The sequence below is a fragment of the Streptomyces sp. SID5910 genome, from assembly GCF_009862125.1.
Classification (GTDB): domain Bacteria; phylum Actinomycetota; class Actinomycetes; order Streptomycetales; family Streptomycetaceae; genus Streptomyces.
This window is the reverse complement of sequence record NZ_WWHX01000121.1, coordinates 1-53,410: the sequence shown is the minus strand read 5'-3', so window position 1 is coordinate 53,410 and position 53,410 is coordinate 1. Positions and strand designations below refer to the sequence as shown.

Annotated in this window: 68 protein-coding genes; 21 read left to right on the top strand and 47 right to left on the bottom strand. The window is 72.0% G+C overall.

From position 1 onward, the window contains the following. Positions 1-1,198: 1,198 nt before the first annotated feature. Complete coding sequence (locus GTW67_RS04465; protein ID WP_161163484.1) at positions 1,199-1,939, top strand: hypothetical protein; 741 nt, start codon at positions 1,199-1,201, stop codon at positions 1,937-1,939. Between the two features lie 31 nt (positions 1,940-1,970). On the opposite strand, the gene GTW67_RS04460 is transcribed toward GTW67_RS04465, so the two are convergent. Continuing rightward, positions 1,971-2,417 carry a hypothetical protein gene (locus tag GTW67_RS04460; protein WP_161163483.1) on the bottom strand — a complete coding sequence of 149 codons (447 nt, stop codon included), beginning with the start codon at positions 2,415-2,417 and terminating at the stop codon, positions 1,971-1,973. Between the two features lie 69 nt (positions 2,418-2,486). Here GTW67_RS04460 and GTW67_RS04455 point away from each other — a divergent pair, with 69 nt between their 5' ends. Further along, the gene (locus GTW67_RS04455; protein ID WP_161163482.1) at positions 2,487-2,846 is read left to right on the top strand and encodes a hypothetical protein; all 360 of its coding nucleotides are present in this window, start codon (positions 2,487-2,489) and stop codon (positions 2,844-2,846) included. A gap of 49 nt (positions 2,847-2,895) precedes the next feature. On the opposite strand, the gene GTW67_RS04450 is transcribed toward GTW67_RS04455, so the two are convergent. The 9 genes from GTW67_RS04450 to GTW67_RS04410 all read right to left on the bottom strand — a co-directional run bounded on the left by GTW67_RS04450 (position 2,896) and on the right by GTW67_RS04410 (position 8,734). Then, the gene (locus GTW67_RS04450) at positions 2,896-3,165 is read right to left on the bottom strand and encodes a hypothetical protein (protein WP_237518653.1); all 270 of its coding nucleotides are present in this window, start codon (positions 3,163-3,165) and stop codon (positions 2,896-2,898) included. An 85-nt stretch (positions 3,166-3,250) separates the two neighbouring features. Beyond that, complete coding sequence (locus GTW67_RS04445) at positions 3,251-3,802, bottom strand: hypothetical protein (protein ID WP_161163480.1); 552 nt, start codon at positions 3,800-3,802, stop codon at positions 3,251-3,253. A 41-nt stretch (positions 3,803-3,843) separates the two neighbouring features. Continuing rightward, positions 3,844-4,566 (bottom strand): NUDIX domain-containing protein, encoded by a 723-nt coding sequence (locus GTW67_RS04440; protein ID WP_161163479.1) that lies wholly within the window; start codon positions 4,564-4,566, stop codon positions 3,844-3,846. Between the two features lie 87 nt (positions 4,567-4,653). Next, a complete protein-coding gene (locus GTW67_RS04435; protein ID WP_161163478.1) occupies positions 4,654-5,001 on the bottom strand; it encodes a hypothetical protein in 348 nt (115 codons plus the stop codon). Continuing rightward, positions 4,998-5,519: a nucleoside 2-deoxyribosyltransferase domain-containing protein gene (locus GTW67_RS04430; RefSeq protein ID WP_161163477.1), complete on the bottom strand. Its 522-nt coding sequence runs from the start codon at positions 5,517-5,519 to the stop codon at positions 4,998-5,000. The genes GTW67_RS04435 and GTW67_RS04430 overlap by 4 nt, the downstream gene beginning before the upstream one ends. Continuing rightward, on the bottom strand, positions 5,516-5,896 hold the full coding sequence (locus tag GTW67_RS04425; protein WP_346010557.1) for an HIT family protein: 381 nt from the start codon (positions 5,894-5,896) through the stop codon (positions 5,516-5,518). The genes GTW67_RS04430 and GTW67_RS04425 overlap by 4 nt, the downstream gene beginning before the upstream one ends. A 180-nt stretch (positions 5,897-6,076) precedes the next feature. After that, positions 6,077-7,342, bottom strand: a complete 1,266-nt coding sequence (locus GTW67_RS04420; protein WP_161163476.1) for a tyrosine-type recombinase/integrase — start codon at positions 7,340-7,342, stop codon at positions 6,077-6,079. 157 nt (positions 7,343-7,499) lie between these two features. Further along, positions 7,500-7,808, bottom strand: coding sequence for a hypothetical protein (locus GTW67_RS04415; protein WP_161163475.1), 309 nt, complete (start codon positions 7,806-7,808; stop codon positions 7,500-7,502). Beyond that, positions 7,805-8,734, bottom strand: a complete 930-nt coding sequence (locus GTW67_RS04410) for a ParA family protein (protein ID WP_161163474.1) — start codon at positions 8,732-8,734, stop codon at positions 7,805-7,807. The genes GTW67_RS04415 and GTW67_RS04410 overlap by 4 nt, the downstream gene beginning before the upstream one ends. Before the next feature lie 316 nt (positions 8,735-9,050). Here GTW67_RS04410 and GTW67_RS04405 point away from each other — a divergent pair, with 316 nt between their 5' ends. From GTW67_RS04405 to GTW67_RS04385, 5 genes are all read left to right on the top strand, one after another. Continuing rightward, positions 9,051-9,686 carry a hypothetical protein gene (locus GTW67_RS04405; protein WP_161163473.1) on the top strand — a complete coding sequence of 212 codons (636 nt, stop codon included), beginning with the start codon at positions 9,051-9,053 and terminating at the stop codon, positions 9,684-9,686. A 600-nt stretch (positions 9,687-10,286) separates the two neighbouring features. Further along, entirely contained in the window at positions 10,287-11,339 is a 1,053-nt protein-coding gene (locus GTW67_RS04400; protein WP_161163472.1) for a hypothetical protein, read from the top strand. Next, positions 11,339-11,548, top strand: coding sequence for a hypothetical protein (locus tag GTW67_RS04395; protein WP_161163471.1), 210 nt, complete (start codon positions 11,339-11,341; stop codon positions 11,546-11,548). The genes GTW67_RS04400 and GTW67_RS04395 overlap by 1 nt, the downstream gene beginning before the upstream one ends. A gap of 208 nt (positions 11,549-11,756) precedes the next feature. Continuing rightward, positions 11,757-11,984, top strand: a complete 228-nt coding sequence (locus GTW67_RS04390) for a hypothetical protein (protein WP_161163470.1) — start codon at positions 11,757-11,759, stop codon at positions 11,982-11,984. Between the two features lie 2 nt (positions 11,985-11,986). Then, entirely contained in the window at positions 11,987-12,682 is a 696-nt protein-coding gene (locus GTW67_RS04385) for a hypothetical protein (RefSeq protein WP_161163469.1), read from the top strand. Between the two features lie 109 nt (positions 12,683-12,791). Here GTW67_RS04385 and GTW67_RS04380 read toward each other — a convergent pair whose 3' ends face one another. Further along, on the bottom strand, positions 12,792-13,148 hold the full coding sequence (locus GTW67_RS04380; RefSeq protein ID WP_161163468.1) for a hypothetical protein: 357 nt from the start codon (positions 13,146-13,148) through the stop codon (positions 12,792-12,794). 325 nt (positions 13,149-13,473) lie between these two features. Here GTW67_RS04380 and GTW67_RS04375 point away from each other — a divergent pair, with 325 nt between their 5' ends. Further along, entirely contained in the window at positions 13,474-14,319 is an 846-nt protein-coding gene (locus GTW67_RS04375) for a replication-relaxation family protein (protein WP_161163467.1), read from the top strand. A gap of 390 nt (positions 14,320-14,709) precedes the next feature. Here GTW67_RS04375 and GTW67_RS04370 read toward each other — a convergent pair whose 3' ends face one another. From GTW67_RS04370 to GTW67_RS04360, 3 genes are read right to left on the bottom strand one after another with little or no spacing between them, the layout of a single operon-like run. Further along, positions 14,710-15,825 carry a site-specific integrase gene (locus GTW67_RS04370; RefSeq protein WP_346010556.1) on the bottom strand — a complete coding sequence of 372 codons (1,116 nt, stop codon included), beginning with the start codon at positions 15,823-15,825 and terminating at the stop codon, positions 14,710-14,712. Continuing rightward, a complete protein-coding gene (locus GTW67_RS04365) occupies positions 15,822-16,157 on the bottom strand; it encodes a hypothetical protein (protein ID WP_161163466.1) in 336 nt (111 codons plus the stop codon). The genes GTW67_RS04370 and GTW67_RS04365 overlap by 4 nt, the downstream gene beginning before the upstream one ends. Next, positions 16,154-16,579 carry a hypothetical protein gene (locus GTW67_RS04360; protein ID WP_161163465.1) on the bottom strand — a complete coding sequence of 142 codons (426 nt, stop codon included), beginning with the start codon at positions 16,577-16,579 and terminating at the stop codon, positions 16,154-16,156. The genes GTW67_RS04365 and GTW67_RS04360 overlap by 4 nt, the downstream gene beginning before the upstream one ends. 230 nt (positions 16,580-16,809) lie before the next feature. On the opposite strand from GTW67_RS04360, the gene GTW67_RS04355 reads away from it, so the two are divergent. The 4 genes from GTW67_RS04355 to GTW67_RS04340 all read left to right on the top strand — a co-directional run bounded on the left by GTW67_RS04355 (position 16,810) and on the right by GTW67_RS04340 (position 20,057). Further along, positions 16,810-18,195, top strand: coding sequence for a hypothetical protein (locus tag GTW67_RS04355; protein WP_161163464.1), 1,386 nt, complete (start codon positions 16,810-16,812; stop codon positions 18,193-18,195). A 233-nt stretch (positions 18,196-18,428) separates the two neighbouring features. Further along, complete coding sequence (locus tag GTW67_RS04350; protein ID WP_161163463.1) at positions 18,429-18,671, top strand: hypothetical protein; 243 nt, start codon at positions 18,429-18,431, stop codon at positions 18,669-18,671. Positions 18,672-18,770: 99 nt separating this feature from the next. Further along, positions 18,771-19,064 carry a hypothetical protein gene (locus GTW67_RS04345; RefSeq protein WP_161163462.1) on the top strand — a complete coding sequence of 98 codons (294 nt, stop codon included), beginning with the start codon at positions 18,771-18,773 and terminating at the stop codon, positions 19,062-19,064. A 402-nt stretch (positions 19,065-19,466) separates the two neighbouring features. Then, positions 19,467-20,057, top strand: a complete 591-nt coding sequence (locus GTW67_RS04340; RefSeq protein WP_161163461.1) for a hypothetical protein — start codon at positions 19,467-19,469, stop codon at positions 20,055-20,057. 73 nt (positions 20,058-20,130) lie between these two features. On the opposite strand, the gene GTW67_RS04335 is transcribed toward GTW67_RS04340, so the two are convergent. The 3 genes from GTW67_RS04335 to GTW67_RS04325 form a co-directional block, all read right to left on the bottom strand. Continuing rightward, complete coding sequence (locus GTW67_RS04335) at positions 20,131-21,042, bottom strand: VRR-NUC domain-containing protein (protein WP_161163460.1); 912 nt, start codon at positions 21,040-21,042, stop codon at positions 20,131-20,133. Between the two features lie 213 nt (positions 21,043-21,255). After that, the gene (locus tag GTW67_RS04330; protein WP_161163459.1) at positions 21,256-21,798 is read right to left on the bottom strand and encodes a flavoprotein; all 543 of its coding nucleotides are present in this window, start codon (positions 21,796-21,798) and stop codon (positions 21,256-21,258) included. Next, complete coding sequence (locus GTW67_RS04325; protein WP_161163458.1) at positions 21,795-23,033, bottom strand: helix-turn-helix domain-containing protein; 1,239 nt, start codon at positions 23,031-23,033, stop codon at positions 21,795-21,797. The genes GTW67_RS04330 and GTW67_RS04325 overlap by 4 nt, the downstream gene beginning before the upstream one ends. 77 nt (positions 23,034-23,110) lie before the next feature. Here GTW67_RS04325 and GTW67_RS04320 point away from each other — a divergent pair, with 77 nt between their 5' ends. Together GTW67_RS04320 and GTW67_RS04315 are read left to right on the top strand one after the other, a co-directional pair. Next, complete coding sequence (locus tag GTW67_RS04320) at positions 23,111-23,575, top strand: hypothetical protein (protein ID WP_161163457.1); 465 nt, start codon at positions 23,111-23,113, stop codon at positions 23,573-23,575. After that, positions 23,572-23,973: a restriction endonuclease gene (locus tag GTW67_RS04315; RefSeq protein ID WP_161163456.1), complete on the top strand. Its 402-nt coding sequence runs from the start codon at positions 23,572-23,574 to the stop codon at positions 23,971-23,973. Before GTW67_RS04320 ends, GTW67_RS04315 begins: the two co-directional genes overlap by 4 nt. Before the next feature lie 131 nt (positions 23,974-24,104). On the opposite strand, the gene mobF is transcribed toward GTW67_RS04315, so the two are convergent. The 30 genes from mobF to GTW67_RS04165 form a co-directional block, all read right to left on the bottom strand. Then, the gene (gene mobF, locus GTW67_RS04310) at positions 24,105-28,322 is read right to left on the bottom strand and encodes a MobF family relaxase (RefSeq protein ID WP_161163455.1); all 4,218 of its coding nucleotides are present in this window, start codon (positions 28,320-28,322) and stop codon (positions 24,105-24,107) included. 458 nt (positions 28,323-28,780) lie between these two features. Then, positions 28,781-29,212 (bottom strand): Uma2 family endonuclease, encoded by a 432-nt coding sequence (locus GTW67_RS04305; RefSeq protein WP_237518656.1) that lies wholly within the window; start codon positions 29,210-29,212, stop codon positions 28,781-28,783. A 226-nt stretch (positions 29,213-29,438) separates the two neighbouring features. Further along, the gene (locus tag GTW67_RS04300) at positions 29,439-29,654 is read right to left on the bottom strand and encodes a hypothetical protein (protein WP_161163453.1); all 216 of its coding nucleotides are present in this window, start codon (positions 29,652-29,654) and stop codon (positions 29,439-29,441) included. Between the two features lie 59 nt (positions 29,655-29,713). Next, positions 29,714-29,950, bottom strand: a complete 237-nt coding sequence (locus tag GTW67_RS04295; protein WP_161163452.1) for a pRL2-19 — start codon at positions 29,948-29,950, stop codon at positions 29,714-29,716. After that, on the bottom strand, positions 29,947-30,570 hold the full coding sequence (locus tag GTW67_RS04290; protein WP_161163451.1) for a hypothetical protein: 624 nt from the start codon (positions 30,568-30,570) through the stop codon (positions 29,947-29,949). The genes GTW67_RS04295 and GTW67_RS04290 overlap by 4 nt, the downstream gene beginning before the upstream one ends. A 62-nt stretch (positions 30,571-30,632) precedes the next feature. Then, a complete protein-coding gene (locus tag GTW67_RS04285; protein WP_161163450.1) occupies positions 30,633-31,211 on the bottom strand; it encodes a hypothetical protein in 579 nt (192 codons plus the stop codon). 114 nt (positions 31,212-31,325) lie between these two features. After that, entirely contained in the window at positions 31,326-32,036 is a 711-nt protein-coding gene (locus GTW67_RS04280; RefSeq protein WP_161163449.1) for a hypothetical protein, read from the bottom strand. Continuing rightward, positions 32,033-32,341, bottom strand: coding sequence for a hypothetical protein (locus GTW67_RS04275; protein ID WP_161163448.1), 309 nt, complete (start codon positions 32,339-32,341; stop codon positions 32,033-32,035). The genes GTW67_RS04280 and GTW67_RS04275 overlap by 4 nt, the downstream gene beginning before the upstream one ends. Beyond that, positions 32,338-32,841 carry a hypothetical protein gene (locus GTW67_RS04270; protein WP_161163447.1) on the bottom strand — a complete coding sequence of 168 codons (504 nt, stop codon included), beginning with the start codon at positions 32,839-32,841 and terminating at the stop codon, positions 32,338-32,340. Before GTW67_RS04270 ends, GTW67_RS04275 begins: the two co-directional genes overlap by 4 nt. 65 nt (positions 32,842-32,906) lie before the next feature. Further along, positions 32,907-33,539, bottom strand: a complete 633-nt coding sequence (locus GTW67_RS04265; protein WP_237518652.1) for a GGDEF domain-containing protein — start codon at positions 33,537-33,539, stop codon at positions 32,907-32,909. A gap of 92 nt (positions 33,540-33,631) precedes the next feature. After that, a complete protein-coding gene (locus GTW67_RS04260; protein WP_161163446.1) occupies positions 33,632-33,856 on the bottom strand; it encodes a hypothetical protein in 225 nt (74 codons plus the stop codon). Between the two features lie 126 nt (positions 33,857-33,982). Next, positions 33,983-34,159 (bottom strand): hypothetical protein, encoded by a 177-nt coding sequence (locus GTW67_RS04255; RefSeq protein WP_161163445.1) that lies wholly within the window; start codon positions 34,157-34,159, stop codon positions 33,983-33,985. Between the two features lie 48 nt (positions 34,160-34,207). Continuing rightward, positions 34,208-34,723 (bottom strand): Pycsar system effector family protein, encoded by a 516-nt coding sequence (locus GTW67_RS04250; RefSeq protein ID WP_237518651.1) that lies wholly within the window; start codon positions 34,721-34,723, stop codon positions 34,208-34,210. A 203-nt stretch (positions 34,724-34,926) separates the two neighbouring features. Next, positions 34,927-35,142: a hypothetical protein gene (locus GTW67_RS04245; RefSeq protein ID WP_161163444.1), complete on the bottom strand. Its 216-nt coding sequence runs from the start codon at positions 35,140-35,142 to the stop codon at positions 34,927-34,929. Then, complete coding sequence (locus tag GTW67_RS04240; RefSeq protein ID WP_202436804.1) at positions 35,139-35,345, bottom strand: hypothetical protein; 207 nt, start codon at positions 35,343-35,345, stop codon at positions 35,139-35,141. The genes GTW67_RS04245 and GTW67_RS04240 overlap by 4 nt, the downstream gene beginning before the upstream one ends. 71 nt (positions 35,346-35,416) lie before the next feature. After that, on the bottom strand, positions 35,417-36,022 hold the full coding sequence (locus tag GTW67_RS04235) for a DUF6919 family putative SAM-binding protein (RefSeq protein WP_161163442.1): 606 nt from the start codon (positions 36,020-36,022) through the stop codon (positions 35,417-35,419). A gap of 2 nt (positions 36,023-36,024) precedes the next feature. Continuing rightward, a complete protein-coding gene (locus tag GTW67_RS04230) occupies positions 36,025-36,216 on the bottom strand; it encodes a hypothetical protein (protein ID WP_161163441.1) in 192 nt (63 codons plus the stop codon). A 237-nt stretch (positions 36,217-36,453) separates the two neighbouring features. After that, positions 36,454-37,386: a DUF4097 family beta strand repeat-containing protein gene (locus tag GTW67_RS04225; protein WP_161163440.1), complete on the bottom strand. Its 933-nt coding sequence runs from the start codon at positions 37,384-37,386 to the stop codon at positions 36,454-36,456. A 188-nt stretch (positions 37,387-37,574) separates the two neighbouring features. Next, positions 37,575-38,246, bottom strand: coding sequence for a hypothetical protein (locus tag GTW67_RS04220; protein ID WP_161163439.1), 672 nt, complete (start codon positions 38,244-38,246; stop codon positions 37,575-37,577). Next, entirely contained in the window at positions 38,246-38,818 is a 573-nt protein-coding gene (locus GTW67_RS04215; RefSeq protein ID WP_161163438.1) for a hypothetical protein, read from the bottom strand. The genes GTW67_RS04220 and GTW67_RS04215 overlap by 1 nt, the downstream gene beginning before the upstream one ends. Positions 38,819-39,089: 271 nt before the next feature. After that, complete coding sequence (locus GTW67_RS04210; protein ID WP_161163437.1) at positions 39,090-41,510, bottom strand: hypothetical protein; 2,421 nt, start codon at positions 41,508-41,510, stop codon at positions 39,090-39,092. 89 nt (positions 41,511-41,599) lie between these two features. Continuing rightward, complete coding sequence (locus GTW67_RS04205; protein ID WP_161163436.1) at positions 41,600-41,890, bottom strand: hypothetical protein; 291 nt, start codon at positions 41,888-41,890, stop codon at positions 41,600-41,602. Continuing rightward, positions 41,887-42,234 (bottom strand): hypothetical protein, encoded by a 348-nt coding sequence (locus GTW67_RS04200; protein WP_161163435.1) that lies wholly within the window; start codon positions 42,232-42,234, stop codon positions 41,887-41,889. Before GTW67_RS04200 ends, GTW67_RS04205 begins: the two co-directional genes overlap by 4 nt. A 28-nt stretch (positions 42,235-42,262) precedes the next feature. Further along, complete coding sequence (locus GTW67_RS04195; RefSeq protein WP_161163434.1) at positions 42,263-42,673, bottom strand: hypothetical protein; 411 nt, start codon at positions 42,671-42,673, stop codon at positions 42,263-42,265. Then, positions 42,670-44,127 (bottom strand): hypothetical protein, encoded by a 1,458-nt coding sequence (locus tag GTW67_RS04190; RefSeq protein WP_161163433.1) that lies wholly within the window; start codon positions 44,125-44,127, stop codon positions 42,670-42,672. The genes GTW67_RS04195 and GTW67_RS04190 overlap by 4 nt, the downstream gene beginning before the upstream one ends. After that, entirely contained in the window at positions 44,124-44,354 is a 231-nt protein-coding gene (locus GTW67_RS04185; RefSeq protein WP_161163432.1) for a hypothetical protein, read from the bottom strand. The genes GTW67_RS04190 and GTW67_RS04185 overlap by 4 nt, the downstream gene beginning before the upstream one ends. Then, on the bottom strand, positions 44,351-45,154 hold the full coding sequence (locus GTW67_RS04180) for a hypothetical protein (protein WP_161163431.1): 804 nt from the start codon (positions 45,152-45,154) through the stop codon (positions 44,351-44,353). Before GTW67_RS04180 ends, GTW67_RS04185 begins: the two co-directional genes overlap by 4 nt. Then, positions 45,151-45,450 carry a hypothetical protein gene (locus tag GTW67_RS04175; RefSeq protein ID WP_161163430.1) on the bottom strand — a complete coding sequence of 100 codons (300 nt, stop codon included), beginning with the start codon at positions 45,448-45,450 and terminating at the stop codon, positions 45,151-45,153. Before GTW67_RS04175 ends, GTW67_RS04180 begins: the two co-directional genes overlap by 4 nt. Then, the gene (locus tag GTW67_RS04170; RefSeq protein WP_161163429.1) at positions 45,447-45,620 is read right to left on the bottom strand and encodes a hypothetical protein; all 174 of its coding nucleotides are present in this window, start codon (positions 45,618-45,620) and stop codon (positions 45,447-45,449) included. The genes GTW67_RS04175 and GTW67_RS04170 overlap by 4 nt, the downstream gene beginning before the upstream one ends. Next, positions 45,620-45,919 carry a hypothetical protein gene (locus tag GTW67_RS04165; protein WP_161163428.1) on the bottom strand — a complete coding sequence of 100 codons (300 nt, stop codon included), beginning with the start codon at positions 45,917-45,919 and terminating at the stop codon, positions 45,620-45,622. Before GTW67_RS04165 ends, GTW67_RS04170 begins: the two co-directional genes overlap by 1 nt. Positions 45,920-46,490: 571 nt before the next feature. Here GTW67_RS04165 and GTW67_RS04160 point away from each other — a divergent pair. The 7 genes from GTW67_RS04160 to GTW67_RS04130 all read left to right on the top strand — a co-directional run bounded on the left by GTW67_RS04160 (position 46,491) and on the right by GTW67_RS04130 (position 53,247). After that, complete coding sequence (locus tag GTW67_RS04160) at positions 46,491-47,279, top strand: GntR family transcriptional regulator (RefSeq protein WP_161163427.1); 789 nt, start codon at positions 46,491-46,493, stop codon at positions 47,277-47,279. A gap of 41 nt (positions 47,280-47,320) precedes the next feature. Continuing rightward, positions 47,321-47,869 carry a UTRA domain-containing protein gene (locus tag GTW67_RS04155; protein WP_346010555.1) on the top strand — a complete coding sequence of 183 codons (549 nt, stop codon included), beginning with the start codon at positions 47,321-47,323 and terminating at the stop codon, positions 47,867-47,869. 94 nt (positions 47,870-47,963) lie between these two features. Next, entirely contained in the window at positions 47,964-48,734 is a 771-nt protein-coding gene (locus GTW67_RS04150) for a GntR family transcriptional regulator (protein WP_161163425.1), read from the top strand. After that, the gene (locus tag GTW67_RS04145) at positions 48,731-49,288 is read left to right on the top strand and encodes a GNAT family N-acetyltransferase (RefSeq protein WP_161163424.1); all 558 of its coding nucleotides are present in this window, start codon (positions 48,731-48,733) and stop codon (positions 49,286-49,288) included. The genes GTW67_RS04150 and GTW67_RS04145 overlap by 4 nt, the downstream gene beginning before the upstream one ends. Before the next feature lie 884 nt (positions 49,289-50,172). Beyond that, on the top strand, positions 50,173-51,303 hold the full coding sequence (locus GTW67_RS36860) for a hypothetical protein (protein WP_202436803.1): 1,131 nt from the start codon (positions 50,173-50,175) through the stop codon (positions 51,301-51,303). Between the two features lie 89 nt (positions 51,304-51,392). After that, positions 51,393-52,796 carry a replicative DNA helicase gene (dnaB, locus tag GTW67_RS04135; protein ID WP_161163423.1) on the top strand — a complete coding sequence of 468 codons (1,404 nt, stop codon included), beginning with the start codon at positions 51,393-51,395 and terminating at the stop codon, positions 52,794-52,796. Positions 52,797-52,911: 115 nt separating this feature from the next. Then, positions 52,912-53,247, top strand: a complete 336-nt coding sequence (locus tag GTW67_RS04130) for a hypothetical protein (RefSeq protein ID WP_161163422.1) — start codon at positions 52,912-52,914, stop codon at positions 53,245-53,247. Positions 53,248-53,410: the final 163 nt, after the last annotated feature.

The window sequence follows — 53,410 nt, the reverse complement described above, 5'->3', positions numbered from 1 at the left end:
CCGGCTGTCACTGTGACCCTCGTAGTCACACACCGGCTCCGCCCCCGGCACACCTCCGTGCCGGGGGCGCTGTCGTTCCCGCCCGGCGGCCGGCGGCGCCCCGGGAGCGGGGGGCCGGTGGACCGCTCGCCGGAAAAACGGCCATCGAAACGACCAGGGATGATGCGGCATCAGTGCAGGTCGTTTCGATGGCCGTTTTTCCGACCGACCTGGACGGATTTCCGACCGGACCCGTCGGAAAAAAAACGACGGCGCGTCGCTGACCTGGGGAAACGCGCTCCCCTAATAAGCCCCCCCAATAAGTTCTTCTCTCTCCCGCACCACCGGGCACACCGCTACCGGTGTCGGTGGCCCCGGCCGCGACGGACGGCGAGGAGAGAGACGCGGCTGCGCCGGAGGACCGCCGCCTCGTTGCTGCCGTCTTTGTCGGAGCCGCTGCCGCACAGCGGCCTCTCGGCTGGCGGGCCGTGCAAGCAGCTCGCCGCCCGCTGATCGTCCGCCGGCGGGCCGCGCCCAACCTGACTGCCCGGCTATTAACTGGCCCCTGCGCCCTCGATCCGGGTGTTGGGTGCGGCTCGCACCGCACCCAACACCCCAGGTCAGGAGACCTTTCGGAGCCATTCCGGCGTAAATGATCTTGACCCCCTCGCGTTGCTGGCCAAGGTTGTGAGGCCGCCCCGGGACGGCGGAAAGCCGGGAAACCGCTGGTCAGGTGCGTGACAACACCGGCCGGTAATGAGCGCAAGGGCCTGTTAATAGCCCTTAGTAGGGGGCTCGGCCCCGTCACCCATTCGGGTGACGGGGCCTCGCTGTGGGGCGTCCCTGGGGAAGTAAGTGCAGGTCAAGGCATGAAAGGAGCCCTACGGGCACGACCTTCCAAGCCCCATCGGCTGCGCCGATGACTACAGACGCGCTTCGCGCGGCGACTTACAAGAGCGGGGCGGATCAAGCTCTGAGCGGCCCTGTGCGGCTCTCAGAGCTTGATCCGCACTCCCCGACGCCGGGGCGGAGATCGGCGCTCCTGTCCCCCTTCACGCCTCATCTCGGGCCTGTTCCGCATGATCGCCCGGACTGGGGGCGTGGACGTCCGGCCAGGTCAGGGCATCGTTTGGGCTAGATCATCCGCATATGTGACCTTCAACGGTTGAACGGCTCCCTGGTTCGCGGGCGCGGTGCGGCCGGTGGCAGGCTGCCCGCCATGGCGAAGCCCGACTACGAGACCCGTGAGCAGCGACTGCAGGAAGCCGAGGCGCTGCTGCTGGCGCGGTACAGCGGCGGCCGCGACTGGATCGACCCGGTCCGCGTGATGCACGCCGTGCGGGCGGCCGCCGACGGATACGGCGTCCTCGACGACGGGGAGCAGGCGGAGGTGCCGGCCGACGACGTCCTGGCCGCGCTCACCCAGCTCGACGAGGCGCGGGCGGCGCTGGACACCCTGGAACGCGACCTCACCCGGGCCGCCCGCAAGCGCGGGGCCTCCTGGCAGCAGGTCGCCGACTCCCTCGGGCTCGCCACCCGCTCCAGCGCCGAGAGCCGGTACGTACGGCTGCAGCGCGACGCCGCCACCTACCGCGGCGACCGCTACCCCGAGCGCCAGCGCGCCGAGCGGGCCCGCGACCGGGCCGGTGCCGCCTGGAGCCGCGAGAACGAAGCGCGGCTGCGCGCGGCCGTGTGGTCCCTGGCCTGCCTCGACGACGAGTGGGAGCAGCTGGCCCGTACCGCGCCCGCCGAGAGGCTGGCTGGCTGGCACCGCGAACTCGACGGTCCCGGCCTCGCCGCCCGGCTCTCCAAGCTGCGCCTCGTCTTCGACTCCTACGGCGCCGAGCTGCCCGTCGGCACCCCGGCGGCCGCCGCCTGCAACGAGGTCCTGGCGCTCCTGGCCGAACTGCGCGCCGCCCGCCACGGCACGAGCTCCGCAGCCGAGGAATGGACCCATTGAGCCCAACGGGTCCAACCCCTGTTGACCTGGGCTAGAGGATGCCGCCTTGGATACGGAGCCGCCGGGTCTGGGCGAGGGCGATGTTCAGCGCGGAGCTGAGCTGGTCGGCCTCCTCGCCAGTGAGGTCGGCCTGCTTCTCGGCGCGGCGCAGCCGGTCCTCCAGCAGCGCGCCGCGCAGGGCCGACGAGGCGCCCTCGGGCATCCCGGCGCTGAACGCCACGACCGTGCCGTAGAAGCCGTGCATCAAGTCGTCCGTGCTCTGCTCGCCGTCCGGGTCGCTGGGAACGGAGGTGAGGGTGCGGGCGAGGATCTCGGCGGCCGCAAGCAGGCGTCCGGCCGCGATGGCGGGGCGCTCCAGGGCTCCGCCTCCCTCGGGGTCGATGCGGAGCGCCCGCAACGCGCTGTCGATCATCTGGGCGGCGCCGGGCCGCTCCGGTGCCTCGTCGGCCGCGTCGAGGGTGTCGTCCTGGTGCGTCATGGGCGCCACCGTAACGGCCCCCTCCGGGCCGGTCGGGCAGGTTCGCGGTTCGCGGACGGAGGGTGCTATGTGCGCCATGTTCCGGGGTTCCGCCCGCCGACGTCCGGCCGGGCGGGCAAGATCGGCGGCATGGAGGCGAACGGGGACGACCAGGTGCTGCGCGAGCTCGACGAGATCGGCCGTCAGCGCACCCAGCACTACGAGGCGGGGCTCCGGCTGACCGCCCGGGCCCGGGAGGCGACGGCGCGGGCGGTGGAGGCCGGCGTCTCCCCGCAGGAGATCAGCGAGCGGACCGGCTACCAGACGCGCACGGTCGAGAAGTGGGAGGCCCGGGTCGAGCGCGCCCAGAAGCGCGGCCTGCTGACGGCCCTGCTCGACCGCTGGCGCTCTCGCGGCCGGAGCCGGACGGACACGGCCGTCGGATCGTGAGGGCGGGCGGTGCGCCCGGCCCAACCACGGCGGCGCACCGCCCCGCTCCTCACTCGCCGCTCGCCCCGTCCAACGCGCCGCCGGCGCCCGGATCGCCGGCGAGCTGCTCGTGCTCCTGGTCCTCGTCCTCGCAGCCGCCGTCGGCGGGCCAGCTCCCGAACGGTCCGGACAGGCCGGGACCGACGGCGCCGAGCAGGGCGGCGCCGCCCTTGAGCCGGTGGTAGGCACGGATCACAGCACAGTTCTCCTCGTCGACGCGGTGGTACGCCGCCATGGTGACCGGTCCCGTGGGCCGGGCGGCGGGATTCGGCCCGGGCACGCCGAGGCCCCGTCCGCGATTCACGGACGGGGCCAGGGTTGAGCCTGTTGGGTCCAACGGGTCTGACCGGTTCTGACGTGCTCCGTTAGTTCAGACCGAGCAGACGCTGCAGGAGCGTGCGGCGCGGCCGCCGGGCGGGCTGGCGGGGCTCGGGCCGCCAGTCGCGGATCCGGTACTCGGGGTGCAGGTTGTGCGGCTGGAGGCCGGGCGGCAGGCCCTCGTACGGGATGAACAGGCACTCGTCGACGCTGAGCGGACCCTCGCGGTCGAGGTCGGCCAGGTCGTAGTGGACGGTGGCCCGCAACGGCCGGTCCTGCGTCGCCCTGCGGTGCCGGCGGTGAGGCGGGCGCAGCGCGCATTCCACGCCGATCCGGCTCAGCGCCGCGTCCAGGATGGTCCTGGCCTCCAGGACGGTGTTCGCCGCGAGCTCGGTGTACGAGCCTTCGGCGCACTGACGGGGAGAGACGGGCCCTTCGTCTTCGAGGTCGGGCAGGACGAGGAAGATCCTCATGCGCAGCGGACGGGTGGTCTCGTCGGCGTCGGGGCGGGCCTGCAGAGCGGTGTCGATCTCCCCGGCCGCCCGGCCGATGATCTCCTGGGCCGCGCCGACGGTACCGGCGGTGAGCTTCTGGTACACGCAGTCCCCTCCTTGGGGCGTCACGGTAGAGCTGGGGCGTGTCAGCCCTGGTCGAGGTGGTCGAGGGCGCGCTGGAGCAGGGGACGGTGGGCGGCGTAGAGGGTGCGTCCGGCGGCCGTGATCGCGGCGTCGAGTTCGCCGAGGGAGCCGAAGGGCCACCAGTTCACGTCGGCCGCGTCGTCGCCCGCGACGGCGGTCACCGGGGCGGGCAGCAGATACAAGGCGCTGAGGGATGCGACCCACGCATTGTCCGTGTTGCGCCAGTCGTCCACGACGCCCTTGCCGAGGATCACGGGGCGGTGGTCGGCCAGGTCGAGGCTGGTCTCCTCGCGCAGCTCCCGAACCAGTGCGCTCAGGGCGCTCTCGCCCGGATCGACCATGCCACCCGAGATGGCCTCCACGCCGATGTCGTCCCGGGTGATCAGCAGGAGCCGGCGGGCCCGGCCGGTGCCCGCGACCACGATCGGGTCGGCGGCGGCGTTCTCGCCCCACCGGCCCAAGTTGCGGCCGGCGCGGCCGGTGCGGCCCTGCGGGTGCAGGGGCCAGCCCCGCGCGTCGAGCTCGAACGGCACGAGCGCGGCGCCCCTGCGCTGCGGCCAGTCCGACACGTCGGTCGGCGTGGGGGCAGCCTCGGCCCAGTCGGGCACGTGGTGGGCCAGCGCCGACGGCCGCAGCTCGGGCGGCGTGATGTCCGTGGGCGTGTACTCCGGCCAGTTCACCGCCCAGGAGCGCCGTTCGGTGGGGATGGTCTCGGTGCGGGTCATGCGGTCCCCCAAGGGGTTGGAGTCGTTGGGTCTAACAGGTCTGATGGGCGGCGGCCTGGCATTTCGGCCGCCGCCCGTGAGGGTGGCTCAGAGCCAGTGGAAGACGCGGCGGATGTCGGAGGCCGCTCCGCCGAGGTTGTCGGCGTGCAGGCGGTCGTCGAAGTCGTAGGGGTCTTCGGCGGACGTCATCACCGAGTCGGCGGCGGCGTCGAGGACACCGGCGAACGCCTCGTCGATCTTCGCGGCCTTGAGGGCCTCGACGATCGCGTCCTGGTCGGCGCGGCCGCGCTTGATGGCGTCGGCGAGCAGGTTCAGCGCGGCGGCGGCGGCCGGGGCCAGGTCCGCGAGTTCGCCGATCCCTTCGGTGCCGGTGCGCTCGGCGGCGGTCTCGACGTGGGTGATCCGGGCGAGCTCGCTCGACGTCGTCTCGGTCACTTCGTCTCCTGGTGGCTCGGCAGTACGGGGGCGGTGGCGCCGTGGACGAGGGCGAGCGCGGCGGCCGCCGTGGCGGTCAGCGTGGTGCACACCGGGACGCCGTGACGGCGGGCCACGTAGATCAGGTACCTGTTCCGCTCGGGGTTGGGGCAGTCGGCCGGAACACCGAGGACCGCACGGCCAGTGCTGACGTCCAGGCCGAACTCGACGTTGGTCGTCATGCCCGGCATCGTCCGCATGTCGCGGGGGATCCAGAAGAGGATCGCCGCGGCGTGGGCGCGGGCCTCGGTCTCCCAGTCGACCTGGTGCTCGTAGCGCTCGGCCCGGACGCCGTCACGGGACTCGGGGGTCAGCACCGTCAGGGGCTGGTCGCCGGTCCACTGAGCAGCCAGGGCCTCGACGGCGGCGGGCCGCCAGGACGGGACCGGAGTGGCCTTGTCCGGCGTGGGGCCGGCCAGGAACACGGCCGGACCGGCGGGCAGGGGCTCACGGGCCATGACCAGGCTGACGGCGCTCATGCCGTAGCACCGGTGCGCGCGGCGCGGGCCTCGTGCTGCGGGGTCCACGGCAGGGGCAGGTCGTCGCCGTCCCGCCGGGGGACGATGTGGACGTGCAGGTGGAAGACGGACTGCGTCGCCTCGACACCCTTGCTCGTGATGAGGTTCGCGGCGGGCAGCTCGGCCATCAGCTCGGCCGCCCGGCGCATCACCGCGACGGTCACCTCGATGTCGGTGCCGGCGTCCTCGACGTGGACCCGCGGCAGGACGAAGACGTGGCCGTCGGTGCAGCCGCCGCTGCGGGGGCGGATCGCCACGGCGTCGTCCCACTCCCTCACGATCTCGGCCGGGGCCTCACCGGCGGCGATGGCGCAGAAGACGCACTTCTTGATCTTCACCACGGAACTCCCTGAGTGTCTCTGTGATGCGGGCCCGGTTGGCCCGACCCCTCAAGAATGCCAACTCTGAGTTGGCTATGTCAATACAAAGTTGGCCAACTCACTGTTGGCGAAATGTGGTCCGGGCGCAGAAACACCCCCGACCTGCGGCGATGGTCGGGGGTGTTAGGTCCAACAGGTCTAAAGCGGCGTGAAGTGCGCGGCGCGTTCCAGCGCCCGCAGGAGCTCCGGCTCCCACCCGGTGCGCGGGATGTCGAGCGCGAACAGCCCCGAGGAGCCGAGGGCGGCGAGCTGGACGCGGTGCTCGATGCCCTCCCGCCACGCCTCACGCAGCAGCTCGCGCGCCTGCCTGCGGTCCTTGCGCCCGGCGGTGGCGACCGTCTCGCTGTCCGGGAGCGCGGCCAGCCGCCGCCCGGCCTCCTCCAGCGCGGTCATGAACCGGGCGGCGCGCTCGGCGTCCGGCGACGGCGGCACCAGGTACAGCTCGGGTTCAGCTACGCCGCGGCGCAGCTGCTCCATCCGTACGGGCAGCGGCTCCCAGCCCTCGGTGCCCGCCAGGTCAAGGTTCACCCTGGCGACGGTGCTGGTGTAGCTGCGGGCCACGCCGCGCGGCTGCAGGGCGGTGCCGGCGGGCCGGTACTCCGGCTCGACGTCCTCGGCGACGGTGCCGCCGTGGTTGCCGCGCACCGAGACCCACAGCCAGTCGGCGCCGCCGGTCATCTCGGTCATCAGCAGGCGGCGGACCAGGAGCCAGTGCTGCAGGGCGGCCCGGGTCGCGCGGCGCAGCGGGTAGACCTCGACGACGTCGGGCGTGCCCGGGCGGGCGTTCTGCGGCCGGCGCCGCACCCGGATCTCCTCCAGGGTGGGGGAGAGGTCCTCCAGGCGCAGCGCGCACAGCTCGCCGACCCGGGCGCCGGTGTCCAGGACGACCGAGGCCATGGCGAGCATCCGCACCCGCAGCGGGTACTTCCCGGTGAGCAGGCCGCGCTCGACGGTCCAGCCGGTACCCGTGCCGATGACGTCGGAGAGGGTCTGCAGGCTGGTGCGCAGTCGTTCGCGCCGGGAGACGTCGACCGGTTCCTTGCCGGGCAGCTGTTCCAGCTGGCGCAGGTGGAAGACCTCCAGGCCGAGCTCGCGCTGCAGGAGCACCATCACCCCGGAGCGCACCATCGCGGTCGCCTCGCTCGTGGGCCGATTCTCGCCCCGGTCGCGCAGTTCCCCGACCAGGGCCAGGCGCTCGTACCGCTGGAGCGATTCGCGGGCGAGGACGTCGGCCAGGTCGTCGGCGACGGTCAGCGGGTGGTCGGGGTGCTGGAGGGCGCGGACCAGCTCGCGGGCGTGGGCGCGGATCTGCCGGCAGCGGGCCTCGGAGGGCGCTTGCTCGCACACGGCGTCCACGGCCTCCTGGAGCTCGGGCAGCTCCTCCAGGACGTCGGGCTTCTTCATGCTGGGCACGGTAGCCATGTCCGGACAGCCGTACCGGCCGAACGAGGAATTAGACCCATTAGAACCAACAACCCCAACCGTTGCTGACGTGCGTTCCCCGGAACGCGACTGGCCCCGCCGGAGTCCGGCGGGGCCAGTCAGGGAGGCGGGGGCGGTCCTACTTCAGCCCGGGCGGCCCCGTCTTCAGGTTGCGCTGACGGCGCTGCTTGAACGGCTGGCCGTTGTTGTACGTCAGCTCGTCCCGCTCGATCCGCTCCAGGACGGCCTGCTCCACGTACGCGGACAGCGACACCGGGATGTCGGCGTCATCGTCGTCGAGCTTCTGCAGTGCGACCACCGCGTTCCGCAGCCGGTTCAGCGCCTCACCGGTCATGTAGGCCGGCACCTTCTCCTTCTTGCCCTCGGTCGGGATGGGACCGAGCCGTTTGCCGAGGATGCCGTTGTTGGCGAACGGGGTGCTGCTCACTGGCTGAGCTCCTTCGGGGGAAGCAGGAGACGGGCGAACTGCTCGAAGTCGGAGGCGGTCGTGCCCGTCGGGTCGACCTCGCGGATCGGCTGGTTCTTCTTCGCCGCGATGGCGCCGTTCTTGCTGCGCCGCAGCGGCACGATGATCGATTCGGGGTACTGCTCCCGGACCGTCAGCGCGAGATCGCGCGTGTAGTCGATCCGGTGCCAGGCCGTCAGCATCACGGCCCGCACGGTCAGGCCGGGGTGCGCTTCCTGGGCGGCCCGGACGGTCTCCAGCGTCTCCGGCAGGCTGTACTCGTCGACGCCCGAGACCTGCAGCGGCACGAGCATCTCGTCGGCCGCGGCCACCGCGTACGACGAGAGCTTCCCCAGGCTTCCGGGGCAGTCGAGGATCTCGATGTCGACGGGCGCCGCCGACTTGGCGATGGCCAGCCGGAGCCGCGCCTCCTGCTGGATACGGCCGTCGAGCTCGACGATGCCGCAGTCCGCGTACGAGGGAACCAGGTAGAGGTTCTCGTACCGCGTGCGGTAGGTGGCGTTGTCCAGCCCGGCCTTGTTGTACATGACCTGCTTGAGCGTGATGCGCTGCTCGATCTCGGTGGGCACGTCGTCGCCGAGAATGGGCGGCATGATCGCCGTCAGGCCGGCGTTCTGCGGGTCGCCGTCGATCAGACGGACCGTGTAGCCCATGGCCACGAAGGCGCACGCCAGCTCGATGCTGGACGTCGTCTTCCCGGCGCCGCCCTTCTGGTTGAAGATCACGTATGTCCGCTTGCCGGTGAGGGCGGGCGGGACGACCGGGATGTGCTCGGGAACCAGGATCTGCGGGCGAAGGCCGGGGTACGGACCCTCCGGTGCCCACTGGCGCACGATCTCCTGCGCGTGAGCCAGCTTGGGCAGCGGCTCCAGAACCGTCAGGGACATGTACCTCTCCTCATCGCCATCAGACCTCTCTGCCTCCCCGTGGGAACTGCGTCGTCGCCCGACCGTACCGCCTGTGCACGGCCCGTACGCGCACCGCGCACCGATCCGCTCGAACGGGGAAAACAGCAGGCCAGGGCGCTGCTCTCAACGTGGTTAACCCCGTTGGGTCCAACAGGGCTGACCGCCCTGGCCTCTTGACCAGCGCGAACCGCCCGGCCCACGCGGTGAGACCTCGCGCCCGCGCGCACGTGGGTCTGTCGCACAACGCGCGATAAGGACGCGACGGTAGCCAGTCGCGTCCGTACGGTCCGCCGGCATGAGAACGAACAACCGCCGCCCGGGCCGCCCGTCACTGCTGACCCCGGAGCGCGTCGACGCCGTCGTCAGGGCCTCCGCCGTCGGGGCCGCCACCTCCCTCGCCGCCGAGGCCGCCGGAGTTTCCCGGGCCACCCTCGCCCGGTGGATGGGCCGCGGCCGCGACGCCGCCGAGGCCCGTGAGGACGGAGAACCCGCCGACCCGCGCGACGACGCGTACGTGGACCTGTTCCATCGGGTGGAGCGCGCCCGGGCACGGATGGCCACCCAGGCGCTCACCCGGGTTCTGCAGGCCGGGGCCGGGAGCCTCGTCCTAGAAGAACGCGTGCGCACTTACACCGACCCAGTCACCGGTCTCGACGTCGAGGAACGCCAGACGCGCTACCTCCGGCCGGACTGGCGCGCGGCCGCCTGGTGGCTCGCCCGGGTCTTCCCTGAGCACTACGGGCCGAACGCCAAGAGCTTCGACCAGGTTCTCGACGAGTTCACCGCCCAGGAGCTCCACGACGAACACGACCGCGCCGAGTCCACCGAATTCGCCGGCCTCGCTGAACGCCTCCAGCTCGCCCTCGCCCAGACCGCCCCCGACACTCCGCCCACCGAACTCCCCGCACCCCCTCCGTCCTCCTTCGCCTGATACTCCCGACTCCCCGTCACACCAGTCCCACCCGCCCCGAATTTGTTGTCTTCTGCTCTCTTTCGCCATTCCCCGTACTTCCACGCTGTCCCGCACACCCGCTCCGACCTTCCTGACCAACTGAGATGTGCCCACCCACTCTCTGAGGGACGAGGGGAGTGGGTGGGCACATGTCTGGGGGGCAGGAGGCGCAGGTCGGAGCGGGTGTGCGGGACAGCGCCGTTCACACCCTGGTCTACAGGTGGGTTTACACCCTGGGCGGGCGCCGGGAGTTGTCCGCCGGCGAACTCCCGGGGTTTCCCCGCCGTCCTCTTTCGGGCGGATCTCGCGCGTTCCGTGCCCCGCTGTCGGTGGTGGGCGGTACCGTGCTGAGCACGGCCCACGCACGGGCCCAAGCCAAGCCTCAGCCCATGACTGGGAGCCATCTGAGGCGGAGGTGCCAGGACCTCGAGTAATCGGGATCCCAGCGCATCAGTGCGGAGCACCAACCGAGTTCGCCTCCACGAACCACCACTTCCGTATGCCCGCAGTCGAGTCCTTCTCGGAGCGCGCATCGGGTCATGGGTAACCGCTGCACCGCTCCACGAGACGGAGACCGCTGTGGTCAAGAATCACGGGAAGAAGTCGCGCGCCAAGAAGAAGGCGCAGCGCACCGGGGCCTCGCACGCGTCCGCGGCCGCCGGAACTCTCCACACGCACACGCCGCTGCCGGACATGGCCGCCCTCGGGGAACTCCCGTACGCCGCTGGCCGGGAACTCGACACCGAACTCGCCGCGCGCCTGGTGGCCGCGTGCCGGGCGGGCTGCAAGCCGTGCCAGAAGTCGCTGGCGGAGAAACTCCGCACCGAACACCGGCCGACGCTGGCCGCGCTGGCGGGGGCCGTCTACGGGGAGCTCGCGGGCATCGGGCCCGGCGCGTTCGCCTCGGACACCTCCCGGTCGTGGGCTCCGCTGGCCCGGGCGGCGAACGCCGGGAACGGTGACGGGGGCGCGGCTCTGGCCGCCGTCGAGGCAATGGACGACGCGGCCGCCTCCGACCTCCTGGAGGACGCGCTCGACCACTGGGCGATGGGCACCCCGCTGCCCGCCGACCTCGTCGACAAGCTGACGACGGCGCCGCCGAGGCAGCGGCCGGCCGACCCGATGGACACCTTCCGCGAGGCCGGGATCACGGTGGTCACGCTCGACGACCTCGACCTGGGCGACGACGTCGACACCTACGCCCTGGCCCCGGCGTACGGCGTGATGCTCATGCAGACGTCCACCCCCGAGGGCCAGACGATGCCGATGCTCCTGCTGTACCCGGAAGAGGAGGCCGCCGGGATCTTGGACCTGGAGGCCCGCACCGACTGGGAGCACTGGGGGCTGCACGGGATGCCGGACACGAACTCGCGGTGGCAGGTGCGCGCCCGGATCTCGGACCGTTCCCTGCAGGGCCTGGTCCACGTAGACGCCGGCGGCAAGGACGACATCGAGCTGTGGCGGGCCGCCGAGTCCGTGAGCGTGCCCGACGAGTGGTGGGACCTGCTCGACCGCGTCCGGCACATGCTGGTCGTCGGCCCGGTCGCCGAACCCGAGGCACCCGGGGCGATGGAGGCCGCGGGCGACGCGGGCGAGCTCCTGGCCGTCGTCGCGCGCGTGAGCTTCGTCTGATGGCCGCCCGTACCCGCCGCGAGCGGACCGAGCGCACCTACCTGCCCGGGGTCGCGGACATCCGGATCTGCGGCACCGAGGCGACCGTCCAGGCCGTCCTTGACGTCCTGGCCCGCGAGTTCCAGTCCACCAGCGCCCGGGAGTACGACGGCGGACAGCGCGCCTACCTCCAGCTCGACACGGGCTGCACCGACCCCGACACGGACTGAGCGCACCTCATTCCCGGTCGGAAAACACGCACTTGCCCAGCTCAGGGCATCGGGCCCCGGTGCTGTCCGGCGCGTACGGAGCTGTTCCCCAACGCTCCCGTCCGCGCCGGGCAGTGCCGGGGGAGCGGGGGTCTGGGGGACGGCGAAGTCCCCCAGCACCCACCGGTCCGAGCCCGAGACGCCTTGTCCGAGCAGAAAGCCGAACTCCGTGAGCAGCAGCACCGATCCGCTCATCCACATCGCCGACGTCGTCGAACGCGCCTGGCGCGCGACCGACCGGTCCGACGGCAGCACGGCCCTGGTCGTGCCCGTCGTCCTGGCCGACGGCAGCGGCGCCAACATCGTCCTGTCCGAGATCGTCGGCGCCCGCCTGTGGGGCGCCCTCGACGGCCGCGACCCCTCCCTCATCGACCCGCCCCCGACCACCAGGAGCTGACCATGCGTACCAACGACACCCACGAGTCCGCCACCGCGACGGACACCGCCCACCTGATGGCGGGCGCGCACATCACCTTCGACGAGCTGGCCACCGAGCTGTCGGCCATCGAGCTGAGGCTCCGGCAACTGGCCAGGGCCGCCGAGGTGCCGGCCACCCCGGTGGAGCTCGCCGACGTCATCGACTCCCTGCGCTCCACCGCCTCGTCCGTACGGGAGAACGGCGAGCGCATGAGCTTCCTCGCCCGCATCGTCGACGGCGAGGTACCGCTCGTCACCACCTTCCCCACCGGCGACCCCTGGGGCGTGGCCGCCCGGGCATCCGACCGGCAGGACTTCGGCGGCCCGGCGATCGTGCCGACCGTCTGGCAGCTCCTCAAGCTCGCGCAGGACGCCAAGCGCCCCGGCTGCGGCGCCACCACGACGTACCCGGAGGCGATGGACGGCATCGGGATCGGCTGGGAGTCCAAGGCCGCCTCCGCCCGGCGGCGCCGGGAGCGGGACGCCGCGGTCGCCGTCGAGGTCCTGCGCCTGCCGTGCGAGAAGTGCGAGGCCGCCGACGGCGAGCAGTGCAAGACGAAGACCGGCTGGGCCGCCGACCGTGCGCACGTCGGCCGCCAGCGGCAGGCCGAGGCGAACGTGGATGAGCGCCTGGGCTACCTCGGCGACAACCCGGTCGCGGTGCCCGAAGCCCGGTAGGCCCGCTGACAGACCCCCGGACAGACCCGCTCACGAAACCGCAGACGGGCCCCTGTGAGACCTGTTAGCCCCAACAGGTCCAATAAGGGCCCGTCGTCGTACGGGGCGCTCAGGGGGCCGTACGGATGCCCTGGAAGCCGGGGCCGAGGCCGCGCCGCCGTGGCCTGCGCGCGGCGGGCACGAACGCCGCGGCGGCGGGCGGCTCCGGCTGCGGGTCGTCGACGGCGATGCCCAGGAGCCGGCGGGCGTCGCCGGTCGCGGCCGCCACCGCGGCGAGGGCCTGCGCGAGCTCCGGCCCGGCGCCGCCCAGGGCCTCGGTTAGGGTGTCGATCGTGTCGAGGACGTCCTCGGCGGCCGCCGTGCTCCAGCCGCCCGGGCCGGTGAGGTCCGCGAGGTGGCAGGCGGTATCCGCCGCCCGCTCGGCGTGCTGCTCGACTCCGGGCGCGGCCCGTCCCCACGACTCCACTGGCTGACCGTCCCGATGCCGTTCCCGTTGAACTTCCCCAGCGGCGAGTGTCACACCGATCGACTTTTCGACACCCATAGGAGATAGAGGGACGCTCCGACCGGAGTCTCCCCGTGATCACTATGGGAGCACCGCCGTGTACGACAACACCAACGACGACCACGAGGACACTGCACGCGAGGGGGCCTGTCAGCCGCCCGCCGGCGGTGCCGCGTCCGGTGCCGGGACCGGTTCCACGCCCGTCTCCGGAGATGCCGACGAAACCGCAGGTCAGGAGCCGGTCAAGGGGGCCAGTTCGGAGCAGGACACCTCTATCCCTGCACTCGTGGAGACTCCTGCAGCTCCGAGGAAGCTCACTTCCACCGCCCAGACCCGGGGCCTCCTGATGCTGATGCTCTCCCGTGTCCGGATCGCCACCGCTGCGCAGCTCGCCTCCGTCATCACCCGCGAGGGCACCGGCGTCGGCTACATGCGCCGGGGCCTGCGGGACCTGCGGGCGCTCGGGTTCGTCGACTACGGGCGCCACAGCCGGGAGATGGTCTGGCACCTGACGACGCTGGGCCAGCGCACCGTGGCCGAAGGCGGCGACGTCGCCATGCGTCCGCACGCGGCGACGGGCGAGCGGGCCATCGCCGCCGGCCTCGCCCCGCACGGCCTGGCCGTCACCGACGTCATCGTCAAGTGGGGCGGCTCGCTCATCGACTGGGAGGTCGAGGTGGACCACACGATCGACAAGGTCCGCCGGGTCGTCTCCGACGCCGTGCTCTACCGGCCCTCCAGGGGAGCCGAGGTCGAGTTCCTGGAGATGGACCGCTTCACCATGTCGGTCTCCCGGCTCGCGATGAAACTGCGGGCCTACGAGGCGTACAGCCAGGCCACCTACTTCGAGGGCGAGCGCGGCACGATCGGCTCGACGAAGTCGCTGTGGCGTCAGCGCTACCCGGACAGCAGGCTGTTCCCCGTCGTGCGCGTGGTCCTCGGCGGCCGGGAGGACGTCGACGCGCTGGACCGGCGGACCGCGGCGCTGGAGCAGCGAATCCGCGGCATCCGGCTGCGGGTCGACGTCGCCGCGCTGCCCCGCCTGATGGAGACGCCCAGCAACAAGTGGGCCTGGCAGCCGATCGGCCTGACCGACGAGCAGGCGCAGGCCCACGCTCGCCGCGCCGCGTGACCACGCCCGGGCCGGTTCGTTGAACCCGGTGTCCACGTAAAAGTGCACGGCCGGGCCCGGGGTCTGTCATGGCGACGCCCCGGGCCCGCGCGCTCCGTACGCGGGTCGCGCCCCGGGTCGCATCCTGGATCGCGCCCTACATCGCGCCCCGCGTCTTCTCCTGCGTCGCGCCCCGGGTCGCATCGCTCCTACTCGGCGCGGGCCTTGAGCGCGGCCGTGACCTGCGTGTTCGGCGCGATTCTCTCCGACATCGTCCGCCGACTACTTACCTGCAGCGCCCTCTGTCCGGCGGATCGGCTCTCCGGCACGACCGTTTCACCACGCATCAGCCCCGGTCGGTCCTGTTGGGACTAACAGGACCGACCGGGGCTGAGACGTGCTGTCGGGTGGTCAGGTGAGGCCGGCGGAGGCGTTGTCGTCCCAGCCGTCGTCGCGCTGCATGTAGCCGAGCATCGAGCGGGAGTGGCGGGCCCAACCACCTTGGTCGGCGATGGCGATGCCGTCCTTGCCCTGCTTGCGGCCGGTGGAGGCCAGGCCGATGCGCAGGGAGTGGCCGGTCCAGTGAATCGGCACCCCGGCCCGCTTGGAGATCCGCTTGATCGCGCGGGTGACGCTGTCGGGGACCATGCCGCCGGTGACGTGCCCGTGCTGGTCGATGCCGACGAACGCCGGGGTGGACGGGTCTGCCCACTGCCGGCCGTGCTCGGCGACCAGCCGGGCGCGGTAGGCGGTGTAGGCCCGGACCGGGCACAGCTCGGGGTCCTGGGCGTAGCGGATCTTCGCGTTGCGCACCGAGTGCTTCGTCTTCCCGGTGAGCACCGCGACGACCAGTCCCTGCGGGCGCAGGGTGACGTCGCCGCTCTGCAGTCCGGCCGGGTCCTGGGAGCGGCTGGCGTAGTTGAAGCCGGTGAGCACCAGGGCCTTGTCCCGGTCGCCGGTCAGGGTGTCGGGGCAGGAGCGGACGATGGCGCGCAGCCCGTCGACGTCGGCTCCGACCGCCTGGCCGCGGCCGCGCCGTTCCCCGGCCTGCAGGAGCTTGACGGCCAGGCCCTCCAGCGCGGTGCGGGCCTCGGACTGGTCGTCGCCGCTGACCGTCACCTTGCGATCGCGCAGTCCGACGACGGCGGCCGCGAGGTGAGTGCTGGCGGAACTGGGGGCGTAGCCCTTCCCGTTCTGCTGTCCCTCGCGCAGCATCCAGGTCACGAACGCGACCAGGGCGCCACGGCTGCCCTCCAGTTCGGGCAGGCCGGTGGAGCTGCAGAACCGCTGCCATACCCGCCACGACTTCGCGTACGTGTCCTCGGTGTTGTCCGGCGTGATCTCCTTGGCGACCGCGTCCGCGAGGTCCTCGGCTTCGGCCAGGCGGTGGGCTGCGTCGACGCCATGGCGTTCGGCCCACCGCTCGATGAGCGTCTGGCGCTCGGCGGCGGCCGGGTCCAGCACCACAGGGGTGCCGCCTGGCTCGGCGACGTCGACGGCGGCCGCCGTCTCGACCGTGACCGTCACTTCGTCACTCCCTCCGTCTGGTAGCCGTGGGTGGTCAGCCACCGGCCGACCACCTCCATCTGCTGCTTGGCCTGCTCCCACACCTCCCGGGGGCCGCGCCCGAACATCGCGTCCTGCCCGGCCTTGATGGCGTTCTGCTGAGCCCAGCCGTAGACGAACTGCGGGGTGTTGCCCTCCAGCCGTCCGTGGTCCTCCCACGCGGTGCGCTCGGCGGCCGCCGCCTCGATCAGGGCGGGGTGCCCGTCCTCGGCGGCGTTCGCGGCGACGTCGTGCAGGTAGTAGGCGATGAACGCCCGGGCGGTCGCGTCGTCGTCCTCGCTCAACCCCGTCACCGGTCCTCCAGCAGGCGGCGCTTGTCCTGTGCGGCCTTCTCCCGCGACGCGAGCAGGCCGCGGGCGGCCTCCACCGCCGCGTCGGCGTCGGTGTGCAGCACCAGGCGCCAGCGGTAGGCGTCGAACTGGGGTGTGCCCTCCCACGGCCGGATGATGAACATCAGCCGGTTCCAGGCGGCCTTGCGCGCCTGGAGCGTGACGGGCTCCTCGTCCTCGAAGCACTCGTTGAGGGCGTCGAGGTGCACGCCGACCGACTCGTGCAGGGTGCGGGCGGCGCGGTGCTCGAAGCTGCCCTCGGGGTGGCTCTCGCGCAGGTGCTTGGTGACCTCGGTCAGGAAGTGCCCGAGCTCCTTGGCGTGCTGTGCCGTCAGCTCGTCGGCGTTGAACGGGGCGGGACGCGGTTCGTCGTGGGCGAAGTACATAGGTTCCCCTCCGGTCGGACGCGGCGGGTGACGGGGTGTCATGCCCCGTTCTGTCGCGTCGGATAAGGAGAGCTTATCCGACGCGATCACGATTGTCCGCGAGTCGCGGACGCGTGACCGGCGGATCGGCCGAAAGTAGCTGCACAACGAGGATTGCCGTACATGCACAAGGGGGTAAGGTCAGCAATGCACGAAGAGTGCAGCACTCGGAGCGAATTGAGGAATCAGCCTTGAGTCACGTTCTCCCGCTCGCCAACGGCCTGCGCACCGATCACCCGGTGCCGGGCCTGCCCTTCGTCGACGACTCCCACCTCCCCCTCGACGACGGCCCCGAGGCCATCGAGGCGGTCGGCCGCAACAAGGCCGAGGGGATGTGGGGTCGCTTCGACAAGAACCGCGCCGACGGCGGCTGGCACGCCTTCACCACCGACCCGCTCAACCACACGCTCGGCTGGGTGGTCCGCTTCCACCCCGAGCACGGCCGGACCGTGCTGCTGATGCGCGACGGCGACACCTCCTCCTGGCACACCCAGTGGACGCAGGACCAGCTGCTGTTCCGCGCCGGCGGCTACTGGTTCAACGGCACCACCTGGTACCGGCCCGGACAGGTCTGGAACCCGGTCGAGCAGGACCACGAGCGGCGCAAGGCCCGCGCGGCCGCCACCGTCACCGCCGCCGACATGCTCGACGGCCGCGCCGACCCGGCCAGGGCGTACGTCGGCAAGGTGGCCACCTTCGAGGCGGACGCCGCCCGGCCGGACAACTGGCTCGACCACCTGGCGCTGTGGGCCGAGCGCCGCCAGGAGCAGGAGCACGCGCTGCCGCTGGAACGGTGCGTGGTCGACGTCTCCAGCCCGGAGCTGACCGGCGCGCAGCTGATCGGCGCCCCGGAAATGGCCGAGCTGGGCGGCATCACCGCCTCGACGCTGCGCGCCTACATCTCGCGCGGCAACAGCGAGGTGCCGCTGCCGCAGGCCGTCGTCGGCGGCCGCGACCAGTGGGCCCGGGCGGTGGCCGAGGACTGGGCGGAGTCCCGCCAGCGCTCCTACGAGGGCGTGGGGGCCGCGATGTCCGCCGGCGACCGCGACAGCCTCTCGCCGGGCGCGGCCGAGGTGCGCGACCGGTTCGTCACCGACTTCCAGCACACGCTGTACGACCGGCCCGACGTACGCAAGCGGTGGGTGCTGCGCCAGCGCAACAAGGAGTCCGTCGCCGAGATCGCGGGCGAGCTCGCCTGGTCCGTCGCCGTCAGCCTCGACGGCATCGTCCCCACCGAGCACCTGGGGCGGACCGTACGGGCCGCGGTGCTCTACGACTGGCAGGACTCCGTCGACATGTTCGCCGACGACAAGGACGACGACGGCGCGGGGAAGTGGTGGCACCTCAACCTGACCCCGTCGGTGGCCAAGATGCTCGACTGGTACGTCCGGCACTTCCCCGGCGAGGCGTACTCCACCATCGGGGAGATCCAGCAGCAGGCCCACAAGAAGTGGGACGTGGCCGCAGCCGACGCCCTGAGCTCGCTGCGCTCCGCGCTCGACCTCGACGGTGAGCTGACCGAGCAGCAGCGCACGACGTACTTCTCGCTGCTCGAACCGCATGAGGACACCGACTGACCCGTCCTCGCCCACCGGATGAAGGGGGCCGGAGCCAATGACAGTGGCTCCGGCCCCCTTCGCGTGGACTGTAGCGGTGAGACGGCAGGCCCCGGCTCCCGCGAGGCGGGCGCTCCCGGACTTTCCCGCCCGCCGGACGGGAGCCGCGGCGCCGCTTTCCCGGACAGCGCACCACCGCCGGCCCGGCACAGCGAGGCTTCCCCGCGACACCTTCCGCACGAGAGGACGCCTCGATGACCGACAGCCCTTTCACTGACCCCACCGAAGCAGCGACGGAGCTCGCCCGCGCGATGCAGGCCATCGGGCAGGCCAGCGTGCACGGCCCGTACGAGGTCGAGGTCCGAGTCCGGGTCATCCCCGCCCGCGTCGCCGCGCGGCAGCGCCAGCTGCGCGCGGAAGCTCGCGAAGCGCTCTACCAGCGGACGGAGCCCTCACCCGGACCGCTGCTGCGGCCCCGACCCGGCCCCGGCCGGTGACCCTCGGCGCCTTCGCCGTGGACTCCCGCAGGCCGGACAGGCATGGCAGGGTGTGGCGCGCGGCGGGGCACCCGTCCTGCTGCAGGAGGGGAGGGGCCGGTGGAAGCGTTCGAGCCCGAGCGGTCGGAAGTGCGGATCCCGAAGACGGCCCTGGACGCCCTGGCCGCAGCGTTGAGCGTCCGCACGGCGGCGATGCGAACCTGGCCCGACGGCATCGAGTGGATGTACGCGATGGGCACATGGGACGAGCCGCACGTCGAGATGGCGCTCATGCCCGGCGGCGAAGAGGTGTGGCTGCGGATGTCGACCGACCGGTCCAGCGTCGCCGTGTGGACCATCGAGCAGTGGTTGGAGTTCTCCGGTCAACTGCCCGGGGCCACGCCGCCGGAGTGAACCGCGCGTCCGGCCGGACGGTCAGCCAGCCTCCGCATTGACGACACCGCGCACGGCGTCGCGGATGTCGAGGACGGCTGCCGACAGGAGACGCCAAGAGGGCCTGCGCCCCGCGGTCCGTACGCGATTCACGGACGAGTATCCGGACAGCGCCCCTTCAGAGTCCGGTCCGGACAGCCGTCTCCCGGGGAGAACCGCGCCCTGCCGTCCCGAACACCCCTCCCCACACTCCCCACCCCCGCCTACCCGCCTGCCCTCCGCCCCGGGCCCCGGCTCCACCAGGAACGTCTCCTCGACGGAATCTCCCGCCCGGCCCTGTCGCCAAAGTCCTGCGCCGCCTCAAGGGCCGGAGGGCAGGGCGCCCTTCGCGGGCGCATTGCCCGGAGGCCGAGGGAGACGGCTATGGAGTGGATGGAGACCGTACGGGCGCTGGCTGCGGAGCCGCTGGTGCGCCTGGTGGTCGGCGAGGGCTTCCGGGGGATTGTCCGGCGTGTGCGGCGCGGGCACCGGGCCGCGGCCGCGCACAGTGAGGCGGGGCCGGCCACGGCCTCGACCGCCGAACGAACGGAGACTCCGGTGATGGTGACCGGTGACAGCACGACGGGCGCTGAGCTCGCCGCGGACCTGCTGCAGGGCGTGGGCAACGAGAACATGCGGGCCGCGACCCGTCTACTCGGTGCCCACCGGGGCGGCTTCTGGCTCCGGCGCCTCCTGGAGCAGGAGGACGAACTCACGGCGGCCGCCGACAAGCCGGTGATCGACCGGACCGGCACGCACCCCTCGATCGACTGGGACACGATCGGGCTCCTCATGCTCTCCCGGCCGTCGGCGTTCAAGTCCTCCACCAGCGAGATGGCCATGCTGGAGACCGCCGCCTCCCTGGTGTCCCGTTGCCCGGTGCAGCTCGGTGAGGTGATCCGAGTCGTGGACGAGAACGAACTGCGGCTGATCCTGCGGGCCGTGGAAGAGGCCGCGTACGGCGAGGAGCGCTGACTTCTGGCAATGGCGCTGGATACGGGGTGGATACGGCCGTGAGCTGCCGATATCCACCCCGTATCCAGGCGTTTCACCCCGGGCTGCGCTGGCGGGAGGCGTGGCGGGCGACCTGTCCGGCGACGGACGGGTCCGCGATGCGCAGCGGCTGCACCTGCAGGAGACCGCCGTCGGGAGCCGGTGCGGCTCCGCCCCGGGGCAGCAGGCCCACATCCTGGGCGACGCCGTCCAGCCAGCCGTCCGGGCCGGTACGCCCCTGCAGCTGGCGTACGACCGGTTCCGTGCCCAGGTAGACCACCCGGCGCCCGGCCTGCCGGTACGCGCGCAGGATCGTACGCAGCGCGGCCGTCGGCTTGGGCGTGAGCTCCACCTCGACGGCGACCAGGCGGCCGTCGCCGGGCAGCCACACCACCAGGTCCGGCCAGTGCACCGCGCGGGCGCCGGCCGGGACGGCGAGCAGGTCCCCGCGCCGGGCCCCGATGGGCACATGGGGCACCCCGCGGTCAGCCAGGAGCTCCGCCGCCCGTCCGTCGACGGCTTCGGCCGCACGGACCTCCCGCTCGGTGAGCACCATGCGCCCGCCCGCCTCCAGGCGGAGCCCGACGTCCGCGAGGGCCAGGCGGTGCAGCAGCCGTTCGCCCGGCCGGTTCGGCGCCGACAGGCCGGTGCCGGCGATCTGCGCGCCGCGCTCGGTGGTCCACACGACGGTGCCCGCCCACCGCACGTCAGCGGAGCGGTGCAGCAGCCCGGCCTCCGTCATGAGCCGGGTCCGCAGCCGGGCGGCCTCGATCCGTCCGCCCCAGCACGCGGCCGCGGCCTGGTGGAGCGTCAGCGTGCTGTACCGGGTGACCAGTCGGAGCAGCTGCTCGTCCGCCTCGGTGCGCTGCCACCCGTCGCCCCGGGCGTCGCCCGTGCCGCGCACCCGTCGCCGACGCTCCGCCCGCTCCCGGTACGTCTCCACCCCCGGCTTCGCCTTCGCCTCCACTGCCTTTCCCTCTCCCTCTACTTGGCGCGCGGCCACCCGGTTCGTGGTGGCGCGGTAGGGAGCCTGACCTGCGAAGCGGACACCGGCGGCACCAGATGTTGTTCACCACCTCGTGGAGGACCTGGTGGAGGACGAGGCGGTGGAGTGGCGCGGGGCCCGGGCCTTGTTGGGCCCGTTGGGTCTAACGGGCCCAACGGGCCCAACGGGAGCTGATCAGGTCGGGAGGGCGTCGATGCCGGCCTGCCACGGGTAGGCGTCGAGGTTGCCGCGTTTCGGCTTGTGCGGGGTGAAGCCGCCCTCGCCGAGCAGGACCGTGACACCGGCGTCGCGCAGGAAGTCGACGTGCCGGTTCACGGCCGGGTGGGCGGCCTGGGCGTCGTTGAAGTGGGGCAGGGCGACGATCGGCACGAGCGCGATGCCCTCGGTGATCAGCCCGAGGGCGAGGGTGTCGGAGACGGCCGTCGCCCACTTCGCCAGGGTGTTGTTGGTGAGCGGGGCGACGAGCATCGCGTCCGGCGGCGGCAGCACGTCGGGCTGGCTGGGGAGCTTGTACTGCCAGCGGACGGGGTGGCCGGTGAGCTCCTCCAGGGCCTCGATCTCCCCCTCGGCGTCCTCGGCGAGCCACCGGTGGGCGGAGGGCGTGAGGATCAGGCAGATGTCCCAACCGGCCTGCTGGGCAGCGCGGATCGGGACATCGAGGCGGCGGGCCGGAGGGGCCGCGCAGGCGATCAGGTACAGGGTGCGGGTCTTTGTCACCCGGGCAGTCCACAGCGATCAGCGAGACCGCGCAAGCGTCCCTCGGCACTGCCGACTCCGAGGAGCCGCAGGTCCTCGACGAGGCGCTTCGTGCGGGGCCGGCACACCACTTCCTCGGGGGCGAGCTTCTCCGCGTCCAGGAGCGTGTCGACCGCGTCCTCGCGCTGTCCGGCCTGCTTCTCGGCGATGGCACGGTCGGTCAGCAGATGGGCCCGGCGCTCTCGCGGGAGACCGGCGAGGGAGGCGGCCGGGATGTCCGCCGCGACCGCCACGGCGTCGGCTCCCTCGCTCAACTGGACGTGGGCCGCGACGCGGTAGAGCGCGCAGTTGGTCGGGCCGAAGGACGTCCACAGCAGGTTGTCGTCGCGCCCGAGGTGTTCGGCGTGCTCGTCGGCCTGGTCGAGGAAGCCGGGCACCGCGCGGGCGAGCGCGTCCGGGCTGTGGTCGTCCGCCTCGGCGGCCGCGGCCTGTGCCATCGCCGCCTTGAGCCACAGCATCCCGAGCACGCTCAACCCTTCCGGCCCGGACTGCACCAGGTCGCCCTGGAGCCGGTTGGCGGCCGCGGTGACGAACGTGACGGCGGCCGCCGCCTGGCCGTGGGCGGTCATCGCGTCCGCGAGGTGCCGGGCCGCGCTCGCCATGATGACCGGGTCTCCGGAGCGTTCCGCTGCGGCGACGGCACGCTGGCCGGCGGTGACCGCCAACTCCGAGTTGCCCCATTTGATGGCGGCCGCCTCGGTCAGCTCCAGCGCCAGGGAGAGCTGCCGGTAGGACTCCAGCCGGTCGTCTCCCTCGTGGCGGGCGGCGGCCCGGGTGGCGTCGACGAGCAGCTGGGGGATCTGCGTGCCGAGCTTGGCGAAGTGCCCGGCCTGGAAGCCGGTGCGGGCGTACCAGAGGTTGCGCTGCAGGACGGGGACGGGCACCGGCTCGGACGAGGAGTCGTCGCACCGGCCGGTGAGGACGTCGTGGCGCTGGAGGGCGGCGCGCACCGCGTCGATCTCCGACTCGGCGGGGCACAGCACTGCGGGGTCGTACAGCAGCCGGTCCAGCGTGATGCCCAGGCGCAGCGCGATCTCGGTGACCACCGACAGGTTGGGGTCGGCCTGGCGGCGCCCGCCTTCGAGCTCCTCGACCCAGCGCAGAGACTTGCGCATCAGGTAGGCGAAGTCCTGCTGGGAGAGGCGGCGGCGGTTTCGCCAGTGGGCGACGCGGCGGCCGAACTGGATACGGTCCATGGGTACTCCGAGACGGAGTTGAGAACCCACACACATCGTGTGGGCTAACCCCGGTATACCGCCCGTACGGTCCGGATATGGCCCAGTCCGGCAAGTCCTCCACCCCAACGTGGCACCGGCTCGCACAGCCCACCGACCGGCTCCGCGCGCTGTGGGTGCGCGGTGACGATCGCACCCGGTGGATGTCGTGCGGGCAGAGCTGGGACGCGGTGGCCATCTCCCCCATATCGCTGGGCCTGGACGCGCTGGTCGCCATGCGGGTGAGCCCGCGCCGCGGCTACCCGGTGCTCGCCGACCACTTGCGCGACCAGCTGTACGTTCTGGTGCCGCCGGGCACGGGACATGTGGCCGCCGGCCTTCCCGGCGTGCGCGTCCTCGGCGACGGCTACCAGCTCCTGCTGCCCGCCTCCGAGCACGGCAGCCCGGTGGCGCACTGGGTCAGCCCGCCGCGCGACGTCCCGCCCACGCTGGTCCGCCCCGATCGACTCACCCACCACCTGCGCACCCTGGCCCGCGACCCCCAGAAGGCGGCCGTCTCATGAGCACCCATCACGTTCTCTACGACCCCCAGGGACGTCTCGCGACGGAGCTCCCGCCCGACCGCGAGACCCACGAGCAGGCGGTGCGCACGGCTCTGGCGTGGTCCTCCCCGGCGGATGTGCCGGCCGCCGACGTCGTCCAGCTCGGTCACCTGCTCGCCGGGGCGGCCCGGGTGGTCGCCGATGACGTACGCATCCACGCGGCCCGGCTGCCCGAGGACGACGGCCGTCGCCTGTTCGCCGAACTGATCCTGCAGGAGGCCGACGGCCGCCTGTCGCAGCCGTGCACGAGCCTGAACCGGGTGCAGAACCGGGCCCGGCTGATCCGCGCGCTGTACGAACGCCTGGACCGGCTGCAGTCCTCCGTACCCGCCGACGAGGCCGCCGTCTCGTCCCCTTGAGCCGTCTCCCGGCGCCTCCCCCCGTGGGCCCGGGCGACGTGAAGCCCCCGGCGGCTGCTCCTGCACCGAGCGCCGTCGGGGGCTTCTGCGTTCCTGCTCACGCCGCGTTGGTCCTGTCGGACCCAACAGGTCTACCGGCCCATGGACGGCCCTCCCCGGCCCTGTGAGGGCGGCTGCCGGTGGTAGCTGGCCGACTCTTCTGCCCGGGCCCGGGACTGCTCGGCGGCCGCGCGCTTCTGCTCGACGATGTGCGCCCGCCGGGCCTTGGTCTCGACGTTGTGGAGCTCGGGGTACTTCGTTGCGATCGTCTTGCGCAGGACCTGCTCGGCCTGCCCGGCCGCCACGGTGGCGCGGCTGCTGTCGGCCGACTCCGTGAACTTGGCGGCCTCGCCGTGCAGGCGGGCCAGTTTCTGGGCGTCGCGGCGGTCCAGGCGCTGCTCGACGTCGGGCAGCCGCTCGCGCATCGTGGCCAGCCGCTCGGTGACGACGTCGAGCTCCTTCGGGGCGGGCTTGTCGGCGTCGAGGTCGCGGAACTGTCCGGCGAAGTTGCTCTCGCGCACGAGCTTCCACGCCTCCAGCCGGTGATCTCGGGCGGCGTTCTCGGCCCGGTTGGCCTCGGTCCACAGTGCCGCGCGCTCGGAGGTCACCGTCTTGATGTCGGCGTCCAGCTGCTTGGTGGTGAAGCCGAGGCGACGCCGTTCGATGAAGCCCGCCTCCTTCCGGGGCTCCAGGTACTTGCGCAGGTGTTCGTCCTTCTGCTCGGCGGCGGTGCGCGCGTTGAGAGCCTTGGCGGTCTCCTCTGCGGCCTTCGTCGCCTGTGCCTCGGCCTGGTCCAGCACGGTGGCGGCTGCGGCGACGTACGCCTGTCCTCGGGTCTGCCCGGAGTCCTTCTCCGCGGCGAGACGCTCCTCGAGGACGCGGGCCTCCCGCTCCTTCTCGGCTGCGTACCGGTCGCCGTCCTCGGCGGCCTTGAAGGAGATGCCGATCCGGCGGGCCAGATCGGTGTCCGACTGCCTGCCGAACGGGCGGCGCTTCCAGGACTCCACGGCGGCCATCTCGTGCAGGCGCCGGTTCTCCGTCAGCCGTTTTGTACGGGCCTCGCGCTCCCGGGCCTCGTCCTCGTTGGCGAGCTCCAGACTCACCGCCGGCGCATCGGCACCACGGTCGACGCCGGTGCTCTCGTGGGCCTCGGCGGCAAGCTGCTGCGCCTGTTCGTACGCCGCGCGGGCCCGGCCGGGGGAGACGGTCGTCGCCTCATGGGCCCGCCGTAGGGCGGCCTCACTCTCCTCGCGGGCGCGGATTCGGACTTCGTCCTCCCGGACCGCCTGCGCGGGCACGTAGGCGGGCTCGGGCGGCTCTCGCAGCAGGTCCGAGATCATCGAGTCGCCCCGGTCCTGCCCGAGGAACTTCGCGAACGCGGTGACGGCGCGCTGCAGGCGTTCGGTCTCGGTACGGGCGGCGCCGAGACGGGCCTGGGTGTCGTCGTCCTCGATGGCGGCCAGGGGCAGCCACAGGTGGTTCTCGGCGCGGCCGCGGGTGATCCCGGGGTAGGTCGCGAACGCGTTGGATCCGTGCCCGTAGAGCAGGCTGACCTCGCTGGTGAGGCCCTGGCTCGCGGCGACGGTCATGCAGTAGCCCAGGGAGAGAGCGCCGGAGCTGATCACCTTCGGCTCGTACCAGGCGGAGACGGTCTCGCTGGTCTTCTTGTCGCGCCAGGTGATCTCGACGCGGTGGTCGTCGTCGATCGCGGTGACGACGGCCCGGTAGCCGTTGAGGACGTCGGGCCCCTCCCCCCTGCGCGAGCGGTAGTCGTTCTGCCGTACGCGCACCAGATCGCCCACCGCGAGGTTGAGGTCCGCGCCGCCGGACAGGGCGTAGCGGTGCTCGGCGCCGAGCTCGCCGCGCTGCCGGCGGATCTGCTGCGCACCGAGGTTGAGCAGATCGACGTCGCTGTTGCGGGCGGCGAGCACGGTCAGGGAGTCGATCAGGTCGTGCGGGTCCGTCCAGCGGCCGCGCACCTCGTCCCAGGTGGTGAGGATCTGCTCGTGCGCCTCGATGGCGCTCTCCGTGGCGTGCACCCGGCCGGTGTCGGCCAGGATGCGCAGGGCCTGCTCGTGGTCGCCGGTGCGCCACACCTCCAGGGCGGCGCGCTCGGCGTCGTTGCGCTGGCGCCGGTTCTCCGTGAGGACCAGGCCGTCGACGAGCCGGTGTACCTCCTTGAACCACCCGCCCGGGCCGATCGCCTGCAGCTGCTTGGGGTCGCCGATCGCCACCACCTTCGTGCCGGTGCGCGCCGCCTCCTTGAACAGGGCGGCGGCCTGCCGGTCGTTGGACATGGTGGCCTCGTCCACGACCAGGACGTCGACGCCGGTGAGTCCGTTGCCGTCGCGGATCTGCTGCAGCCAGGAGGCGATCGAGCGGGCCGGGATGCCCGACGCGTCGTCGAGCGACTTCGCCGCGACGGCGGACACGGTGGCACCGGCGTAGGTGTGGCCGGTGGCGTCCCACGCGATCCGGCACGCCTCCATCAGCGTGGACTTGCCGGTGCCGGCCGCGCCGACATGGGCGTCGATTCCGAGGCCGGCGGTCAGCGTCCGTTCGATCGCGGCGCGCTGTTCGTCGGACAGGGCGAAGCCGTTGGCGACCTCGAAGACGGACATGGCGGCCGCGGCCTGCTCGACGGTGAGCTGCACCGCGCCCTCGGCCACGCGCGCCCGGGTCTGCTCGATGACGAACTGCTCGGCGTCGAGGATGTCGCGGGTGGTGTAGCGGGCCGTCGACGACATGAGGGTGGGGCCGACGTCCGGCAGCCGCACCGCGTACCCCTCGACGGCCAGGACCTGGTCGGCGAGGTCGTCCAGGAGGCCCGCCTCGGCGCCGATGCCGAACTCCATCGCGTTCGCCACGGCGGCGAGCAGCTGCGCGCGGGAGAAGGATTTCTGCGAGGCGGTCAGTCCGGTCTCGGTGTCGAAGACGACGCGGGCGAGGTCGTCCGGGCCGGGCAGCCGGGGGCCGGTGCCGGGTCCGTCGAGGCCCGCGTCGCCGCTGTCGGGCGGTCCGGGCGCGGCGGCCGCCACCATCGCGTCGACGTCGCCGACGACCGCCTCGGCGCGGGTACGCCAGCTGGTGCGCATCCCGGAGGCGTCGGCGTCGACCTTCGCGTGGCGGGTCTCGTCCGCGACGCGCTGGCGCTCCTGGCGGGTGGCGTCCTCGGCGACCTTCTCGTTGACGGCTGCGTGACGGCGGGAGAACGCGTCACGCAGCTCCTCGGGGACGCCCCGGATCTCCCACGCGCGGGCGTCGGGGTTGTACTCGCGGCGCACGCCGAACGTCTCGTACGTCAGCTCCCGCACGCGCGCCTTGAAGTAGCCGTCGAGGGCCTTGGCGTGCCGGTGGAAGTCCTTGCCCGAGTTGGCAACGGCCCTCCACTCGCCGTCCTCGCACAACGCCATGTTGGCGATCGTGACGTGGACGTGCAGGTGCGGGTCTCCGGGTTCGCCGGCCGTCACCGGACGTGCGGCGAGGTGTTCCACCGACCAGCCGAGCAGACCGCCGGTCGCGATGCGCACCTTCTCGCCGTCCTCGCCCGCGACGGCGTAGCCGATCCACTGCTCGGCCTGGCGCACGGTGTCGTCCTTCGCGCGCTGCACCAGGTCGCGGAACGTGTGCTCGTCGAGGTCGCCCATGAGCCCGGCCAGCGTGCTGTCGGACTTCGGCAGGTCGAGTACGAGGTCCCATCCGCGCACCCTCTTGTCGATGCGTTTGTCCGCGCACGCGCGGGCCCGCTCGACCGCCTCGGCACCGTAGACGTCGTCGAGGTCGAGGCCGACCGCGCGCGCGAGCTTGTGCAGTTCGGTGACCTTCAGGCGCTGCGTTTCGCCGAACCGGTTGACCATCCGCAGCTGCGTGGCGAGCTGGCGCTGCTGCTTCGGCTTGCCCTCGAAGAGGTCGGCCGGCTCGACGCCCTTCTCGGCGGCGAGCGCGGTGATCGCCTCGGTGAGCCGGGCGACGGTCAGCTGCGCGTCGGGGTGAGCGCGCACCGATGCGGTGGAGGCGAGCAGCCGGGCACCGGTGGCGGGGTGGCAGCCGTTCATGATCCGGCGTGCGGCGTTCTTGGCTTCGTCGTCCAGGCGGTCGCCCGCGGTGTACCCGAAGGCGGCCATGCCGCTGCCGACCCACACCAGGTGGCCGTCGCCCTCCGGTCGCAGTCGGTAGTCGAGGGCGGCGTCGACCGTGTCGTCGACGACGAGGGTCTCCGTCGCGTCGGCTTCGACGACGCCGCACCCGGCCTGCTCGCGCAGCCGGTACTCGACCTGCGCGTCGGCCTTGATCTTCGTCAGCCAGGCCATCCGGCCGCCCTCCCCCGCTTGTGCGCTTGTGCGCTGTTCGGCCCGGCGTGCCGGAGCTCCCCCCAACGGGGGGAGCTCCCTTTGTGCCTAGGTCTTTTTTGATCTTGATCCTGTGGACAGGTGATCGAGTCATCCACAGGGGTCCTAGACAGTAGCTGCTGATCAGCGGTTGCCGAAAAGGCGTCTGAGCTGGCGGGACAGCATGGTGGGGCGGAGGTCTGTCACGGGGCCTGTCACCGGTCCTGCAGGCAGGTTTCCCGGGCGTTCCGGGCAGCCGCGCGAGCGTCCGCGATTCGCGGACGGATTGAGTCGAGGATCACCGAGGGTGGTCAGCGCGCGAGCGGCGCGGCGAGGCCGGCGGGGTCGAGCTGGACGGTGAGCGGGGCCGGGATGCGGGCGGTGCGCCCGCATCGTACGCGGGCGACGGTGGCGTACGCGCCGCCCTCCAGGGCGCCGACCTACAGGTGCGGGACGGGCTCCAGGTCGAGGCGCCACAGGTGACCAATGCCCGCCTCGGCGTACAGCGCGGGCAGGGTGAACCGGTCGGTCACCGCGGTGTCCGGTGTGGTCACCTCGACCGCCAGGACGACGTCGCCGGCGTCGACGAAGGGGCGGTGACCGGTGGCGGCCGCGGCGCGCACGACGGTGACGTCGGGAACGACCAGGGCGCGGCCGCCGAGGTTCACGTTGACCGCGGGCAGCACCTCGAAGCCGTCGGCCGCGTGCTCCAGGAGTACGACCAGGCGGCGGGCGGCGCGTTGGTGCGCAACGCCGGGGCGGGGGGTGAGCAGCAGCGCGCCGCCGACCATCTCGACGCGGTGGGAGGCGTCCTCGTCGAGCGCCAGGACGTCGTCCAACGTCCACGGTCCGGCGCGGTCGGGCAGCAGCATGGGCACCCCGCCACGGTCCCCCGAGCACGCCCGTGGCGCACCGACACTTTGCCCGCTCTTGACCTTCCTGGGAACCGTGATCCGCGCCGCGCTTTGCCTGTGCTTTGCCCGTTGGTCGTACGGTCGCGCGGCCTGCTCCCCCACCGGATGACCGGTCCCCGGACATGCCGAAGCCCCCGACCGCAGGGTGCGCGGTCGGGGGCTTCGGGGAGGTGGGCGGGGCAAGTCAGCTGTCGCTGGTGTCGCGGCTGAGGAGCTGGCGCAGCATGTCCTTCATCTCGCCCAGCTCGTCCTTCATCTGCTCCTGGCCCTTCTCCAGCCGGTCGAGGGACGCGGTGTGGTTGGCCAGGGCGATGGTGTGCTCCGTCTGCTTGTCGATCACCCGCTGGAGCTTCTCGTTCAGGATGCGGGCCATCTCCTGGCTGATCGGGTCCTCTGGCATGGCACCTCTCGTTTCGCTTGTCGGTCCAGTGTGCCGCGATGCCGGGCGCTGCGGGTCCATCAGATGTCGCGGACTTCGATCCCGGCGTTGTCGCCGGGCGGGCGGGCGACGACGGACAGGCGGACCGTGCCGTCGTCGAGCGGGGCGAGCTGCACCGCGTGGTGGGCGCCGCGCCCGTCGCCCAGGGCGTCGGTCTCGAACGCCGCGGCGGGCAGGTCCATCGAGCCGCCGTGGTGCATCAGCAGGGCGATGAGCATCGCGTGGGACAGGTCCGCCGGGTCGGGCAGCCGGGTCACCAGTGGCCTCCCTCGCTGCCGACCAGCTTGGCGACCATGTGCCCGGCGGTGCGGTTGATGCCCGCGACGGCGACGGCGACGGCCTGCTTGGCGTCGTCGATCAGCAGCTCCTCGACGGGCCACTTCCCGGCGGGCTGGTGCAGGGTCCAGTCGTCCGCCGGCAGGCGCAGGGTGGCGGAGAGCAGCAGGGCGGGCTTGGACTCGTCCTCGGGGTCCTGCAGGGGCAGGTGGCTGCCGTCGGAGGAGTACGCGTACCGGTCGGTCTCCCAGTCGCGGACGGTGTACGGCGGGCGCACGCCGGGGGCGAGCTGGCCGTGCTGGACGGGGGTCTCGATGACGACCAGGAGGCGGCGGTCCTCCTGCGACTGGGTGAGCCGTACGGCGCCGAGGTCGGGGCGGATGCGGACGTAGCCGGGGGACATGACCGGCGGGGTGGCGACGTACCAGGCCCAGACGAGGAACGCGGCCGGGTCGGTGCGGTCTTCCTCCCACAGGCCGTCGTCGAGCTTCTGGGCGAGGTAGCGGCCGAAGCGGCTGTCGAGCGGGGCGCCGGTGTCGCCCATGTCGCGGTCGTAGTCGTCCGCGACGCGGACGAGGGTGGTGGGGGACCAGGTGGTCACGATGGGGCTCCTCAAGAGGAGCGGGGCCGGTTTCGGCGGCCCCGCCGGGTCGGGCGTGGTGGTCAGCGGCGGGAGAAGAGGTTGCCGAGCTCGCCGCGGACGAAGGCGCGGACGATCTCGGCGACCTGGGAGGCGCCGGCCTGGGAGGCCGGGGCGACGATCGACATGACGGACGCGCCCTGGGCCTCGAACGAGAACGTCCAGCCGCCGTCGCTGTAGATGCGGACGTCGATGTCGGCGTCGCCGTGGAAGCCGCCGCGCGGGGTGTCGGGGCCGCGCTCGACGATGACGCCCGGGCCGCCGAGGCGGGCGGTGAGGCCGAGCTCCGTCAGGGCGGAGACGAGGTGGCCCTGCAGGGCGACGACCTGCGCGACGGTGCGCTCCGGCTTCGGGGCGCTCTCGTACTGGCGGGCGACGGCTCCGAGCGCGCTGCCCGCCAGGTCGCCCGTCCAGCTCCACTCGGAAACCGGCACGCCGTGCTTCTCGCCGGCGGCCCACAGGGCGGTGAGGAGTTCGGCGGCGTGCTCCAGGACGCTGGGCGCGTAGAGGCAGTGCAGGGGCTTCGCGGCCTTCTCCACGGCGACGTACGCCTCGGTGGAGAAGACGGGGCCGTCGACGGCGGTGCTGTCGGTGCTGGACATGGTTTCCTCTCGTAGAGCCCGGGGCCGGTTTCGGCGGCCCCGGGCTCATGCTGTCGTGCCGGGGTGACACTGCGGGCGGGTTCGCCCGGACGTCCCCCGTTGGGGGCGTTGGGTCTAACGGGTCTGACGAAGGCTGGCCAGGATGCGGGCGAGGATGCGGCGCAGCCGGGTGCGCCAGGTCATGCGCTCCGGCTCCGGCTCGGGGGTCGGTTCGGTGGCCGCGAGCGGCGAGGACGGCGGCTCCGGGTCGAGGGCGGGAAGGTCCTCGTCGCGGACCCGGCGCATACCGGCGGGCCAGCTGTCGGCGGGAAACCCGGCGGCGGTGAGCGTGTCGGTGAGGAACGCCCACCCGGCCTCGGGGTCGTCGGTCTCGGCGCTGGTGTAGGCGACGCCGGGGAACAGTCCGATGGCGACGTGCCACCGGCCGTGGATGGTGTCGCGTTCGGCGGCCCACGGGTGGCGGCCCCAGTTCTGGAGGTAGCCGCCGGGGCGGTAGCCGGTCTCGTTGTGCAGCCACTGGGCCGCGACCTGGTGGACCCAGGCGTGCGCGGCGGCCGGGGAGGCGTGACGGACCCAGGTGGAGGCGTCCTTGCCGAACCACTCCTCCCACAGCACCGCGTACGCGGCGCCGTCGACGGTGTGGACGGTCAGGTGCTCGCCCCGGAAGCGGAGGTCCAGCTCGGGCGGTACAGCCTCGATGCGGGCGGCGAGCTCGGGCGCCTGGTGGAAGCGGGCGTGCTCCAGGCCGCGCAGGTATCCGCGGTTGAACCAGTCGTCGTACTCGCCGCCGAGGGAGGCGCCGGTCTCGTCGTCAGTGATGCTCACGTCCGGTCCTCCTGCGCGGTCAGGGTGGTGCGGGCCCGGGCCAGGCGCTGCCCGGCGTAGTCCTCGATGTACGCGGCGGCCTCGTCGATGTCCTCGGCGGCCGCGCCCTCGGGCAGGTCCTCGCCGGTGGCGGTGATCAGCCCGCCGAGCACGACCAGGAGGCCGTCGGTGCGCCCGTCGTGCAGGGCCTCCAGGAGTACGGTGCGGCCCTCGGGGGTGAGGCCGGCGGTGGCGGCGGTGAGCCGCTGCAGGGCGGTGTGGGCGTCGGCGGCCGCGCGGCGGATCCGCTCGGTCTCGGCGCTCACAGGGCGCGGGCCTTGAGGCTGGCGACGGCGGCGGCGAGCGTCTCCCAGGAGTGGTGCCAGCTCTGGTCGAGGCAGTACGCGCCGTTCATGCCGAAGTCCGACAGCTTGTAGAAGCGCTCCTTGCCGGTGGCCTTGGCGAGGCGCTGCAGGAGCCCCTGGGGGACGCGGCGGTCTGCGGCGTAGTGGGTCAGTCCGCTGACGGCGAGCGCGCCGGCGACGGCGGCCGGGTGCAGGCGGATGCCGAGCACGCGGGTGCCGGCCACCAGGACCAGGCCCTGAGTGGTCGTGACCTGGAGGACGTGGTGGAGGCAGGCGCGGCGGCCGCCGTCGGTGCCGACGGTGACGGTCGTGCCGTCCTCGTGCTTGTACTCGACGGGCGCCGTGTCGGTGGCGCCCTTGCACTGGGCGTCGAAGTCCGACTGGCCCCAGTGGTCGGAATGGTCCGAGGCGGCGCGCAGCAGCGCGTACGCGGCGGCGAAGGCGATGGGGCGGTGGTTCATGTTGGTCTCTCTCCTCGGTTCTGCTCTGGACGGGGAGCGCGGGGCGGTGGGCGTCTGGCCGGTGATCACGCCGCGAGCCGGAAGCGGGCGAGCGCGGCCGGGAGGCGGCGGGCGGCCGCGAGGGCGGGTACCAGGAGGCGGCGGCCGCCTCGGGTGCGTCCCTTGACCCGGTACATCGCGCTGTCGGCGGCCTTGAGCGCTGCCGTGAGGGTCGGGGTGTCCAGCTCGGCGAGCCGGGCCGCGCCGATGGAGGCGCCGACGCGCAGCTGCTCTCCGCTGTGGGCCACGGGCTGGCGCAGGAGCTCCGCCAGGTCGGCGAGCCGGTCGGGCAGGCGAGCGTCGTCTGCGAGGACCGCGACGAACTCGTCTCCGCCGAGCCGTCCGGCGACGTCGTTCTTGCCGCACCAGGCGGTCAGCCTTTCGCCGGCTGCCGCGAGAACGGCGTCGCCCGCGTCGTGGCCGTGGCGGTCGTTGACGGCCTTGAAGCCGTTGAGGTCGGCAAGAAGAACGGCCGCGTCGCGGTGCCGACGGATGATGCGGTCCGCGGCGCGGCTCCAGCCGTCCCGGGTCAGCAGTCCGGTGAGCGGGTCGCGGCGGACACGGTGCAGACGTCGGTAGAGGCGGTGCGCGTGCAGCGCCCACCCTCCCGCCAGGAGCGGGGCCAGGAGCTGTAAGGCGAGCTCCGTCTGCGTCATCATGAGGGTCTCCGTCTCGTCTCGTACGGGGTGGATGGGCCCGGGGCGGCCGGTCTGCTTGGCCGTAGGACGGCCGCCTCGGGGCGAACTGTTGGTCAGCCGGTGTAGCGCTTGATCTGCTTGCGGATGTGCTCGCGGGAGAAGTCCAGGTGCGCGGCGGTGGCGACCTGGGTGAGGTTCTTCGCCTCGATCTCGGCGGCGACCGCGCTCCAGTAGGTGCGGTGCGCGGCCTCGATGGCCTTCTCCCGGGTGGCGGCCGCCGCGTCGAGGCGCTTCTTCGCGGCGGTGGACTCGGGGGTGTCGGGTCGGGCGGGGGTCATGGCGATCGGGCTCCGTCTCGGGTGTGAGGGACGATGTGACTGCCCCCTGCTCCGGCTTGGAGCGGGCCGGGCGACCCGGGACGGGCGGCGCGTGGTGGGTAGCCGGGTGGCCGCCCGTCCCGGGGGTCAGAGGGCCTTGGGCTTGGGCTTGCAGGTGTGGGCGAGGCCGATATCGAGGGCGCGGTCGACGCCGTCGGGGTAGTCGGTGACCTCCACCTTGAATCCGCACTTGCCGCACGAGTACGACGCGGTCTTCAGCGGGGTGGTCAGCCGGGTGAGGAACTGTCGGATCAGGGTGAGCATCGTGGCGGATCTCCTTCGTTGCGGTGGCGGGTCGGGCGGGCGGGTCGGTCAGTTGAGGGCGAGGGCGGCGGCCAGCGCGAGGACCAGGAGGACCAGGGCGCCGGCGGTGATGTCGATGGCGGTCTTGAGCGCGCGGTACTTCGAGGCCGCGATCTGGGAGAGCTTGACGATGCGCTCGGCTGTGAGGTCGACGGCGAGGTCGGCACGGACCTGCTCGGGCGTGCAGGTCGCCCAGTGCAGGTACGAGCCGCGGGTGTTGCCGCCGAGGCGGGGGCGGACGACCAGGAGGACGACGAGCATCGCGGCGACCAGGCCGGCCGCGCCGAGGCCGACGAGGATCGCGGCCGGGGCGGGCAGGTCATGGCCGGGGACAGCGGCGACCAGTACGGCGAGCGGGATGCCGAAGGCCGCGAGCAGGGCGGACGCCTTGCTGTCGGTCCGGTTGATCTCGGCGACCACGTCGGTGCGGGCCTGCAGGAGTTTGGCGTCGGCGGCGGCGGCCCGGCGGCTGATCAGTTCGTCGAGGCCGGGGGCCTGCGGCGCGGTCAGCAACTGCTGCTCCATGGTGGCGACTCCTTCTTCTTGGTCGGTGCGGGCCGCTGCCCACACCCAGATAATGCCAACTCAGAGTTGGCTATGTCAATACAGAGTTGGCCAACTTCTAGTTTGCTCGCGTTTCGGTTGGCCCTGTTGGACCTGACAGGGCCAACCGGCCTTGAAATGCGAAAGGCCGCCCCCGGACGGGGGCGGCCTGGTGGGCGGTGCGGTTACGCGTAGGGGTCGGCGGAGACCGGCCGTGCGGGCCGGGCGACGGGGCGGCGGGTGAGCGGGCGGGCCGTGGAGTGACCCCACTCGTGCGCACAGTCGGCGCACCACCACACCCGCCCGCCGTCACCCTGCTCCTGCCACAGCACGTCGTCGCCGTCGCACTGGGGACACCAGTGGCCGGGCGACGTCCGCCGGCGGAAGGAGAGCAGACTCACGGGTTGATCTTGGAGACGGTGGAGGTGACCCCGTCGATTCCGTCGTGGATCTGCGGGGCGACCGTGGTGCCCGCGAGGAAGAAGCCGAACAGGACGGCAACGATCGCGGCGGGCCACTTGAGGTGGCCTCCCCGGATGAGGACGACGAGCACGAGGGCCAGGAGCAGGACGAGAGAGAGCGAGAGCTGCACGGCAGCCTCCATTCGGTTCGGTACGGGGGCCGCGCCCGGGCGGGCCGGACGGGCGCGGCGGGAGAGGGGTGGACCTGTTGGGGCTAACAGGTCTGCGGGGCCTCGGTCAGCAGCGCGAGAATCCCCCAGAGTCGTTCGCCTGCGGGGCCGTACTCCGGTGCGACGACCGAGACGTACGTGCCGCGGGCGACCCGGGCGTAGAGCTGGCGACCGAGCTCGGGCCACTGGATGCGCATGTCCGCGCGGCCGATGCGGCCGCCGAACGCGGTGAAGGGCTCACCGTCCGCCGTGGTGACGATGACGGGCTGGTCCTGGACGCCGCCGCGGCGGTAGTCGTTGACCCGTACGAGCATCCCGGCGGCGCGGGCGGCCTCGACCAGGCGGCGCTGCAGGGCCGGATCGGTGACGACCAGCTCGACGGCGGCGCGCTGCTCCCACCACCGGCCGTCGAAGCCGAGCTCGGCGAGTCCGGGCTGCGAGCAGGTGGTGACGTAGCCCGCGCGGCACAGGGCGGTGAGGACGGGCACCAGGTGCGCGGTCTCCTCGTCGGGGCCGAAGCGGGGCTGGTAGCCGGGCCGGGAAGCGATCTCGCCCTCCAGCCACAAGGCCATCAGCTCGCCGAGCTCGGCGACGGTGCGGGCGGAGCTCCAGCGGCGCCGGTCGGCGCGGCTCATCCAGGGCAGTCGCACGGTCAGCCCACCTTCCGGATCTCGTCGCCGCGGACCAGGACGGGGGCGATGAAGATGCTGATCCGGTCGACGGTCCAGCGGTGGTCGGTCAGCGGGCCCGGGGGGACCTCGTCGAGGATCCGGCCCGTCTTGCCGATGGCCCTCGGGTCGTCGTCGCACGAGATGAATTCCACGATGTCTCCGGCGTTGAACACTCTTCCTCCTGATCAGGGGTGGTTGGCCCCGTTGGATCCAATGGGTCCGACCGTGTCGAGGTGGGCGCCGGTGCCGGCGGCGGGCCGCAGGTGCGGACCGGGGCCGGGCCTGGCGGGCCTGGGTGCTCCGGGCGGGTCAGGGAGGATGGGCGTTCCCCCTGCTCCGCCCGGAGCGGGTTCGGAGGCCCGGGGCGGCCGGAGTTCCTTGGCCGGGATGGCGGCCGCCCCGGGGCGGCCTCAGCGGCGGCGGCGCGGCTGGGAGCCGCCCATACGGCGCTGGGGGGCGCGGACGCTGCCGGAGACCGTGCTGGTGATCACGTCCAGGTCGTCGGTGAGGGCGGTCTCGGTGGCGGTGACGGTGATGTCGCCGGACATCGTGCTGGCGCTGAGGTCGCCGCCGGTGGTGGCGTGGGCGCGGATGTCGCCGCTCATGGTCTTGAGCCGGGCGGAGCCGCCGAAGTCGGCGATCGTAATGTCGCCGCTCATGGTGTCGCCCTCGACGACGTCGGTGCTGCCCAGGCGGATGTCGCCGCTCATGGTCTTGGCGTCGATGAACGCGGCCTTCTCGACCCGGACGTCGCCGGACTGGGTATGGGCGGCGACCTTGCTGACGTGTCCGGCGCGGATGTCGCCGGACTGGGTGTCGCCGCTGACGTTGAGTACCGCGCCCTCCGCGACGATGTCGGCGGAGTGCGTGCGGCCGATGACCGAGCTGCCCTCGGGCACGACGGCGGCGATCTCGACGGGCGAGCTGCCGTGAATGACCGTGGTGCCGCTGCCTCCGGTGAAGCGGACGCCGTTGATGACGACGTCGCCGCCGACGAAGTTGCCGCCGATGATGTCGCCGCCGACCTGGACGATGGAGCCGTAGTTGTTGCTGACGACGGACTGGACGACGCTGCGGCCGCCGCCGGTGATGACCGTGGTGCTGCCGCCGCCGGTGCCGCCCTTGCCCTGGACGCTGGCGTGCAGGGTGGTGCCGGACTGGCGGAACGTCGCCGCGCGGACCGCGTCGGCGGCCTCGCCCTCCTCGTCGGCCGTGCGGATGACCAGGGTGGCGCGCTCGCAGTCCGCCGCGGCGCGGACGGTGACGATGCCGCCCTGCCCCAGCAGGGTGGCGTCGATGGTGACGGGGCCGGCGGTCTCGGCGGTGAACTTTCGCGTGGTCACAAGGACTCCTCGGTGTCCGTTTCGCGGCTCCCGGTCGGGGCCGCATCACCAGAATGCCAACTTTTTGTTGGCCTGTATATAGTTCGCCAACTTTTTGTTGGCAGATTCTTGTTAGGGCAGGTCAGAGCGGGTCAGCCCTGTTGGCACCAACAGGGCTGACCCGGGGAGGTTCGAGATTCTCGGTGCTGTCAGTCGTCGGAGTCGGTGTCGGTGCCGGTGTCGCGCATCTTGCGTTCGTGGCGACGGCCGCCGTACGCGCCGGCCTCCCTGACTCCGTCGCGGGCCAGGCCGACGCCTTCCTTGCCGAGGTCGGCGGCGGAACCGACGATGCTGGCGGCGGATCCGGCGACGGTGCCCGCGGCGGTCGCCGTGGCGGCGACGGCGTTGAAGAACGCGGCGGCCGCCCCGCCCCCGCCCCTGGGGGTGCGCTGCGGGGCCGCCTGACCCTTGCCGCCCTTGCCGCCGTTGGCCTGGGCGAATGCCCCGGCGGCCTTGCCGCCACCGGCCTTGGCTCCGGCTGCCGGGGCGCCGAAGGAGATGATCTGTACGTCGACGGCCTTGCCGGTGGGGAGCTTGCCTCGTACCCGGCCGGTCTTGTTCGGGGCGGCGAGGGCCTGGAGCTCCTCCTTGGTCACCGCCTCGACCTGGAAGGCGCACTCGGCGGGCCGGGCCTTGCGCCCGTCCTCGCCGCGCGGGCGGTGGGTCTGCCCGCAGCTGCCGAGCACCCCGGCCGGGGTGACGTAGAGCCGGATGACCGTGGTGCCCCAGCTGGGCCCGGATCCGCTCTCGGGGCAGCGGACCGGGGCGCCGCCGAAGTTGGGGGTGCCCTTGAAGACGATCTGCAGCGCTCCGGCGGCCATCAGTCCTGCTTCCAGGTGCCCTGGAGGGTGCCCTCGAAGGTGCCGGTCTTGGGCTTGCTGCCGCCCTTGGTGCCGCCGAGCAGGGCGCCGAGGATGACGCCGCCGACGACCACCGCGGCGATGAACTTCAGCGCGGTCAGAGTGGCGGCCCACAGCCCGGCGGCGGCGGCCGCGGCGCCCGCGCCGACTGCGGGCCCGTACAGCGCGGCGGCGGCGGCGACGGTTCCGCCGGCGGAGAGGTAGGCGACGGCCTTGATCTTGCGGGAGTTGGCCATCAGCCAGTCCGGCAGGCCGCGCCGCGCCGAGGGGGTCTTGGCGGGCAGGACAGCGGGGCCGGCGGCCGGAATCGGGGAGAGCGGGACCACCTCGTAGGAGACCTCGCTGCCGCCGTCGACGGTCGTGCGGTGGACGGTGCGCAGGGTGTATCCGGGGGGCGGAACCGGCACGGTCGGCGCGGCCGGGGCGGCGGCCACTCCCGGGGTGGGCTCGAAGGCCGATTCGAGGAGCTTGGCCTCCGCCAGGAGCTGGCGGACGTGCTCGGCGGTGGACTGGTCGACGGTGGACTCGCTCACGGGGCTTTCTCCTTCGGTCCGGGCGGTGGCGGGGGTGAAACGGTCGGCGGCGGGCATGATCGGCGGGTCTCCCTCGCGTGATCGTTTTGTGGTGGTTTGTGGATACGTCGCGGATTGCGACGCGATACGTCGTCGCAGGTCAGCGGTTACGACGGGGCTGCGATGAGGGGTGGTCCGATGCGACGCCGTCGCATGATCGGCGGCGGCGTCGCATCGGCGTCTCATGCGCTGACCAGGCACGACGCATCGCGTCGCATGGCCGTCGCATGGGTCATTCCGGGGCAATCCCGGCGGCTGCGCGGACGTCGGCGAGGAGGTAGCCGCGGCCCCTGGGGGCCACCGTCCACTCGCTGGTGGTCAGTTCGCGGTCGGTCCCGTCGAGGGCCTTGGCGATCTCCTCGGCGATCTTCTTGCCGCCCTGCCGGTTGTAGGTCGCCGTGGCGCCGTCGGCCTCCTCGTCGACGCCCAGGGCCTCGTAGCTGAAGGTCTCCGGGTCGAGGTCGGCCAGGAGTGGCAGCAGGTCGGCGGTGCGCAGCCGGTCGACGTCCCCGGCCTTGGCGAACGCGTCGAGCATGAGCGTGAGGACCGTGGTCCGCTCATCAAGCTCGGCGGTGTCGTCCAGGGCGCCCGGACGACCGGACCCGTTCGGGCCGCCCCCGCTCGACGACAGACCGGTGACGGCCATGAGGTAGTCCTCGATGGGGTCGGTGAACTGGCCCGGGGCCCGTCCGAGTTCCTCGCGCAGAGCGCGGCCGGCGGCGATGATGTCGGCCGCTCCGTCGTATTCCTCGTCCTCGATGAAGAAACTGCGGATCAGCTCGCCCGGGGCTCCGTCGATATCGACGATCGCGCCGCCGGGAATCGACTCCGGGATTTCATGTGCCCGCAGGCCCGCACCGGTGGCACCGTCCTTGAGGATCGCGTTCGTCTGGATCGGTCCGCCGGTCCTGGTGGCCACCCGCGCACCCGAGTTGGACTTGAATCCGCGCGGGATGGTGTTGGCGTCGGGGTCCTGTGTGATCACCGCGACCGTGATGTTCAGGGCGGCGGCGAACGCGCCCAGTTCTTCCAGCAGCTCGGCGATCCGGTCGGACGCCTTGATGGTGCGCCCTCCCTCTTCACGGTCGTCGCTCGGATCGGGAATCCGGACCGGCGAATTCGCGTACTGCTTGAATTCGTCGATGATGAGGATTTCCAGCGGGAACTGGTCCAGGTCCCGTTCACCGAATTTGGCGCGGGCCTGGTCCTCCAGGATTTCCTCTCGCCGGTACGCCTCGGCGAGCAGAGCCTCCATCAGGGCGATCAGGCGGATGGGCCTCCTTCCGAAGAAGGTTGCGCAGACCGGGGCGTAGCCGCGGTGCTCGCCCGGCTTGGCCCCGGCGACCAGGCGCAGGTTCACGCGCGGGTCCAGGCCCAGTCCGCAGAGCAGGTTGCGCAGCAGCATGCCCTTGCCGGTACGGCTCATCCCGCCCAGCAGCGCCATGACGTGCCGGAGCTTGAGGTAGATCGGCAGGCCGCGCCGGTTGAAGCCGATCAGGATGCCGCGCTTCCACACGTCGGTGCGCTCGGGGCTGTCCACCAGCGGGGAGGTGCGGGGCGTGGCGAAGGGGTCGGCGGTGCAGTACCAGAAGGACACCCGGTTCGCGGAGCCGTCCTTGCGGATGTCGAGCCAGCGCTCCTCGATGTCGAGCGCGCCCGCGATGGCCTCCTTCTTGGCCATGAGCTGGGAGAACGTGACCTCCTTGGGGAGGCGGAACCGTGCTTCGACGCCGTTGATCTCGGCGGCGCGGATCGGCTCCAGGAGGCGGATCTCCTGGTCCTCCTTGAGGACCTTCGCCGTACGCAGAACGTCGTTCAGCATGGCGTCGGTGAGCGGGGGGTGCTCGCCGCCGGCACCGTCGGGCAGGGCGAAGGCCGCGGTCAGGGGCTGGTCGGGGTTGCGGCGCTTGTGCTCGCGCAGCCCCATGGCGGAGAGGATGCCGAGCAGGAGCATGGCGGCCGGGGAGGCGGCGAGCAGGCCGTAGACGTCGGCGACGGCGACGGCGCCCGCGACGACGGTGAGGACTGCGGTGCTCGCGCCGACGAGCAGCGGCTCGCGGCGGCGGGCCCGGGCGTACTCCAGGCGCTCCTCGCGCAGCGCGGCGACGATGTCGGGCGCCAGGTTCTTACGGCGGGCCGTGTCGACCATGTCCGCGTACTCCTGGGCGGTGTAGTAGTGCCAGCCGTCGCGGGCACCGGCCATCACGCCGAGCCCGGACAGCCGGGACAGCCGCCAGGCGTAGACGTGGGAGTGTCCGGCGTGCCGGGCGAGGCCGTGCAGGAAGACCCGCTTGCGGTGCGCCCACACGGCGGAGTCGAAGGTGCCCGCCGGAAAGGCGTCCTGCCAGTTCCAGCCGTCCGAGGACGGCCGGGGGGCGGGAACCGGGGCGGCGCCCTCGTGCTCCTGGTCCTCGTCGTCCTCGAAGACGAGCCCGCCGACCACCGTTGCGGCGGGCGGCACCGGGAGGGGGATCTCGTGCTCGCTGCCGGTGGTGGCGTCCGCCATTCCGGCGCGGGTGCCGCGTACCTGCAGGCGGGCCATCTTCTCCAGCAGGTCCTGCCGATCGGGGTCGGCGAACAGGCTGGAGAGGTCGTCGGGGACTCGCTCGTCGTCGGAGCCGCCGGGGGTGGACTCGGGGGAGATGTCCGTCATGCTGAGTTTCCTCGCTCTCTGGTTCAGGGGGTGGAGGGGTGCGGGGCCCGGTGCCGGCCAAAGCTGCCGGGCCCCGCGATTCAGCGGTGCTACTTCTTGTCGGCCTTCGCCTTCGCCTTGGCGGCGGCCTTCTCGGCCTTGACCCGGCGGCGGGCGGCGCCTTCCTTCTGCGCCCGGGCCATCGCGGCCAGGGCCTGCGGGCCGTAGAGCCCGACGATGACCAGTCCGCCACCGGCAAGCAGGCCGGTGATCCAGGTGAACGTCAGCATCGGCGTGATGCCGGGGACGCCCCGCCAGATGACGACGAAGGTCGCGGCCGGGACGAGCACCGCCAGGCGCCAGGGCATCCGGCGGGAAATCTTGGCGTCGGAAGCGCTCACTGGGTGATCTCCTTCGGGGTCGTGTTCACGTCGTTGTTGTGGTCGACCGTGCTGATGAGGCCGCCGCAGCCCTCGCAGACCAGCAGCGGGCGGCCCCGGACCAGGAAGCGGACCTGGGTCATCCACGGCTCGGGGAGGGTGACCACCGCTCCGGCGGCCAGCAGGCCGAAGACGATCGCGGCGGACATCGCCGCCGAGGAGCTGGTGTCGTACGGGAGGGTGTAGCCGTGTCGCCAGGCCCAGCCGCCGGCGGCCGATCCGGCCCACAGGGCGAGCAGCATGTGGGCCATGCCGACGGCGAGGGAGGCGGCGTAGCGGGCGCCTCGGACGATGCGCTGCTTCATGTGCGGTCCTTTCCGGGAGTCGGGCGGCTCAAGCCGCGTCACGCTGTTCAGACAGGGTTGGACCTGTTGGGCCCAACAGGTCTGATGGGAAGAGGGCGTTCTCGTCGGCGAGGAGCGCGGCCTTGTTGCGGGCCTCGCGGTCGGCCGCCGCCCGGTTGCGGCGGCGGCCGAAGCAGGCGCGGCACAGGACCATGACCTTCTCGACGGGCAGGCCGATCGCGTCCCGGTCGGAGACCTCCGGGTCGATCGGGACCACCAGGAGCGGGGCGCGGTGCTCGCCCTGCTCCATGCAGCGGTGCCCGGTCTTGTGGCTGCGGGGCTTATCCGCGTCGGCCAGGCCGCAGTTCCCGGGCAGGAGCAAGTTGCACTCGCAGTGCCCGTCACTGCGTCCCACCGCCGCCTCGTAGACGGTTCCGGCTAACGCCTGGGGAACACTCACCGGTCGATTCCCCTCTCCGCCAGAACCTGGGCCAGGTAGTCCTTCGCGGTTCCCGGGCGGCACCCGAGGTGCCGGGCCGCCTGCCGGTTGGAGGGGTAGCGGCGGAGGTCCTTGCCGTCCTCGGCGGCCTCGTCGACAAGGGCGCGGGTCTTGGCGAGCCGGTCGTTCACGACCGTTTCCCGGACCTCGGCCTGTGCCTCGTCCGCCTGCTTCCCGTCCTCCTCTTCGGGTGTGTCCGGGGAGGGGTCCGGAAGCGGGTCCTGGCCTTGCGGGAAGCGGGTTGTGGCGGTTTCGCTTCCCGTCCGCGAGAACGGCGTCCAGGTGTCCAGGGGGTGCACCGGGACGCGGTGGGCGATCCACTGTCCGTCGAGCCCGGGAACCGCGAGGGCGACCGGGAGGTACGGAGCCGGGATCATCTCGGACGCGTCCTCGGGCACAGGTTCGGGAACCGTTTCCGGCTCCGGCTCGACGGCGGCGGGAACCACCGCGACCGCAGCGGGCGCGGTCCGCGAGAACCGGGTGCGTCCGTCCCAGGACTCAGCCTGGGCCCGGCGGAACTGCGCCCGGCGCGAGGCGCGGATCTCGCGGATCGACGGCTCACCGGGAGCCGCTCCGTTGCTCCGCTCCCACGCCTTGACGTACGCGCGCTCCAGGCTGATCCCGGTGTTGTCGGCGATCCGGCGGGCGCGGCGCACGAGGATCGGGTGCCGGCGCGAGAGGCGCTTCCACCGGGCGATGTCCTCGGCGCTGCGGCCGGAGACGGTGGCCCGCTTGGAGCGCATCACCACCGCCCACAGGATCAGCGCGGCGAGCGAGGCCCCGGCGTACGCGCACGCCCGGTAGATCCCGGGCGCCGAGTCGTCCTCGACCAGGTGGCCGAAGCCGTTGATCGCGGCGGCGATGACGCCTGTGGCCCAGGTCGCCCGCATCAGCCACCGGTACGGGCGCTTCTGCTCGATCGCCTGGCCGGTGAGCCCGGCGAACGTCAACGTCATGCCCTCGGTGAGGACGGGGACACCGGCGGCGGCCCAGCCCATTCCGAGGTGCGCGGCCGCCCCGGCCTGGCCGGTCCAGCCGACCACCAGGGAGACCAGCACGACGGGCAGGCCCCACAGCGGCATGTGGTGGGAGAGGCGGACCACCATCGCGTCCATCCGGGCCTTGCGGTCCTTGCGGCGCTTGGCCCGCAGCTTCTGCCGCTCACCCTTCTTCTGCAGGGCGAGAGCGACCTTGGCGTTGTGCGCCTCGGTCTCCATCCGCTTCTTGTGCTCGCGCTCGCGGCGCCGCTCCTCGCCCTGCTCGCGCCGGTCGGCGCGGTCCTCGGTGCGGCGGGCCTGCAGGTTGGCCCGCTTCTCCTCGCCCCGGCTGCCCGGGATCGGGGTCTTGCCGAACGGCGGCTCGTTCGGGTCCTGGCCGTTGACGGGGGCGGGGGTTTCCGTGCTGTACGTCGTCATCGGGTGATGGCCTCCTTCCGGATCGTGGCGGTGTGGGCGAGGTGGATGAGGGCGGCGGTCCGCAGGGCGGAGCGGAAGGCGCGGCGCAACGGCCGGCCCCGGCGGGCGCGGGTGACCCGGGCCGCCGGGCGGGCGGCACCGAGCTCGGCGAGCACCGTGTAGGAGTCGTAGTCGGCGCCGGTCCAGTCGTCCCGGACGCCCCGGCGGATCCTCAGCGCGGCGCTCATGCGACCGCTCCCTTCGTCTCGGTGTCGGCGCCGTTCTCGGGGCCGTGGGTGTCGATGCCGAACAGCTCGGCGTGGCGCAGCAGCAGGGCGGAGACCTCGCGGACCGAGGCTCGCGGGCTGCGGCCGGACAGCGCCATGGCGATCTCGGTGACCGCCTCGGTCACCGCGACGCGGTGGAACGCGTAGGTCAGGGACTCGGCGGTGAGCGCGGCCGCGGCGGTCTCGGTGTCCTTCATCGCCGTGTCGCGCTGGGCCCGGACGGCCTCCAGTTCGCGGGCCTCGTCGAGCTGCTCCAGCGCCGGTCGCTCCAGGCGCTCCAGCAGGAACTCAATCTCGCTCGCGTTCGCCGGGGAGGGCAGCGGCGTCGGCGTGGCCTGCTTGATCTTCCAGCCCAGCGGGTCGGTGTCGTCCGGGGTCGGGCACGGCAGCCAGACACCGTCCGGGAACGGGGTGGCGGCCAGGGCGGCCTTCCGGTCGCGGTGCGTGCTGTGCACGTTGCCCTGGTGCATGACCACGTCGAGCGGGGCGTCGGCCGCGTCGAAGGCGTACTTCGTCGCGGTGAGCAGCAGCTCGATCAGGCGGTGCATGTCGGAGCCCCGGGTCTCGGCGGCCTCCAGCTCGACCCGCAGATCGTGGGCCTCGCTGGACAGTCGCTGCAGCTGCTCGACGTCGTCGGCCTGGTCCGCCTCGAAGGCGGCGACCGCGGCTTCGGCGTTCTCGAGGTCCGCCTCCAGGGCCGAGGCGAGTTCGGCGCCCTCCTGGAGAGCGCGCAGGTTCTTGGTGCGGATCATCCGGATCATGCGGCGGTCTCCCTGGAGTCGGAGGGGGAGGGGGAGGCGTTGCGGAGGTGCTGGTCGACCAGGCGGTGCAGCAGGCGGGCGGTCACGGCGAGCGCGGCCAGCCAGAACAGGGCCTTGGTGACGGTGGCGACGGCGGTGACCAGCGCGGTCAGCGCGTCGAGGAGGACCGTTCCGGAGCCGTAGGCCAGCACCGCGAGGAGCGGCACCAGGAGCAGGAGCATCGGCGACGGCATCCGGCTCGTGAGGTCGAGGCCGGCACGGAACAGGTCGCGTAAGGCGGAGGCGAAGTTCTTCATGCCTGCCCCCCGCTCCCGAAGGCGGCGATCTTCTCGATCGACTCCTCCCACTCGGCGGCCGCGCGGAGCCGGGACAGCGTCTCCGTGTCGCGGGTCGACCACTCGGCGGGGTTCGAGCTGAGGCGCTCCAGGACGTCGGCCAGGAGCTCGCGGGTGGTGGTGTCCTGCATCAGGCCACCGCCCCAAGGTCGAAGTCGACGAGGCCGGCGGCGAACTCCAGCTCGTCGAGCTCCTCCAGGAGGACGACGGCAAGCTCGGCGCGGTGGCCGACGTGCTCGGGCCAGACGAAGCCGGTCGCGACCATGTCGGCGAAGGCGTCCTCGCGGGCCCGGCGGGCGAAGTCGCCCTCGGTGCCGACGACCGGACCGAGGATCAGGTCGACGTCGACGCCGAGGATCTGCGACGCGTCGGTGCGGAGCTTGATGGCCTCGGCGAGGGTGCCGGCGGCCGGGTCGGGGATACTGATCATTGCGGGTCCACTCCTGTCGTGAGCTGGATTCCGAAGTGGCCCCGGGGGTGTCCAACCACCTGATCCGGGGCCGCGCCCATTCGGGCGGGAGGGTTGTCGTGTGCGGCCAGACGGCCACGGCCTCGGCACATCCGTACGGGCATGCGCCGGGCCGAATCTGTCTGGACGTTCACCTCGCGCTGGCGGCCCACATGGCCATCTGACCTGCGCAAAGGGTTGCTCTGTTCCTCATAGCTCTCTGTTGAGTTCTTCCTGGTCCACCTGGGCTCGGTACAGCTCCGAGAAGGTCCGGTGGCGCCGTTTTTGACATGGCTGTGCCGTCAACGACCAGCACGGTTCTCCTGGCCGTTCCCACTTCCTATCGGAAGCTGATGGAGACGTTAGACCCGTACGGATCTCCCGTCAACAGCTTCCGATAGGAAGTTGCGACCCCCGTCGCCACCCTGTGCTCACGGGTCACTACGGCTGACCTGATGAATAATCCCGGTTTTTTTCCCCGCGTCAACCAGCGCCGTGCGTTAATACCGGAATTAAGGTTGGATGGCCGCCAGGCCACAGGAAGGGAGGCTCCATGGCATCGCCACGGTGGAAACAGCTCACCGACGAGATCGCGGGCGAGATCGCCCAGGGCGTGTATCCGCCCGGCTCGAAGCTGCCGAAGATCGCCGACCTGGTCGCCGCCGGGCGCGGCTCGCGGACCACGATCCAGCGGGCCTACAGCGAGCTGACCGAGCGCGGCCTGACCATCGGCATCCAGAAGCTGGGGACGGTCGTGTCGCCGATCTTGGGGAAGATCCACAGGGACGGAACCGGGCGCTACATGCAGGTCGCCCGGGAGCAGAACGGCGCACGCGGCGCCTTCGGTGCCGAGATCGAGCGCCTGGGGATGACACCGGGCAGCACGCCCACGGTCAGCCGCGGAAGGCCGCCGGCCCACGTCGCCGAGCTGCTCGACATCGAAAATGACCTCCCGGAACCCGTACTGATCCGGACGCGGGTCATGACCGCGAACGAAATCGTCGTGCAGCTGGCCACCAGCTACTTCCCGGGCGACATCGCGTTCGGGAGCCAGCTGGAGCAGCGGGACACCGGCCCTGGGGGGTCGAAGTCCCGGCTGGAGGAGCTAGGGCACGGTCAGCGGACGATCACCGAGACGATCAACGTCCGCTCGCCCAGTGCGGAGGAGGCCAGCACCCTGGCCATCCCTGCGGAGCGCCAGGTGTACGAGATCACCCATGTGGCCCGCAGCGCGGAAGGGCGGGCCGTCGAGGTCTGCGTGCACGTCGTGTCAACGACGCTGTGGACGCTGACTTACACCTGGCCGATCGACCCGCCGGATGCAGCCAGCGATCCGGCGTGACCCACCACCGAGACCACGAGACGAAGGATGGATTCACCACCGTGAGCACCGAAAAGATCGTGCGCGATTCCTCGACCCGCTACCTGCGCGCCCGCCGGGAGGAGGGCGCCTCGCGCGGTGCGTTCGACACCGAGATCAGGAGGCTGGGCGGCACCCCCCGCGTCGAGACGGACGTCGAGCGCGCTGCAGCCCCGGAGACCGTCGCCGCGATTCTCGGCGTCGAGGCCGGCACCGAGACGGCCGCCCGCAAGCGCCGGATGTTCAGCGACGACCGCCTGGTGCAGCTGGCCGACTCGTACATCCCGCTCGACGTCGCCGAGGCCGCCGGGATTGAGCAGCCCGACCCGGGCAAGGGCGGGATCATCTCGCGCATGGCGGAGGCGGGCTTCGAACAGAGCGAGGTCACCGAGGAAATCCAGCAGCACCCGGCGAACAAGGCGGAGGCCGCAGCGCTTGGGGTCGAGGCCAACACCCTGCTGCTCCGCATCATTCACGTCGGCCGTACCACCGAAGGCCGCGCCGTCGAGGTGACCGTGCACACGCTGGCTCCCGACGCCTGGGTCCTGCGCTACAGCGTGCCGACCAGCTGATACACGCCCGAACGGGGCCGCTCAGTCAGCCGTTGATCGATTGAGCGGCCCCACCCCATTACTTCCTATCGGAAGTTGCGCTAGGGTTCCCGCCATGACCACGAAACCGGCTACGGCCAAGTCGATCGCGGAATCCTTCCGCGCCCGGATCGCCTCCGGTGATCTGCAGCCGGGCGACAAGTTGCCCAGCACCAAGAACATCGCGGCGCAGTTCGGTGCCAGCGAGCTCGTCGTGTACCGGGCCATCACCCAGCTCAAGGAGTCCGGCCACGTCGTCGCACGTCAGGGAGCGGGCGCATTCGTCCGGATCTACAACCCGCTGCTCTGGAACCCCGGCGAGTACGAGCGGGGGGAACGGTCCGACGACCCGGTCACCAACACGGACGACTGGAAGGCTCAGGTCCGAGCGCAGGGCCGGGAGCCCGAACAGGGCATCCCCCAGGTCTCGACCGAACCGGCCCCGAAGGACATTGCGGGCTGGCTCGGCCTGGACCCGGAGACGCCCGTCGTCGCCCGCCGGCGGCTCCGCCTCGTAGACGGTGAGCCCTGCCAGTTGGCTGACTCATGGTTCCCCGTGCACATCGCTGAGGGCACCCCCCTCATGGACGAGCGGGACGTGACGATGAAGGGCGGCATCCTCGCCGCAACGGGAAATCCGCAGCACCGCATCCGCGACGAGCTCGACATCCGGATGCCCACCGGTACCGAGATCGAGCGCCTCCACCTGCAGAACCTGCCGGGCACACCGGTCTGTCAGCACGCCCGAATCGGCTACGGCGCCGACGGCACCCCGATCCGCGTGATGGTCACGATCGCCCCCGGCGACCGCAACCGGATCATCTACGAATTGGAGATCGACCGGTGATCCTTCGGCCTGCAACCACATCTGATGTCGACGACCTGATGGCGTTGCGCATCGAGGCAGAGGGCTGGCTGGCCGCCGCCGGAATCGACCAGTGGCGGAACCCTCAGACGCGCGGTCCGGCCCTGGCCAAGTGGATGGCTGACATCGAGGCGGGCCGCACCTGGGTCGTCGAGGACCATCAAGCCGTGCTCGCCACGGTGACGCTCGCCCCGGCCGACATGGACTTCTGGCGGGAGAACGACCTCCCCGACACCGCCGTCTACGTGGCGAAGCTCATCACCTCGCGGGCCGCGAAGGGCAGCAACCTCGGCGGTCGCCTCCTCGACTGGGTTGGCCGCCAGGCCCGGGAGCAGGGCAAGCCGTGGGTCCGGTTGGACTGCTGGCGCGACAACGTCGCGCTGCAGCAGTTCTACCTGCGCGAAGGCTTCGAGCACGTTCGCACAGAGGCGCCCGCCCACCGGCTGTCCGGATGGATGGGTCAACGGCCGGCCTCCGTGGTTCGCCACCCGGACGCCTTGCTGACCAGCACCGACGCGCCGGAAGTGACGAGCTGACCGTGCCGACCGTGCCGAGGGAGGAAGATGTGCACCGCGAAACGCGAACAGGCCCCCGTGGGGGCCTGCCGGTCGCAACGTCGGTGTGTGGAAGCCCGACGCGCGATCAAGCACCTGACAAGGAGGTGCCTGCAATGCGTTGCAGGCTACGCGTACCCACCGACAGTGGGCCAACAGGACACGGGGACACGCCGATGGCGACCCGTGCTTCCCGCGTGGCGGGACGCCTCCGCAAGTTCTCTCCCGGAGAACGGGATCTCGGAGTATTCGCGCCGGAAACCCGGTACAACACCACACCGGCGTCCGGCACGATCACCGGATGCGATCACGCTCCATACCAGCTCACCACCGGTTTCCCCAACCGGCGATTGGACTCCACCATGTTCGCCATGACCGCCCGCGCCCCGTAACGCCAAGGGCCGCCCCTGCGCCAACAGGAGCGGCCCTCAACTCAACAACTTGACTCAGCCTTCGGCCCACTACAGCCACAACTTCTGAGTCGTACGTCGGCGGTAACGCCGGGCTCCCGACCCTGTCGGGCCCGGTCACCATCGACCAGGGTAACCGCCCTGATGGCCTTTACGCAGCACCGCTCGTAGGCCCGTCCGGTTACCTGGTGATGATCACCGACGTGCGGCTCTCTACCCCGAATGGGAGAGATCGCACCCCATGCACCACCGGATGCACCAGCGCCACCGGCTCGCCTCCGCGGAGCCCGCGACGGTAACCGTCGCGGCCGCGTACGAAGACGCCGTGATGACTACAGATTGCTTTGAAGCCCGTTTGACCTGCCCCGATGGGGGTGTCCGCTTTGGCGCATACAACGGCCGCGTGACTACTACGAACGACGTCTCGTCCGCCCAGGCCGCCGTGGCGGTGACCCGATGACGACCTCTCCCGACCTGATGGACGACGGCGCCGACGAGGAGTTCGAGCTCATCGGCACCCTCAACGACTACTGGACGCACACGCAGGTGCGCGACTGGGTGCTGCTGCTGCCGGACATGACCCGGACCGCCCTGCACCTGTACATGGTCCTGCGGGCGATGCTCCGTGAGAACGTCCGGCGCAAGGGCGGCGGTCTGCGCCGGATGTCGCTGGACCAGCTCTGCTACCTCCTGCCGGGCGTGAACAAGAAGCCGTGCAGCCCGACCATGGTCAAGGACGCGTTGAAGCTGCTCGCCGAGCTCAACCTCGTCGTGAACCCCGAGGACGGGCACCTGGTGAAGTCGACGGGCAAGGGCGGGATCCAGAACGCCTTCCGCACGTACCAGGTCAATGAGCTGCCGCCGGACGCGTACGTGGGCTGGCGCAACGTCTGGGACAAGCTCGACGCGTACACGCCGGACTGGCGGGAGAACCCGCCGGAGCCTCCGCTGCACACCCGCCGCGGCGACCAGGTCGTGCAGACGTCCGCCGGCAGTCCGGCTCCGGCGGCCGCGCAGCCGGAGGAGCCGAAGCCGGACGCCCCGGCGAAGCAGGCCCCGGCGGCCAAGAAGGCCCCGGCGAAGAAGGCCGCCCCGAAGAAGACGGCGCCCAAGAAGGCCGCGCCGCCGAAGAAGGACCAGGAGGACGGCGGGGACGACGTGCCCGCCGACACCTCGGCGGCGAAGCCGGTGGTGGACGCCTGGGCCCACGGCATGAAGGCCGGCGGGCGCCCGTTCCTGCCCAAGCGCGCCAAGCTGATCGCCACCGAGGCCGCCGAGCTCCTGGAGGCCGGGGCCGACGTCGACCACCTGTGCCGGGTGGCTGAGTGGATGGGCCGGATGAAGCCCACCTGGAAGGTCCTGGAAGACGCGATGACCTGGCCCGAGGCTCCGCAGCCGTCGGTGCCCGGGCAGCGGTCGGGCCGCCCGGCCCCTGAGATGTGCGAGCACCACCCGGCCTTCGAGGCCGGTGACTGCCCGCAGTGCCGTCTCGCCGAGCGCGAGCGGCGACAGCGCGGTGCGTCCGAGCCTGACTCGATCGACGGTGCCGGACTGCTGGCCCGGCTGCGCGCCGGTCAGCCCGCGTGACCCCCGCACCACCCCGTTCCGAACACACCTGTGGCGGCCGCTCCCGTCAAGAACCAGCCGCCACAGAAGACCTCACCAAGGAGATCCGTATGACTATCGTCGCACCTCAGTCCGCCCCTGACGACGAGTACGCCCGCTCCGGCCGGGACGGTTTCGACCGCGTCCCGCCGAACGACATCGACGCCGAGCAGTCCACGCTCGGCGGCCAGCTGCTGAGCAAGGACGCCATCGCCGACGTCCTCGACACCCCGATGCAGCAGCGGGACTACTACCGTCCCGCGCACGAGACGATCCAGGCCGCGATCCTCTTCCTGTACGGCAAGGGCGAGCCGGTCGACCCGATCACGGTCGCCGCCGAGCTGACCAAGCGCGGTGACATCGCCAAGGTCGGCGGCGCCCCGTACCTGCACACCCTGGTCCAGACGGTGCCGACGGCGGCGAACGCCTCGTACTACGCCGAGATCGTCCACGAGCGGGCCGTGCGCCGTCGCCTGATCGAGGCCAGCACGCGGATCACGCAGGTCGCCTACTCCGGCGAGGGCGACATCGACGACGTCCGCAGCGCGGTGGAGGCCGAGGTCCTCGACGCCCTGGCGACCCGTGAGCAATCCGCCGGCTACGCGTACGTCCGCGAGGACGTGCCCGACTTCTGGGACCAGCTCGACGCCCGGATGAAGGGCACCGGCAAGATGACCGGCATCCCCACGGGCTTCCTCGACCTGGACGCGATGACCAACGGTCTGCAGCCCGGCCAGCTCATCGTCATCGGCGCCCGCCCGGCCATGGGTAAGTCGACCCTCGCCCTGGACATCGCCCGCTCCGCCTCGATCAAGCACGGCCTGACCTCGGCGTTCTTCTCCCTGGAGATGGGCCGCGCCGAGATCACCCAGCGCCTCTACAGCGCCGAGTCGCGGGTGGCGCTGCACCACATCCGGGCCGGGTCGGTCACCGAGGAGGACCTGGACCGGATGGCGAAGCGCACGCCCGACATCGAGGGCGCCCCGCTGATCGTGGACGACTCCCCGAACCTGTCGCTCACCGAGATCCGCTCGCGGGCCCGGCGCATCAAGCAGGCCAAGGGCGGCCTCGACCTGCTGATCGTGGACTACCTCCAGCTCATGCAGTCCGGCACCGCCGGCCGTCGCCAGGAGAACCGTCAGCAGGAGGTCTCCGACATGTCCCGCAACCTCAAGCTGCTGGCCAAGGAGCTGGAGATCCCGGTCATCGCCCTGTCCCAGCTCAACCGCGGCCCCGAGCAGCGCACCGACAAGCGCCCGCAGATCAGCGAGTTGCGCGAGTCCGGCTCGATCGAGCAGGACGCGGACATGGTGATCCTGCTGCACCGCGAGGACGCGTACGAGAAGGAGTCGGCCCGTGCGGGGGAGGCCGACCTGATCGTGGCCAAGCACCGCAACGGGCCGACGTCCACCGTCACGGTCGCCTTCCAGGGCCACTACTCGCGGTTCGTCGACATGGCGGCCGACGTTTCCTGACCGAAAATCGAACCTGCGTACGAATCAAAGCGGGATGTTCGTGAGGAACCGGCGGCCCGAGGACTTCGGGTCCGTCGGCATGTGAGGGTTCAGGACCGACATGAAGGAGGGGCACGTGGCTGAGGAGCCGGAGTTCTCGACGACGGTGCGGCACACGAAGACGGCGGCGGACGTCGTGCTGGTGCCGGGGGAGGTCGTGGACGACGCGAGGCTGTCGCTGGCCGACCTGGGCCTGTACGTGAAGTTCACCCAGTGGTCCGGTCGCCTCGCCGAGGTCGACCTGGACCAGATGGTGACCGGCCTGCTGGATCTCCCGTTCGGCGACCGGGTCGACGTCGACGAGGCGGGCCTGCGTGCCGGGTTCCAGCGGCTGATCGACGCGGGCCTCCTGCAGGTGCGTACGGCCAGGGAGAAGGCGGCCCAGGACCGGAAGGACCACGGCCAGTTCTAGGCCGCGACGTTGTCCGCTCCGGCTGTCACTGTGACCCTCGTAGTCACACACCGGCTCCGCCCCCGGCACACCTCCGTGCCGGGGGCGCTGTCGTTCCCGCCCGGCGGCCGGCGGCGCCCCGGGAGCGGGGGGCCGGTGGACCGCTCGCCGGAAAAACGGCCAT

What these genes read in the sequence shown, in the direction of transcription:
- GTW67_RS04465 (WP_161163484.1), top strand. Translation starts at nt 1,199, where the DNA reads ATGGCGAAGCCCGACTACGAGACCCGTGAGCAGCGACTGCAGGAAGCC.
- GTW67_RS04460 (WP_161163483.1), bottom strand. Translation starts at nt 2,417, where the DNA reads ATGACGCACCAGGACGACACCCTCGACGCGGCCGACGAGGCACCGGAG.
- GTW67_RS04440 (WP_161163479.1), bottom strand. Translation starts at nt 4,566, where the DNA reads ATGACCCGCACCGAGACCATCCCCACCGAACGGCGCTCCTGGGCGGTG.
- GTW67_RS04430 (WP_161163477.1), bottom strand. Translation starts at nt 5,519, where the DNA reads ATGAGCGCCGTCAGCCTGGTCATGGCCCGTGAGCCCCTGCCCGCCGGT.
- GTW67_RS04420 (WP_161163476.1), bottom strand. Translation starts at nt 7,342, where the DNA reads ATGAAGAAGCCCGACGTCCTGGAGGAGCTGCCCGAGCTCCAGGAGGCC.
- GTW67_RS04410 (WP_161163474.1), bottom strand. Translation starts at nt 8,734, where the DNA reads ATGTCCCTGACGGTTCTGGAGCCGCTGCCCAAGCTGGCTCACGCGCAG.
- GTW67_RS04405 (WP_161163473.1), top strand. Translation starts at nt 9,051, where the DNA reads ATGAGAACGAACAACCGCCGCCCGGGCCGCCCGTCACTGCTGACCCCG.
- GTW67_RS04395 (WP_161163471.1), top strand. Translation starts at nt 11,339, where the DNA reads ATGGCCGCCCGTACCCGCCGCGAGCGGACCGAGCGCACCTACCTGCCC.
- GTW67_RS04385 (WP_161163469.1), top strand. Translation starts at nt 11,987, where the DNA reads ATGCGTACCAACGACACCCACGAGTCCGCCACCGCGACGGACACCGCC.
- GTW67_RS04360 (WP_161163465.1), bottom strand. Translation starts at nt 16,579, where the DNA reads ATGTACTTCGCCCACGACGAACCGCGTCCCGCCCCGTTCAACGCCGAC.
- GTW67_RS04350 (WP_161163463.1), top strand. Translation starts at nt 18,429, where the DNA reads ATGACCGACAGCCCTTTCACTGACCCCACCGAAGCAGCGACGGAGCTC.
- GTW67_RS04340 (WP_161163461.1), top strand. Translation starts at nt 19,467, where the DNA reads ATGGAGTGGATGGAGACCGTACGGGCGCTGGCTGCGGAGCCGCTGGTG.
- GTW67_RS04325 (WP_161163458.1), bottom strand. Translation starts at nt 23,033, where the DNA reads ATGGACCGTATCCAGTTCGGCCGCCGCGTCGCCCACTGGCGAAACCGC.
- GTW67_RS04320 (WP_161163457.1), top strand. Translation starts at nt 23,111, where the DNA reads ATGGCCCAGTCCGGCAAGTCCTCCACCCCAACGTGGCACCGGCTCGCA.
- GTW67_RS04315 (WP_161163456.1), top strand. Translation starts at nt 23,572, where the DNA reads ATGAGCACCCATCACGTTCTCTACGACCCCCAGGGACGTCTCGCGACG.
- mobF (WP_161163455.1), bottom strand. Translation starts at nt 28,322, where the DNA reads ATGGCCTGGCTGACGAAGATCAAGGCCGACGCGCAGGTCGAGTACCGG.
- GTW67_RS04305 (WP_237518656.1), bottom strand. Translation starts at nt 29,212, where the DNA reads ATGCTGCTGCCCGACCGCGCCGGACCGTGGACGTTGGACGACGTCCTG.
- GTW67_RS04300 (WP_161163453.1), bottom strand. Translation starts at nt 29,654, where the DNA reads ATGCCAGAGGACCCGATCAGCCAGGAGATGGCCCGCATCCTGAACGAG.
- GTW67_RS04285 (WP_161163450.1), bottom strand. Translation starts at nt 31,211, where the DNA reads ATGTCCAGCACCGACAGCACCGCCGTCGACGGCCCCGTCTTCTCCACC.
- GTW67_RS04270 (WP_161163447.1), bottom strand. Translation starts at nt 32,841, where the DNA reads ATGAACCACCGCCCCATCGCCTTCGCCGCCGCGTACGCGCTGCTGCGC.
- GTW67_RS04265 (WP_237518652.1), bottom strand. Translation starts at nt 33,539, where the DNA reads ATGATGACGCAGACGGAGCTCGCCTTACAGCTCCTGGCCCCGCTCCTG.
- GTW67_RS04260 (WP_161163446.1), bottom strand. Translation starts at nt 33,856, where the DNA reads ATGACCCCCGCCCGACCCGACACCCCCGAGTCCACCGCCGCGAAGAAG.
- GTW67_RS04255 (WP_161163445.1), bottom strand. Translation starts at nt 34,159, where the DNA reads ATGCTCACCCTGATCCGACAGTTCCTCACCCGGCTGACCACCCCGCTG.
- GTW67_RS04250 (WP_237518651.1), bottom strand. Translation starts at nt 34,723, where the DNA reads ATGGAGCAGCAGTTGCTGACCGCGCCGCAGGCCCCCGGCCTCGACGAA.
- GTW67_RS04240 (WP_202436804.1), bottom strand. Translation starts at nt 35,345, where the DNA reads ATGGAGGCTGCCGTGCAGCTCTCGCTCTCTCTCGTCCTGCTCCTGGCC.
- GTW67_RS04220 (WP_161163439.1), bottom strand. Translation starts at nt 38,246, where the DNA reads ATGGCCGCCGGAGCGCTGCAGATCGTCTTCAAGGGCACCCCCAACTTC.
- GTW67_RS04210 (WP_161163437.1), bottom strand. Translation starts at nt 41,510, where the DNA reads ATGACGGACATCTCCCCCGAGTCCACCCCCGGCGGCTCCGACGACGAG.
- GTW67_RS04200 (WP_161163435.1), bottom strand. Translation starts at nt 42,234, where the DNA reads ATGAAGCAGCGCATCGTCCGAGGCGCCCGCTACGCCGCCTCCCTCGCC.
- GTW67_RS04190 (WP_161163433.1), bottom strand. Translation starts at nt 44,127, where the DNA reads ATGACGACGTACAGCACGGAAACCCCCGCCCCCGTCAACGGCCAGGAC.
- GTW67_RS04185 (WP_161163432.1), bottom strand. Translation starts at nt 44,354, where the DNA reads ATGAGCGCCGCGCTGAGGATCCGCCGGGGCGTCCGGGACGACTGGACC.
- GTW67_RS04180 (WP_161163431.1), bottom strand. Translation starts at nt 45,154, where the DNA reads ATGATCCGGATGATCCGCACCAAGAACCTGCGCGCTCTCCAGGAGGGC.
- GTW67_RS04175 (WP_161163430.1), bottom strand. Translation starts at nt 45,450, where the DNA reads ATGAAGAACTTCGCCTCCGCCTTACGCGACCTGTTCCGTGCCGGCCTC.
- GTW67_RS04170 (WP_161163429.1), bottom strand. Translation starts at nt 45,620, where the DNA reads ATGCAGGACACCACCACCCGCGAGCTCCTGGCCGACGTCCTGGAGCGC.
- GTW67_RS04165 (WP_161163428.1), bottom strand. Translation starts at nt 45,919, where the DNA reads ATGATCAGTATCCCCGACCCGGCCGCCGGCACCCTCGCCGAGGCCATC.
- GTW67_RS04160 (WP_161163427.1), top strand. Translation starts at nt 46,491, where the DNA reads ATGGCATCGCCACGGTGGAAACAGCTCACCGACGAGATCGCGGGCGAG.
- GTW67_RS04150 (WP_161163425.1), top strand. Translation starts at nt 47,964, where the DNA reads ATGACCACGAAACCGGCTACGGCCAAGTCGATCGCGGAATCCTTCCGC.
- GTW67_RS36860 (WP_202436803.1), top strand. Translation starts at nt 50,173, where the DNA reads ATGACGACCTCTCCCGACCTGATGGACGACGGCGCCGACGAGGAGTTC.
- dnaB (WP_161163423.1), top strand. Translation starts at nt 51,393, where the DNA reads ATGACTATCGTCGCACCTCAGTCCGCCCCTGACGACGAGTACGCCCGC.